The organism is Pseudoalteromonas sp. PSi26, from assembly GCF_054960575.1.
This window is the reverse complement of the sequence record NZ_JBHNYT010000023.1, coordinates 1-49,785: the sequence shown is the minus strand read 5'-3', so window position 1 is coordinate 49,785 and position 49,785 is coordinate 1. Positions and strand designations below refer to the sequence as shown.

The 49,785-nt window shown below is 40.1% G+C and carries 46 protein-coding genes, 2 tRNA genes and 1 other RNA gene; 17 read left to right on the top strand and 32 right to left on the bottom strand.

The features are described 5' to 3' along the window. Nucleotides 1-364 precede the first annotated feature (364 nt). The 4 genes from ACFI34_RS18110 (at nucleotide 365) to ACFI34_RS18095 (ending at nucleotide 2,716) form a co-directional block, all read left to right on the top strand. On the top strand, nucleotides 365-658 hold the full coding sequence (locus ACFI34_RS18110) for a hypothetical protein (RefSeq protein ID WP_462674497.1): 294 nt from the start codon (nucleotides 365-367) through the stop codon (nucleotides 656-658). Nucleotides 659-788: 130 nt separating this feature from the next. Continuing rightward, nucleotides 789-1,901: a YecA family protein gene (locus tag ACFI34_RS18105; RefSeq protein WP_462674496.1), complete on the top strand. Its 1,113-nt coding sequence runs from the start codon at nucleotides 789-791 to the stop codon at nucleotides 1,899-1,901. Nucleotides 1,902-1,928: 27 nt separating this feature from the next. Next, nucleotides 1,929-2,300, top strand: coding sequence for a hypothetical protein (locus tag ACFI34_RS18100; protein ID WP_462674495.1), 372 nt, complete (start codon nucleotides 1,929-1,931; stop codon nucleotides 2,298-2,300). A gap of 128 nt (nucleotides 2,301-2,428) precedes the next feature. After that, the gene (locus ACFI34_RS18095) at nucleotides 2,429-2,716 is read left to right on the top strand and encodes a hypothetical protein (RefSeq protein ID WP_462674494.1); all 288 of its coding nucleotides are present in this window, start codon (nucleotides 2,429-2,431) and stop codon (nucleotides 2,714-2,716) included. 268 nt (nucleotides 2,717-2,984) lie between these two features. Here ACFI34_RS18095 and ACFI34_RS18090 read toward each other — a convergent pair whose 3' ends face one another. The 3 genes from ACFI34_RS18090 to ACFI34_RS18080 form a co-directional block, all read right to left on the bottom strand. After that, nucleotides 2,985-4,061 (bottom strand): endonuclease/exonuclease/phosphatase family protein, encoded by a 1,077-nt coding sequence (locus ACFI34_RS18090; RefSeq protein ID WP_462674493.1) that lies wholly within the window; start codon nucleotides 4,059-4,061, stop codon nucleotides 2,985-2,987. An 18-nt stretch (nucleotides 4,062-4,079) separates the two neighbouring features. Further along, nucleotides 4,080-4,445 (bottom strand): hypothetical protein, encoded by a 366-nt coding sequence (locus ACFI34_RS18085; protein WP_462674492.1) that lies wholly within the window; start codon nucleotides 4,443-4,445, stop codon nucleotides 4,080-4,082. 87 nt (nucleotides 4,446-4,532) lie between these two features. After that, nucleotides 4,533-4,781 carry a TIGR03643 family protein gene (locus tag ACFI34_RS18080; protein WP_058404228.1) on the bottom strand — a complete coding sequence of 83 codons (249 nt, stop codon included), beginning with the start codon at nucleotides 4,779-4,781 and terminating at the stop codon, nucleotides 4,533-4,535. Between the two features lie 118 nt (nucleotides 4,782-4,899). Between ACFI34_RS18080 and ACFI34_RS18075 the strand changes: the two genes are divergently transcribed. Continuing rightward, on the top strand, nucleotides 4,900-5,583 hold the full coding sequence (locus tag ACFI34_RS18075) for a substrate-binding periplasmic protein (RefSeq protein ID WP_462674491.1): 684 nt from the start codon (nucleotides 4,900-4,902) through the stop codon (nucleotides 5,581-5,583). Between the two features lie 99 nt (nucleotides 5,584-5,682). Next, nucleotides 5,683-7,743, top strand: a complete 2,061-nt coding sequence (locus tag ACFI34_RS18070) for a TonB-dependent receptor (RefSeq protein WP_462674490.1) — start codon at nucleotides 5,683-5,685, stop codon at nucleotides 7,741-7,743. 83 nt (nucleotides 7,744-7,826) lie between these two features. On the opposite strand, the gene ACFI34_RS18065 is transcribed toward ACFI34_RS18070, so the two are convergent. The 3 genes from ACFI34_RS18065 to ACFI34_RS18055 all read right to left on the bottom strand — a co-directional run bounded on the left by ACFI34_RS18065 (nucleotide 7,827) and on the right by ACFI34_RS18055 (nucleotide 10,871). Then, nucleotides 7,827-8,240 carry a GFA family protein gene (locus tag ACFI34_RS18065; RefSeq protein ID WP_462674489.1) on the bottom strand — a complete coding sequence of 138 codons (414 nt, stop codon included), beginning with the start codon at nucleotides 8,238-8,240 and terminating at the stop codon, nucleotides 7,827-7,829. A 108-nt stretch (nucleotides 8,241-8,348) separates the two neighbouring features. Next, nucleotides 8,349-9,638, bottom strand: coding sequence for a M20 family metallopeptidase (locus tag ACFI34_RS18060; RefSeq protein WP_462674488.1), 1,290 nt, complete (start codon nucleotides 9,636-9,638; stop codon nucleotides 8,349-8,351). Between the two features lie 231 nt (nucleotides 9,639-9,869). Continuing rightward, nucleotides 9,870-10,871, bottom strand: coding sequence for a fatty acid desaturase (locus ACFI34_RS18055; protein WP_462674487.1), 1,002 nt, complete (start codon nucleotides 10,869-10,871; stop codon nucleotides 9,870-9,872). A 268-nt stretch (nucleotides 10,872-11,139) separates the two neighbouring features. Here ACFI34_RS18055 and ACFI34_RS18050 point away from each other — a divergent pair, with 268 nt between their 5' ends. Continuing rightward, nucleotides 11,140-12,270, top strand: coding sequence for an FIST signal transduction protein (locus ACFI34_RS18050; RefSeq protein WP_462674486.1), 1,131 nt, complete (start codon nucleotides 11,140-11,142; stop codon nucleotides 12,268-12,270). Nucleotides 12,271-12,282: 12 nt separating this feature from the next. Next, entirely contained in the window at nucleotides 12,283-14,187 is a 1,905-nt protein-coding gene (locus ACFI34_RS18045) for a putative bifunctional diguanylate cyclase/phosphodiesterase (RefSeq protein ID WP_462674485.1), read from the top strand. Between the two features lie 227 nt (nucleotides 14,188-14,414). Here the strand turns inward: ACFI34_RS18045 and ACFI34_RS18040 are convergent. Continuing rightward, nucleotides 14,415-14,499 (bottom strand) — tRNA-Leu (locus ACFI34_RS18040). A 327-nt stretch (nucleotides 14,500-14,826) separates the two neighbouring features. Here ACFI34_RS18040 and ACFI34_RS18035 point away from each other — a divergent pair. Further along, nucleotides 14,827-15,327, top strand: coding sequence for an RDD family protein (locus ACFI34_RS18035; RefSeq protein WP_462674484.1), 501 nt, complete (start codon nucleotides 14,827-14,829; stop codon nucleotides 15,325-15,327). An 84-nt stretch (nucleotides 15,328-15,411) separates the two neighbouring features. Here the strand turns inward: ACFI34_RS18035 and lptG are convergent, their stop codons facing one another. Further along, nucleotides 15,412-16,479, bottom strand: coding sequence for an LPS export ABC transporter permease LptG (gene lptG / locus ACFI34_RS18030; protein ID WP_462674483.1), 1,068 nt, complete (start codon nucleotides 16,477-16,479; stop codon nucleotides 15,412-15,414). Then, complete coding sequence (gene lptF / locus ACFI34_RS18025; RefSeq protein WP_058405109.1) at nucleotides 16,476-17,588, bottom strand: LPS export ABC transporter permease LptF; 1,113 nt, start codon at nucleotides 17,586-17,588, stop codon at nucleotides 16,476-16,478. The genes lptG and lptF overlap by 4 nt, the downstream gene beginning before the upstream one ends. Before the next feature lie 309 nt (nucleotides 17,589-17,897). Here lptF and pepA point away from each other — a divergent pair, with 309 nt between their 5' ends. The 3 genes from pepA (at nucleotide 17,898) to ACFI34_RS18010 (ending at nucleotide 22,914) form a co-directional block, all read left to right on the top strand. After that, entirely contained in the window at nucleotides 17,898-19,409 is a 1,512-nt protein-coding gene (gene pepA / locus ACFI34_RS18020) for a leucyl aminopeptidase (RefSeq protein ID WP_462674482.1), read from the top strand. Nucleotides 19,410-19,558: 149 nt separating this feature from the next. Further along, a complete protein-coding gene (locus ACFI34_RS18015) occupies nucleotides 19,559-20,005 on the top strand; it encodes a DNA polymerase III subunit chi (RefSeq protein WP_006793705.1) in 447 nt (148 codons plus the stop codon). A 53-nt stretch (nucleotides 20,006-20,058) separates the two neighbouring features. Continuing rightward, nucleotides 20,059-22,914: a valine--tRNA ligase gene (locus ACFI34_RS18010; protein WP_462674481.1), complete on the top strand. Its 2,856-nt coding sequence runs from the start codon at nucleotides 20,059-20,061 to the stop codon at nucleotides 22,912-22,914. A gap of 107 nt (nucleotides 22,915-23,021) precedes the next feature. Here ACFI34_RS18010 and ACFI34_RS18005 read toward each other — a convergent pair whose 3' ends face one another. Beyond that, nucleotides 23,022-24,299 carry an outer membrane protein transport protein gene (locus ACFI34_RS18005; protein ID WP_462674480.1) on the bottom strand — a complete coding sequence of 426 codons (1,278 nt, stop codon included), beginning with the start codon at nucleotides 24,297-24,299 and terminating at the stop codon, nucleotides 23,022-23,024. A 284-nt stretch (nucleotides 24,300-24,583) separates the two neighbouring features. On the opposite strand from ACFI34_RS18005, the gene ACFI34_RS18000 reads away from it, so the two are divergent. After that, on the top strand, nucleotides 24,584-24,907 hold the full coding sequence (locus ACFI34_RS18000) for a hypothetical protein (protein ID WP_462674479.1): 324 nt from the start codon (nucleotides 24,584-24,586) through the stop codon (nucleotides 24,905-24,907). Here ACFI34_RS18000 and ACFI34_RS17995 read toward each other — a convergent pair. The 3 genes from ACFI34_RS17995 to ACFI34_RS17985 form a co-directional block, all read right to left on the bottom strand. Further along, nucleotides 24,867-26,135 (bottom strand): HD-GYP domain-containing protein, encoded by a 1,269-nt coding sequence (locus tag ACFI34_RS17995; RefSeq protein ID WP_462674478.1) that lies wholly within the window; start codon nucleotides 26,133-26,135, stop codon nucleotides 24,867-24,869. The two genes, ACFI34_RS18000 and ACFI34_RS17995, sit on opposite strands and share 41 nt — an antisense overlap. Nucleotides 26,136-26,335: 200 nt before the next feature. Next, complete coding sequence (locus ACFI34_RS17990) at nucleotides 26,336-28,552, bottom strand: EAL domain-containing protein (RefSeq protein WP_462674477.1); 2,217 nt, start codon at nucleotides 28,550-28,552, stop codon at nucleotides 26,336-26,338. Nucleotides 28,553-28,756: 204 nt separating this feature from the next. After that, nucleotides 28,757-28,831, bottom strand: a tRNA-Arg gene (locus ACFI34_RS17985). 246 nt (nucleotides 28,832-29,077) lie between these two features. Here ACFI34_RS17985 and ACFI34_RS17980 point away from each other — a divergent pair. Beyond that, nucleotides 29,078-29,260, top strand: coding sequence for a hypothetical protein (locus tag ACFI34_RS17980; RefSeq protein ID WP_006793710.1), 183 nt, complete (start codon nucleotides 29,078-29,080; stop codon nucleotides 29,258-29,260). Here the strand turns inward: ACFI34_RS17980 and ACFI34_RS17975 are convergent. The 3 genes from ACFI34_RS17975 to ACFI34_RS17965 are packed head-to-tail and all read right to left on the bottom strand — an operon-like array spanning nucleotide 29,257 to nucleotide 30,976. Continuing rightward, complete coding sequence (locus tag ACFI34_RS17975; RefSeq protein ID WP_462674476.1) at nucleotides 29,257-30,063, bottom strand: phosphotransferase; 807 nt, start codon at nucleotides 30,061-30,063, stop codon at nucleotides 29,257-29,259. The genes ACFI34_RS17980 and ACFI34_RS17975 overlap by 4 nt on opposite strands. A gap of 3 nt (nucleotides 30,064-30,066) precedes the next feature. Next, nucleotides 30,067-30,690 carry a nicotinamide riboside transporter PnuC gene (gene pnuC, locus ACFI34_RS17970; protein ID WP_462674475.1) on the bottom strand — a complete coding sequence of 208 codons (624 nt, stop codon included), beginning with the start codon at nucleotides 30,688-30,690 and terminating at the stop codon, nucleotides 30,067-30,069. Nucleotides 30,691-30,724: 34 nt separating this feature from the next. After that, nucleotides 30,725-30,976, bottom strand: coding sequence for a YkoF family thiamine/hydroxymethylpyrimidine-binding protein (locus tag ACFI34_RS17965; RefSeq protein WP_006793713.1), 252 nt, complete (start codon nucleotides 30,974-30,976; stop codon nucleotides 30,725-30,727). Between the two features lie 108 nt (nucleotides 30,977-31,084). Here ACFI34_RS17965 and ACFI34_RS17960 point away from each other — a divergent pair, with 108 nt between their 5' ends. Beyond that, on the top strand, nucleotides 31,085-31,324 hold the full coding sequence (locus ACFI34_RS17960) for a DUF2960 domain-containing protein (protein ID WP_006793714.1): 240 nt from the start codon (nucleotides 31,085-31,087) through the stop codon (nucleotides 31,322-31,324). Between the two features lie 14 nt (nucleotides 31,325-31,338). On the opposite strand, the gene alr is transcribed toward ACFI34_RS17960, so the two are convergent. The 9 genes from alr to rpsF form a co-directional block, all read right to left on the bottom strand. Continuing rightward, nucleotides 31,339-32,418, bottom strand: coding sequence for an alanine racemase (gene alr / locus ACFI34_RS17955; RefSeq protein WP_462674474.1), 1,080 nt, complete (start codon nucleotides 32,416-32,418; stop codon nucleotides 31,339-31,341). Beyond that, on the bottom strand, nucleotides 32,418-33,797 hold the full coding sequence (dnaB, locus tag ACFI34_RS17950; RefSeq protein ID WP_462674473.1) for a replicative DNA helicase: 1,380 nt from the start codon (nucleotides 33,795-33,797) through the stop codon (nucleotides 32,418-32,420). Before dnaB ends, alr begins: the two co-directional genes overlap by 1 nt. A gap of 110 nt (nucleotides 33,798-33,907) precedes the next feature. Beyond that, on the bottom strand, nucleotides 33,908-34,843 hold the full coding sequence (locus tag ACFI34_RS17945; protein ID WP_462674472.1) for a DUF4097 family beta strand repeat-containing protein: 936 nt from the start codon (nucleotides 34,841-34,843) through the stop codon (nucleotides 33,908-33,910). A gap of 9 nt (nucleotides 34,844-34,852) precedes the next feature. Next, nucleotides 34,853-35,338: a hypothetical protein gene (locus ACFI34_RS17940; protein ID WP_462674471.1), complete on the bottom strand. Its 486-nt coding sequence runs from the start codon at nucleotides 35,336-35,338 to the stop codon at nucleotides 34,853-34,855. After that, nucleotides 35,325-35,873 (bottom strand): RNA polymerase sigma factor, encoded by a 549-nt coding sequence (locus tag ACFI34_RS17935; protein ID WP_462674470.1) that lies wholly within the window; start codon nucleotides 35,871-35,873, stop codon nucleotides 35,325-35,327. The genes ACFI34_RS17940 and ACFI34_RS17935 overlap by 14 nt, the downstream gene beginning before the upstream one ends. A 231-nt stretch (nucleotides 35,874-36,104) precedes the next feature. Beyond that, on the bottom strand, nucleotides 36,105-36,557 hold the full coding sequence (rplI, locus tag ACFI34_RS17930; RefSeq protein ID WP_006793720.1) for a 50S ribosomal protein L9: 453 nt from the start codon (nucleotides 36,555-36,557) through the stop codon (nucleotides 36,105-36,107). A gap of 35 nt (nucleotides 36,558-36,592) precedes the next feature. Further along, nucleotides 36,593-36,820 carry a 30S ribosomal protein S18 gene (gene rpsR / locus ACFI34_RS17925; RefSeq protein WP_006793721.1) on the bottom strand — a complete coding sequence of 76 codons (228 nt, stop codon included), beginning with the start codon at nucleotides 36,818-36,820 and terminating at the stop codon, nucleotides 36,593-36,595. A 12-nt stretch (nucleotides 36,821-36,832) separates the two neighbouring features. Then, nucleotides 36,833-37,150, bottom strand: a complete 318-nt coding sequence (gene priB, locus ACFI34_RS17920) for a primosomal replication protein N (protein WP_006793722.1) — start codon at nucleotides 37,148-37,150, stop codon at nucleotides 36,833-36,835. A 44-nt stretch (nucleotides 37,151-37,194) separates the two neighbouring features. Further along, nucleotides 37,195-37,536 carry a 30S ribosomal protein S6 gene (rpsF, locus tag ACFI34_RS17915; protein ID WP_006793724.1) on the bottom strand — a complete coding sequence of 114 codons (342 nt, stop codon included), beginning with the start codon at nucleotides 37,534-37,536 and terminating at the stop codon, nucleotides 37,195-37,197. A gap of 533 nt (nucleotides 37,537-38,069) precedes the next feature. On the opposite strand from rpsF, the gene ACFI34_RS17910 reads away from it, so the two are divergent. Further along, nucleotides 38,070-38,708 (top strand): hypothetical protein, encoded by a 639-nt coding sequence (locus tag ACFI34_RS17910; RefSeq protein ID WP_462674469.1) that lies wholly within the window; start codon nucleotides 38,070-38,072, stop codon nucleotides 38,706-38,708. Between the two features lie 80 nt (nucleotides 38,709-38,788). Here ACFI34_RS17910 and ACFI34_RS17905 read toward each other — a convergent pair whose 3' ends face one another. Genes ACFI34_RS17905 through ACFI34_RS17890 form a run of 4 tightly spaced genes read right to left on the bottom strand, consistent with a single transcriptional unit; the run spans nucleotide 38,789 to nucleotide 43,074 of the window. Beyond that, nucleotides 38,789-39,955, bottom strand: coding sequence for an FAD-dependent monooxygenase (locus ACFI34_RS17905; RefSeq protein WP_462674468.1), 1,167 nt, complete (start codon nucleotides 39,953-39,955; stop codon nucleotides 38,789-38,791). Beyond that, complete coding sequence (gene ubiH / locus ACFI34_RS17900) at nucleotides 39,952-41,139, bottom strand: 2-octaprenyl-6-methoxyphenyl hydroxylase (protein ID WP_462674467.1); 1,188 nt, start codon at nucleotides 41,137-41,139, stop codon at nucleotides 39,952-39,954. The genes ACFI34_RS17905 and ubiH overlap by 4 nt, the downstream gene beginning before the upstream one ends. 15 nt (nucleotides 41,140-41,154) lie before the next feature. Continuing rightward, complete coding sequence (pepP, locus tag ACFI34_RS17895; protein WP_462674466.1) at nucleotides 41,155-42,477, bottom strand: Xaa-Pro aminopeptidase; 1,323 nt, start codon at nucleotides 42,475-42,477, stop codon at nucleotides 41,155-41,157. A gap of 33 nt (nucleotides 42,478-42,510) precedes the next feature. Then, nucleotides 42,511-43,074, bottom strand: a complete 564-nt coding sequence (locus tag ACFI34_RS17890) for a UPF0149 family protein (RefSeq protein ID WP_462674465.1) — start codon at nucleotides 43,072-43,074, stop codon at nucleotides 42,511-42,513. A 193-nt stretch (nucleotides 43,075-43,267) separates the two neighbouring features. Here ACFI34_RS17890 and ssrS point away from each other — a divergent pair. Then, nucleotides 43,268-43,450, top strand: a non-coding RNA gene (ssrS, locus tag ACFI34_RS17885) — 6S RNA. A gap of 158 nt (nucleotides 43,451-43,608) precedes the next feature. Here the strand turns inward: ssrS and ACFI34_RS17880 are convergent. From ACFI34_RS17880 to ACFI34_RS17870, 3 genes are read right to left on the bottom strand one after another with little or no spacing between them, the layout of a single operon-like run. Then, nucleotides 43,609-46,692, bottom strand: coding sequence for an efflux RND transporter permease subunit (locus ACFI34_RS17880; RefSeq protein ID WP_462674464.1), 3,084 nt, complete (start codon nucleotides 46,690-46,692; stop codon nucleotides 43,609-43,611). Beyond that, nucleotides 46,689-47,984, bottom strand: coding sequence for an efflux RND transporter periplasmic adaptor subunit (locus ACFI34_RS17875; protein WP_462674463.1), 1,296 nt, complete (start codon nucleotides 47,982-47,984; stop codon nucleotides 46,689-46,691). Before ACFI34_RS17875 ends, ACFI34_RS17880 begins: the two co-directional genes overlap by 4 nt. Continuing rightward, nucleotides 47,974-49,389: an efflux transporter outer membrane subunit gene (locus tag ACFI34_RS17870; protein ID WP_462674462.1), complete on the bottom strand. Its 1,416-nt coding sequence runs from the start codon at nucleotides 49,387-49,389 to the stop codon at nucleotides 47,974-47,976. The genes ACFI34_RS17875 and ACFI34_RS17870 overlap by 11 nt, the downstream gene beginning before the upstream one ends. Between the last annotated feature and the right edge of the window lie 396 nt (nucleotides 49,390-49,785).

The window sequence follows — 49,785 nt, the reverse complement described above, 5'->3', positions numbered from 1 at the left end:
TCATTTCAGCAGGACAAAAAACAGTTGGTTTTTGCTCGAGCCTCGCTTATTTTACCCAACTATTTTATTGCCTCTGAATGAGGCGTTATGTGCCAGAGAGGAATTTGAATAATGTGGGTTAGTGGAACAGCTAAAACAACACAAATTGGTTACATCAATTCGAATAATCAAAAAAATCATGGTACTCGTGGCTTAAAAGGCTCGGATCATAATTCCGTCTCATACAAGATGGAATGTTTATCACCGGGTTGCGGTAATATTTATGGCGCGAACGGCACAGATATTTTCCAACGTAAATGCCCAAAGTGTCAGGGTGGAAAGCAAGGAATTGATTGTTAATCTATCTTAAAGGTAATGGATAAAAATGGAATTTGTAAATACGCTTAGTAACAACTCTGTCATCGGTGCATTCGTTGCTGGCGTGGCTGTATTGATGTGTGTTTCACTTTTTAAGTGGATTAACCGTCGCTTTTGTAAGGCTCCGAAAGTTTTCAAAACTCTGGAAACTGGTTTAGAAAAACACAATTGCAAGTTTCTTCCTACTACCTATTTAGCCTCAGAAACGAATTACACCGTATCAGAAGTGGAATTGCTGTGCACAATGCACCCTAAAATTATAAGAAATAAGAAGCAATTAGAATCATGGTGTATTAAATAAGCGTGGCACATAACAAAAAAATTAAGTCACTCACTTCGTTCGCTGGGACGCATACATGCGGGGCGGCTTCGCCATTATGCCCCACTTGTATGCGCCCCTTATTTAAAAGTTATAAAGCAGAGGAGCATCAGTGAAACTTGGAAGAAATGAGCCATGTTGGTGCGGCTCAAGGAAAAAATACAAACGTTGTCATTTAGGGCGTGATAAACAAGCTCCTGTAGATAAAGGCACGATAATGAAAGAAATGAATAGCTTCAACTCAAAAAAGCTCTGTAGCGTGCCAGAATCGATGAAATCTGAATGTACAAAGAAAATCATCAAAGCGCATTCAGTATCAAAAAGCTCCTCCCTAAAAGCTATAGCAGCAGATGGACATGTTTACACTACCTTCAAAACAAATCATGACTTCTCTATATCTAAAAGAGTCTATCCAAAGAAAGTAGGTATTAACCAAGCCTCAGTATTTACTGGTTTTTGCTCAACTCACGACAAACACATTTTTGCTCCGATTGAAGACAATGCGTTTGATAAAAGTCCATACCATTGTTTCCTCGTGGCATATCGATCTTTATGCCGAGAACTTTTTGTAAAAGAGAGCGCTGCAAATACATTTAGCTTTGCTCAAGAGTTAGATAAAGGCAAATCTCTTAGTGAACAAGTCATGATACAACAAATGGCTAAATACTATGGTTCAAATAATGATCTTACAATGGGAGACCTGCGGTACCTAAAACAGAAGCTTGATCGCATGTTTACGGCTGCTGTCTTTGATGACTTACATCACTTAGTCGTGGAACTTGAACTACCTCCGAGGGTCATGACCAGTGCGGTACTAGGGTATACGGTTGGTTTCGATGGTGAACTGCTTCAAACGATATCTAATGATCCCAATGATATACCAGACTATGTATTCATTAACTCTTTTGCATCTGAAAACAAAGGGTACATTGTCTTGTCGTGGTTGAAAGAGCATTCAACAAGCAATTTAAAATTTGTTAACCAACTCCTTCAGACAGGTTCTGTGTCAAACTCACTTTCTATTTTCACCTTCGCAATGGTTGAAAATATTTATATATCACCAGAGTGGTGGGAAAGTTTAAACGAAGTAGAGCAAGAAAAAATTTGTGCTATTTATGCTCAAGGCGCTACCGAGCATACAGACAATGATGTGTTAGTTGGAATTCCGGTCTTGGATGAAAACCCTCTAATAAACACGGTCACAGTTGGGGAGTTTGCTTTATAACAAACCAAGTAAGCGGGACAATAACACGTGGGCTCCCGTCACTTCGTTCCGTATTCTAGCCCGCCTGTTATTGCCCCTTCTTGGGGTGTTATATTTACAAGGAGGTTTTATTTTAATTTATATGATGACAAAAGATTAAAAGGTCTCAAGCAAAGTGAAAAAATGGAGATCGTAAATAGCGCAGTTAAACAATTCAGAGAAGACAAACCTATAAATATTTCTCGCCGATTGCTAATTATGTTTCTTTGGTGCGGAATACCAGCTTTAGTCTTCTTAATACTTTTTAATTTTGGTTTCGCTATTGGCTGGTTTGCTCTTTCCATACTCATTCTTGGGATTAAGAACGCTAATGATGAAAGTGCTGAAATCGAACCTTACTTAGATAAAGTATTAGAGTGACATAAATATAACAAGTCACTGAAGAAAGACTCGTCACGGCTTGAGCGAGTTCCTTCGTCACATAAGTTTAGCAAGCCTAGACCGCTTCTTGATGAAGCGTTATATTTTTAAACGAATTGGAGCATTAAATGAATTCAGAAGTTAAAATCGATATCTTATTTGCTGGGCTATTATTGATTCCAGTATTGATCCTTGCAATTCCTTATATTAAAAATAAGCTAGTGATCCTTTCTCGCGGTAAAGCTTTTTCAATTATCTCATTACCAATATCAGCATATTTAATTTATGACATATCAATTGAAACCAATGTTTTCGGCTTAGTCGGTTTGTGTGTGGCGTATATCGCTTTCTTTTCTACTTATGCCGCTTCAATATCACTATTGGCTGTTTCAACCAAAAAAGAAGACTTGGCGTAATAAAGAGATGCAAGGCACTCAAAAGAACAATGCCCCTCACCCGTTTTAGTGGACACCTCCTCATTACTTTGAGGAGGCTAAAATGCCTAGATAAACCCAACCTAGAAAAACATGGTTTTACCCCGTTAATTTCAAAATAAAAGCAGTCGAACTAAGCTTACGATACGATGTCATGTCAAAGGAGGTTGCCGAGGCGCTAGATATTTATCTGTTAATGCTTAGTCGTTGGCGCTTCGCTTATCCGACCTACACAACCTAATAACAATTACTATTTTTCAAACCTGGGGACTTTTCGCTTATCGGCTTTGCTCATGGTAAGTTCTGCTACTTCTTCTTGCTTTAACTTGTCGGGTTTGTCCTCTAATGACTGCTGACTGGCATTTTCATAAGAAAGCTCGGTAAGCAGCGCAAAGTGGTCTGAGCCATATTTAGCTAAGCGCTCAATACGCTTAACCTTAAAACCCTGGCTATGAAATAGGTGGTCGAGCGGCCAGCGCATAAAAAAGTAACCCGCGTGGAATGTGTTATAAAAGCCGCGACCTTTACGAGGATCTAAAAAGCCACTTATTTGCATAAATAATCGCGTACTGCGCGACCATGCTACATCGTTTAAATCGCCCGCTACGATTGTTGGACGAGTTGGGTTTTTAACTGCTTTGGCAACCATTATTAGTTCTGAGTCGCGTGGGCGCGATGAATCTTCTTCAGTTGGGCTTGGTGGTGCTGGGTGAATAAAGTGCCCCTGCATTTCAAGGCCTTCGTCGTTTTCAAATAAAATATGAATTGAAGGAATATCATCTTCAATGAGCTCACATATTTGCGCATCGAGTAATTTAAATTTGCTGTATAAGTGCATGCCATAACGATTGTCTTTAGGGCATTCAATATAATGAGGGTAATCTTTTTTAAGGACCGATAGCTTTTCTTCCCACCAGCTATCGCTTTCAAGTGTAATAAGTAAGTCAGGTTTATGCTGATTCACCAACGCTATTAGTTGCTCACTATTGTGGTTTGACATTAGCACATTAGCCGACATAATTCTTATACTGTGCTCGCTGTTTTTGCTCGCGCTTTGTACTTCTTTTTTTGCAAGCCAAGTATAAGGAAAGATCCACTTACCTTGTAAAACCATAATAATTACAGATGCGAGCGTAATATAAATATAGTGCGTATCACTATTTAGCCATAACAAAAATAGTGAACTAACAAATATAAAACCAGCAATATAAAACACTTGTAAACGAACAAAATCGCAACTTCTAACCAGATAGTGCTGGCTGTATGACATGGGTAGTAAAGTTACCAGTAAAAAAAAGCCAGTAGTTACAGCCAACAATGTAAGCATTACTTAAATCCCTTTATATTAACGGTTCAAAATTGATAAGATTTCTCGCGTGTCGTGTACTAAGTGAATAATTTTACGGTCGATTTCAATACTTACAGTACCATTATTTCTCGAACGTTCAACAACTCTACCACGTTTGTATATATCAACTTCTAAAATGTCACCGGTATGGTAACGCTTACTTTTACCCGGTGGGGTCCACCCTGCACGAATAAGCTGCTTTTTCTCTTTTTTAGAAAGAGAGTTATTATCATGATGCTTGTGTTTTTTATGGCCAACCTTTTTACCTTGGTGCTGACCATAATTATCTTTGTTTGGTTTAGCCTGTGCACCAACTGATGCCAGCGCAAGTGTGATGAGTGCGGTATAAATAACTGCTTTCATGGATATCTCCAATGCTAATAGTCATCTAAGACTAACAAGCTAGGATGAACATCCAATGAAATAGCGCTTAAATTTAAACTTACGGTGTTAACGGTGTTTGTACTGAGTTTTACAGTGGCTGCGCATAATTGCTGGGTCGCGAAGTTTTAAGTGCTTGGTTTTACGCCCCGCATGGCGTTTGCGCCATACTTTAAAGCTCCCTTTAGAAATATGATCTCGCATAAAAACAACGAGCTGAGGGTACTTTAATCCGTATAACTGCTCAATGGCTTCGAAGGGCGTTCTGTCTTCCCATGCCATTTCTATGATGCGTGATTGCTGCTCTGCGTCAAACATAATGCCTTCCAAAAATGTTAATATACGCGTTAAAAAAACGCATAGATCATCAATTTCATGAGTCACTTTAAAATTAAAAAATAGGATATATACTTAAAAGAAAATGGATTTGATAGTTATGCGCTTTATTTTATTAATCTTCGCTTTAACGACGTCATCGTTAGCCCTTGCTGAGCCAGCTAAAACATTGCGCTGCGTTACAACTCACTACCCGCCTTATACTATTTTCGACGAGCAAAATAACACATTTACAGGCTCAGACATTGATCTGATAAATTACTTAAAGCAAAGCTTAGGTTTAAACATTAAAGTAATACACTTACCCTGGGCACGTGTAAAAAAAGAAATGATCCTAAACTATTACGACTGTTATTTTTCCTTGGCAACAAATACACTACGCGAAAAACATTTAGAGTTTACTCAGCACCCTACACATGTTACCAAGTTTGGACTATTTGCTTTAGATAAAAGTACCCTAAATAACAAAGACTTTTCTAGCACTAGAATAGCTATGCTCCGAGGCGTTGCCTTACCTAATGAAATAGCCGATAAATACAAAATATTGCCTAAAAATATAATACATTCACTTTCAACATCCGATTCTTTTAAATTATTAGAAAAAAAACGCGTCGATTATGTAATAACTAATTATCAGGCTGGTCTTTGGTTTGCTAAAAATAATACAGGCATTTATGCTCGCCAGTTTGATGAATCTAGCTTGCCTGTTTATATTGCATTTAAACCAGGTGTCGTCGACATAAACATAATTAATGAGCAAATTAAACGCTTTAATGACCGCTAATTGGTTAGCGTTAGTATGTGCTTTAACGCAACAAGTTTAAATGCATACAAAAACCACATATCATCAACCTAAGCTATTTTCACAACGTTTTAGGTATGTATGAAATATTATTGTTTGCCGCTCATTTTGCCGTTTAGCCAAGCTGTTTTTGCTGATCAGAAAAGCACAGACTCAATTGAAGTTATTACCACTACAGCATCAAGGGTAGAAGCACTTTCTACACCCCTTCCATTGTCGATCTCTACATTAACCGAGGCGCAACTTAATAGTATTGCACCTACTCATATTGAAGAATCCCTACAACGCGTTGCTGGCGCTAATATACAACGCGGCAATGGCCAAGAATATTTACCTGCGCTTCGCTCCCCGGTTTTATCAGGTGCCGGCGCATGTGGTGGTGTGTTAACTTTAGAAGATGGTATTGCCCTTCGGGCTGCGGGCTTTTGTAATATAAACGAATTATTTGAAGCGCATAGCGAAATGGCAAAGCGTATTGAAGTATTAAAGGGCCCGGGCTCTGCGCTTTATGGCTCTAACGCTGTGCATGGTGTTATTAACGTAATAACGCCCGATACCACACAGGGTGGCGGTTTATTGGGTTTAGATTATGGCTCATACGGTTACGCACGCGTTAAATTACGCGCAGGAAAAGACTATGGCAACAGTGGTATTGGCATAAACGCTAGCATTACTGACGACACCGGGTATCGTGATGATGAAAGTGTTAAACAGCAAAAAGTAAACATTCGTCATCGTTTAGAGCGTGATAACGTACTGCTTACGTCGGGTATCACCTACACACATTTAGATCAGCAAACGGCTGGTTTTATTACAGGGTTCGAAAGCTATAAAAATAAAGATATAGCACAGCAAAACTTTGACCCTGAGGCATATAGAATGGCAACCTCCTTGCGCGCATGGAGTAATGCAACATGGCAATTAGCCAATAACGATGTGCTTTCTACCACTGTGTATATGCGCGACCAAAACATGGACTTTTTTAAGCACTTTTTGCCTGGCACGCCGCTTGAAAAAAACAGTCAAACTGGTATTGGAATTCAATCGCTTTATCAGCACCCTATAAATAATAACGTAACTATAAACTTAGGCTTAGATGGCGAGTACACCCAGGCCGACTTTTTACAAAGTCAAAATGAGGCAACGCAAGGATCAGCATTTTTAGTGGCTACCGTGCCACAGGGTAAGCATTATGATTACGATGTTAATGCGACCCTTTATGCACCATTTGCATCACTAGATTGGCAATTAAATAAATGGCTGATAACCGCAGGGGTGCGTTACGAGCACATGCAGTATGACTACACAAATAATATGCTTGCGGGCAGAACAAAAGAAGACGGCAGCGAGTGTGGGTTTGGTGGATGCCGATACAGTCGTCCTGCCAGCACTAAAAATAGCTTTAGTAATGCCTCACCTAAACTTGGAATAAGTTACCAGTTCAACACTAATAACACGTTTTACGCTAACTTTTCTCGCGGTTACCGAGCGCCACAAGCTGCTGAGTTATATCAATTACAACGCGAGCAAACCACCGCTAATTTAAACCCAGAAATAGCTAACAACGCTGAGTTTGGTATAAAAGGATTATACAATACATTTAATTACGGCTTATCTGTATATGCTATGAGTAAACACAATACTATTTATCGTGATAGCGACTTTTTTACTGTAAATGATGGCAGCTCTCGGCATCGAGGGGTTGAACTTGAGCTTAATTATCAATTACCCAATAACGTGTCGGTTAACTTTGCAGGTACACATGCCAAACATAGTTACACTAACAACCAAGTTATTAACGGCCTAAACATAAATGGCAACTACATAGATACCGCACCACGCAACATTGCTAATATTGATATTACATGGCAAGCACGTAACAACACCCAATTTGCACTTCAATGGCATCATGTTGGCCATTACTTCACAGACCCTGAGAACTTGAATGAATACGAAGGCCATTCGGTTCTTAGCTTACGCGCCCAGTGGCAAGCAACAAAAAATCTTGAAGTTATGGCTCGTATTATAAATGTGACCAATAAAGCGTATGCTGAGCGAGCTGATTACACCAGTTTTACAGGCGATAGATATTTTCCGGGTAAACCACGCAATGCCATGTTATCGGCATCGTATACTTGGTAAATAAAGCTATTAAAATAAAGCGGCTTATATACGTATAAGTCGCTTTATTTACTGCAGGAATGAGGTTTAAAGCATTTATAAGACTAATTCTTTGGGGTGCTATCAAATGCATCAACATGATGTAAATCATCAAGCCAAGGCAATGCTAACTTTGTCCAAATTTGTATTGAAGGTTTAAACAAATCGCGCTGATCAATCGCCCCTATGCGCAACCCATATATACGATCGATAGGAGACTCATTTGTTGCATAAAGTGACGTACCGCAATTTGCACAAAAACCTTGCGCTCGCTTATTGCCACTTTGCGCTGTTTTTACATACTCTTTCGGTTGTCCTTTTGTAAAATCAACCGAATTAGGATCTGCAATTACAACGGCTCTAAATGGTCCACTCGACATCCGTTGGCAATCACTGCAATGACATACTACTACGTTATTATTTTGTGTGGTGGCCTCATAAGTTATATCGCCACAAAAACAGCTTCCTATGATTTTCATATAGTAATCCTCTAACATAGGCCTATAGAGCCTTCACACATCTTCACGTACTGCGCTTAAAATACATTGAGTTAGCTTATGATTTTTACTAACTCAATTATTATAAGTCTACTTTTTACTTTCTAAGTAATCGACCCCTAACTGGCTCAATACTTTAGTGCCTACTTTAAATGATGACTCATCAGCATAAAAATAAGGTGAGTGATTACTGGGTACCGTTTTTAAATCTTGGCTATTTGGCGTACCACCTAAAAATACAAATACACTGGGGATTTCTAATGCATAAAACGAAAAGTCTTCTGCACCGGTAATTTTATCCATTTCCACTACGTTATTTTTACCCGCCGCTTTTGCAAGGGTTGGTAGCATTTGCGCAGTAAGGGCCGGGTTATTAACCGTTACCGGGTAGCCTTCGTGAATATGTACATCGGCTGTTGCTCCCGACGACTTAGCAATATGTGTGGCCGTTGTTTTTATTTTTTCAAAAATCTGTGCTCTATTATTCATGTCAAAATTGCGAATTGTACCTACCATTTCAACTTTTTCAGGAATTATATTATTACGCACCCCACCTGCTATTTTGCCAAACGATACAATTGCGGGCTCTTTGGTTATGTTTACTTGGCGGCTCACAATATGATTAACGCCCGTTACTATTTGCGCAGCTGCTGCAATAGGATCTACACCTGTCCAAGGAGCTGAACCATGCGCTTGGCGGCCATTAACCGTTATTTCAAACCTATCAGAACTGGCCATAGCAGGGCCGCTTCTATATCCAATTTTTCCCGTATGTAGGCTCGATGTTATGTGAAGACCAAATGCCACGTCGGGTTTATATTTTTTAAATATACCTTCTTTAAGCATTAGCTCTGCACCGCCTTCCTCACCAATAGGGGCACCCTCTTCAGCAGGCTGAAATACAAACATAATATTACCGTGCAGCTCGTTTTTCATATCGGCCAATACTTGTGCTGCGCCCATTAACATGGCTACATGCGTGTCGTGCCCACAGGCATGCATTACCCCCACATCTACACCGCGATAGTTTGTTGTTTTTGTTGATTTAAAGGGAACATTTGTTTTTTCGGTTACAGGCAGTGCATCCATATCAGCACGTAGCATTACAGTAGGGCCAGGCTTTGCGCCTTTTAAAATTCCCACAACACCGGTGTAAGCAATATCGGTTTGTACTTGCATGCCCAACGACTTTAAATGTTTAGCCACAATACCTGCGGTACGCGTTTCGCGGTTACCCAACTCTGGGTTTTGGTGGAAGTCGCGTCGCCACTCTATTACTTGCTGCTCTACATTTTTAACATGCTGATCAAGGTTTGCCTTTGCGTTAAACGTACCAAGTGCAACAAAACCTAATGCCACTGAAAGTAGTGATTTTTTCATCCTGTTTTCCTTTATTATTTTAATGAAGCCCAACAACCGATTTAGTGTTATCGAAAAGTGCTGTTGAGTTATAGCCTACACCATTTTAAATACACTATCCTTAAACCGCACAGACGACATAGATTTACTCTGCGATACTAAAACCGAATTTAAATATTAAATGTAATTAAAACAAAAAAACCAATCGCGCATACAATTGGTTTTAATAATCAAACTCAGACTTCTTTCGTATTAACTAGCTTGAGGGTCGTAAGCATTTGCATTTTTTATACTGTTAAAATCATTAAACCGTACATTGTGCTGGCGCATTACGTCGAGTATTTTTTTGCTTAGCATTTGGCGAAGATAAAAAGGTTGGTTTGGTACAAAGTGATGAATAGTATGCGTTTTACCAAAGTTAAAGCAAAAAAGGTGAAACGGCATAAACAAACGGCTTGTAATTACGTGTGTTTGCTCAAGCATATTATTTACGCCACCATAATAGTGCATGCTTGAGGTAACAAAATTAAGCGAGCTTGAACGCACTATATTAGGCACAATTAACACAATCATCATAAATTCAAACACATTTAAAACCTCTAACGCTAGTGCCGGAGTGCTTGCTTCAATGGGTACAAAAAAGTTAACTGTGTGGAATATAATTACACTATACAAAATAATGAAGTATGTTGTTGTTATCGGAAAGCCCGCATTAAACACACTTAAAAAACTAAACCCTTTAATTTCTTTACTAAAACGTTTGGTATTAATAACTAAACCAAGCAAACCGTCCACAATAACAAGCGCACGCATAAATGGATTTTTAATGCCATTACCCACTAAGCGCTCTTCCAGATCTTGCTCTGTACCTGATGTTTTATGATGATGTAAATGCATTTTGCGGCGATACCATGGGCTAATGGTGTTTGGCCTCATTAACCACACCGTCAACATCATAAAATTGTGGATTAAGGGCTGGTTACTAAAGTACTGTTTATGAATGAGATCGTGTTCAAGTTCGTGAGAAATCGAAGCCGCCATAGCTGCCAAAATAATACAAGCCCATGCAGGTATTATGGCAAGGTAATACAAAACCCCAACACCAATTAAAGCACTCAACGAGAGCAATAATATAACAAGCCCAATGGTATTTTGATGAGCAAGCAAAGGGTATTTTTGGCGAAGTACTGCCTCTTCGGCTTTTATCGCTTTAACAATTGCTTGAATATTTTGTTTGGCACTTAGCTGAGTCATGTGAACGTTCTTAAAACCGTGTTGTAAACATAATACTTAATTATATTATACGCTAAAACATTTAAGTTGGATTTCATTGTATTTAAGCAAAAAATCAATTTTTAAACGTTAAGCCTAATTATCTAACTAAAAGGGTTAAATACTTAATTTATAAAATGGTAAACACTATAAAAGAGCGTTAATTAAACGTAACAAATGTGGATTTACCTTCATTTACCCTATAATCTATATTATAAATAACATAGTTGTACGGGAAAGCCTTTAAATTATGAACACTTTTCAATCTATTTATAAAGAAGGTGAATGGCAAACGCCGTTACCAAAAAATTCTGATGCTGCATTAGTATTTGCTTTTGGTGACAGACATGCCATGGCAACATCACACATGTTGTCTCAATTAAAATCATCTTTCCCTGAGGCTGAAATTGTAGGGTGCTCTACCAGCGGAGAAATTCAAGGTAGTGAAATACACGACGAAAGCATAGCGCTGACCGCCGTCCACTTTAAGAAAAGTCACGTTGTTGCCAAGTCAGATAACATTAGTAACTATGCCGACTCAAGCTCTTTGGGGGCCGCACTTGTAAATCAATTAGATCGTAAAGGCTTACGTTATGTGTTTGTTGTTTCTGATGGGCAGCTTATAAACGGCAGCGAGCTCATTGAGGGTATTACTGGCGCATTACCTAAAAACGTACTTGTAACTGGTGGCTTAGCGGGTGATCAGGCTCGCTTTAAAGAAACCATAGTATGGCACAACGATAACGTTACTAAAGGCTTAGTTGTTCTTGTCGGGTTTTATGGCGAAAAGTTAAATATTAGCCATGGCACCATGGGCGGGTGGAAGCCGTTTGGCCCTATACGCGAAATTACCAAATCAACTAAAAATACCCTTTATGAAGTAGACCACAGTCCTTCACTGGAATTGTACAAAACGATGCTAGGTGAATACGCTGACGAGCTGCCAAGCTCTGCTTTGTTATTCCCGCTATCTATGCAAGAAGTTGGTGAAGAACAATCCGTAGTCAGAACTATTTTAAGTATTGATGAAGATAAAAAAAGCATGACCTTTGCAGGTAATCTTCCTGAAGGGGCTAAATGCCAATTAATGCGCGCAAACTACGAAAATCTAATTGATGGAGCACAACAAGCGGGTGAAGCCGCCATACAAATGATGGGCAGTAACCAGCCCACTCTTGCGCTTTTAGTGAGCTGTGTTGGCCGACGAATAATACTCGACCAATTAATTGAAGAAGAGCTTGAAACAATTGCAGACTTACTTCCCGAAAACTGCACTAGAACCGGCTTTTACTCTTACGGCGAGTTATCGCCTCATGTACCACTGGGGTCGTGTCATTTACACAATCAAACCATGACCCTGACCTTATTAAGTGAAGACTAGGAGGTTTACAAGTTGCATAAACTGTTAGCACGCCAGTTAAAACGTAGTAAGGTGGATGAAAGCTTTGTTCAAGAGTATGCCGATATTATATCGCGGGTATCTGATGCTTATGAACTGAATGAGCGCGAAATTAATATTTTAGAGCGGTCATTATTTATTACGTCTAACGAATTAAACGAACGTAATGATTTACTTAAAAACCAACTTAATGAGCTTTCTGATACACAGCAACAATTAGAACATTCAATTAGCGTGCTTAATGCTACATTTGACGCTATAGGCGAACAAGTTACTGTGCTAGACCTAAAAGGTAACGTTGTGAGTGCCAATATAATGGCCAGAGAGTTCTTCGAGCGCTTTAATTTAAACGCATATAATTACTTTAGCCAAATAGATACAATAATAAAAAAAGGCAACAAAAGCGCCGACATTATCGCGCAATTAAAAGCAGACTCAAAACAGGCCTTGAGTGGCGAGTTTGAATCTATCGACGACAAACATTATAGCTATCGCTCACTTCCTCAGCTTAAAAATGGCCAACTTATTGGTCGTGTATTTTGTATTCGTGATATCAGCGTTGAAAAAGAACATGAAGAAATCATTCATTTTCAAGCCTACCATGACGCCCTGACTGGTTTAGCAAACCGTCAATTATTTATGGACCGTCTTGAGCATTCACTAACACTCGCAAGACGTGATGATTCGATGACCGCAGTGCTCTTTTTAGACTTAGACAACTTTAAGCGGGTTAACGACACTGAGGGGCATAAGGGCGGGGACGAACTACTAATTAAAATGGTAGAGCGTATTAACCACCGTTTAAGAGAGCAAGACACACTTGCACGAATAGGTGGAGATGAGTTTGTAATTCTTGTTGAGCTTGTTAAGTCTAAAAGTAATATTGAAAACTTGTGCGAGGCGTTGTTAGAGACAATAAGTAAAGAATTTATTATAAATGGTCGACCTCAATATGTATCATCAAGCATTGGAATTGCATTGTATCCACAAGATGGTATTACGCCCGACTCCTTGCTTAGTAACGCCGATATGGCGATGTATGATGCCAAAAATAATGGCAAAAATGCCTACCGTTTTTATCATAGGAAATTAGAAGCCCAAGCCCGTGAACAAATGGATATTGAGCGCGAACTTCGTAAAGCGATTAACAACCAAGAATTAGAAATATATCTACAGCCTAAAATAGGTTTAGACTGCAATCAGATTTTGGGGGCTGAAGTGTTGATGCGCTGGTTTACGGCTAGCGGAGAGTCTGTACCGCCCGATTTATTTATTCCTATTGCTGAATCAACCGGCTTAATAAAAAAAATAGGTGAATTTGCTATTAGCTCGGCTATATCGCTATTAGAACAATGGCAAAAAGAGAACATAACGCCTTTAAAACTTGCAGTTAACTTATCAATTATTGAGTTTCAGGATGAGCACTTTATTGATTACATTATTGAAAGCATCTCGAATTCAACAATTAGTGGCAATCAATTAATTATTGAGTTGACTGAATCTATTTTTATGGAAAATAAAGAGAAGATGAGTAAAACCATGCATAAGCTAAAGCACTATGGTGTTGCATTTGCGCTGGATGACTTTGGTAAAGGTTACTCCTCTTTTAGTTATTTACAGTTATTACCTATCGATTATTTAAAAATAGACAAATCGTTTTTACAAAATGTAATCACTGATGAACAAAGCGCTGCCATTGCCAAATGTATTATCGATATTGGTCATAATTTGGATTTAGCTATTATTGCAGAGGGAATAGAGGATCAAGAAACGCTTGATTACGTATCAAAGGCGCAGTGCGAGATGGCGCAAGGATTTTTTATGTACCGCCCTATGCCTTCTGATTCATTTACAAAACTAATACAAAAACAGCCCACGCAAAGCGATATGACTATTTAAAATTTAATGCATCATATTTTAAAATATCACCTTGAGTGCCGCTCGAGTCCGTAATCACAAATTTCAGACATAAAAAAACCTCTGCTAAATCTAGCAGAGGTTATAAAAAGTGGTACCAGCGGCCGGACCTTAACTTATAGCAGCGCACTTGAGTGCCGCTCGAGTCCGTCATCACAAATTTTAGACATAAAAAAACCTCTGCTAAATCTAGCAGAGGTTATAAAAAGTGGTACCAGCGGCCGGACTCGAACCGGCACTCCTTTCGGAAGGGGATTTTGAATCCCCCATGTCTACCAATTTCATCACGCTGGCATCATTTTTCTTTAACCTTCTAAACAAGAGAAGATAAAGAAAAACCACTTTAGAGCTTAGGATTATTTATGTGCCTTCGTCTCTATGCCAAGCATTATACAAACAATAGGGTTAGCAGCAAGCCTTTTATTACATAAGCATGATCAACCGCTTAACATTTAGGCAACTATTAACATTTAAAAAAATTAAAGCGTCTTGCAAATAAAGGACTTTAAAAATACAGATATTATTTAAACCTAAAGTTAAATGATACCAACATACTATAGCGCTTAGTATTTTTACGCTTTTTTGCTAAACTAGCCACACATTAACAGTGAGAGTATTTTTATGTCGGGTGAGTTTCCACGTGCTGGTTTTTGGCGCCGTTTTGCATCGCTAATATACGACTCTTTAGTCGTCATTTCGTTATCTATGTTAACCGCTATTTTGTACTTTGCTGCAATCCAAGTGTTAATTTCAACGGGCCTTATTGAGCAAACAGAAGGCCAAGACCCTGCTGCATTTATAGAAAATTCGCCTTTACTAGATGGCATTCGCAGTGCGTTATTTGTGGGCGTTAATGTTATCTTTTTTAGTTACTTTTGGACCAAAAGTGGGCAAACAATTGGCATGCGAGCATGGCGTTTAAGAGTACAAACTAACGACGGTAATTTAATTAGCTGGTCGCAATCCGTTATTCGCTGCCTGGGCGCGTTACTTGGTTTAGGTAACTTGATCGTGTTAATTGATTTTAAAAACAAAAAAGCATTACAAGATTACTTATCTAAAACAGAGGTTGTTGCTCTTTCAAAAGAAGAAAACAAACGCATATACCGTGAGCTCGACTAGCATATAAACACATAATGATATAATCATTTAAAAACAAAAAGGGGTGACTAATAGTCACCCCTTTTTGTTTTTAAATATAAGCGCTTATACCCGTTTATTCATTAAGTAGGTCGCAAAGCCTATAAAAATAACACTAGGCAGTACAGCGCCAATTATGGCAGGTATTTGGTAAACCATTACCACGGGACCAAATATCTCGTTTGTTAAATGAAACACAATACCTGTAATCACTCCCATGATTATACGTGCACCCATAGTTACAGTACGTAACGGGCCAAATATAAATGACAATGCAACCAGTAACATAACCGCAACCGACACGGGTTGCATAAACTTTCGCCAAAGAGCAAGATCGTAAGTACTAGTATCTTGCTCGTTTTGCTCTAAATAGCTTAAGTACGACCATAAACCTGTAAACGACAGCGATTCTGGCTTTACAGATACAACGCCTAACTTTTCAGCGGTAAGTTGCGATGGGTAAAACTCTTCTGGGTGTAGTTCAGTCGTAATTGACTCATCCGTAATAATAACTTTGTTTACATCACGTAAAAGCCACCCATCTTTTCGGCTAATTGCCTCTTTAGCTTTAGTAATTTGAGTAAGTTCAAGCGAGCTATCAAAATAGTACATGTGCAAACCGTTAAGCTTACCGCTTTCATCCACATCTTCTATGTTTATGAAGTTATTTCCATCTTTCGCCCAAACCCCTTTTTGTGCGCTAAACACATCTCCGCCATGTATAGCTTGGTTTCGCATTTCTTTTGCACGTAACTGTGCCTCTGGCGCTCCCCATTCGCCAAGCGCCATCATACAAATGGCCATAAACATAGCGGTTTTCATCACCGAACCAATAATTTGAAGCCGCGACATGCCCGCAGCTTGCATAACCACTAGTTCACTATTTGAAGCAAGCGCACCAAGCCCTGTTAAGCCACCAATCAATGCAGCCATAGGAAAAAACACCACTAAATCACCAGGAATGCTGTACAACGTATACAGCATGGCGGTAATCAAATCGTAACTACCACGCCCTACCGATTTTAACTGTTCAATAAATTTAATTAAGGTGCTGATCCCAACTAAAACCAACAAAGCAAAGCCTGTTGTTTGTAAAATGCTGCGGCCTAAATACCAGTCGAGTGTTTTCATCATGAGCTTAGCTCCCGCTTAGTAACAACGGCTTTAAGCAAAGCGCCTATTGGGCGGCCTTTAATAATTAATAAGCCACCAATAAATAACGCGCTCAAGTGAATCCACCAAAGCCCAATTGATGGCGGAATTTTGCCATCTTCTATCGCAAATTTAGCGGCATTTAATAAAATAAAATACCCAAGATACAAACTTATAGCGGGTACCAATTTAGCAAATTTACCTTGGCGAGGATTAACCACACTTAACGGCACTGCTAGTAAAGTAAGCAGCGGAATAGAAAGAGGAATAGCGATACGCCACTGCCATTGAGCAATAGACTCAGGAGTATTAATAGCAAGCAACTGATTAGTCGGCACAGCTTCTAACTTACGGCGTTGATGTTCTATTTCTTGTTCGCGAATTTGCACACTGTAGCCATCGAACTCGGTCAGGTTTAAGGCAGCCGTTGTGCCATCGGTTTCGTATCGTTTTCCATCAGTTAACACTAATTGTTGCTCACCGTTTTGCGCTTCAATTACCACGCCTTGCTCTGCGTATACTAGTCGAGCTAATTCATCGTTATCACTATTTGGTAGCTGTGCAACAAACACTTTGTTTAGCTCTTTGCCACCATTTTCAATGTTATGAATAAACACCACGGCTTTTTCGTTCCCTGTTTCTTGGAAACGACCGGCTCTTAATGCTGATAGCCCTGCGTCAGCTTTAGCTTGTTCTTTTAATTGATATTCTTGCTCACTGGCCCACGGTGCTAGGTACATAGTTAATGCGCCAGCCAAAAGCGCCAAGCCTGCGCTTGATATTAAAGTTACACGCACTACATACCATTCGCTCACACCACACGCTTTTAATACCGTCATTTCGCTGTCGGCGTAAATACGGCTGTACGCTAAAATAATGCCTAAAAATATACTCAATGGAAGAATTAACGAGGCAAGTTGTGGTAACTTTAACGCAATCATAGACAGCACTAATTGAGCAGGAATGCTGCCCTCTGATGCGTCACCTAAAATAACCACCAGCTTTTGTGATAAAAAAATGGTCATTAAAGTTAAAAATACGGCGACCTGCGATTTTAAAACCTCAGCGGTCAAATAACGAAAAATAAGCAATGCTCGCCCCTGTTAAACTTAGTATTTCACTACAATAGTGAGTGTCGAATAGTTAAATAGCTATTTTGCACAGTTTATACCGACAAATAGGCTATTATTATAAGCCATCAAAATTAATTATCCTACCTAAGTGCAAGATATAATGTTGCATTAGTAGCCCTTAAGCATATAAAGTTCAATTACACAGTAAGAGTCGGTAAAAATCAGCTAAAATGAGTATTATCTCTACATAAGCTTAGCTACTAAGACTAGAAAATATTATTTTTGGTCTTATTTATTAGCTTAAATGACTCACAACCAGGAGCAACAATGGAATTTAGCGTAAAAAGTGGTAGCCCAGAAAAACAACGTAGCGCATGTATTGTCGTTGGCGTGTACGAACCACGCAGGTTATCCCCCATTGGTGAACAACTCGATAAAATCAGTGATGGTTACATTTCAAATTTACTTCGCCGTGGCGACCTAGAGGGTAAGCCTGGCCAAGTTTTATTATTGCACCATGTCCCTAACGTATTAAGCGAGCGTATTTTGCTTGTAGGTTGCGGTAAAGAGCGCGAGCTTGATGACAAGCAATACAAACAAATTATCTCTAAAACAATAAATACCTTAAACGATACAGGCTCTATGGAAGCGGTGTGCTTTTTAACAGAGCAACACGTAAAAGGCCGAGATACTTACTGGAAAGTACGCCAAGCCGTAGAAACAACGCAAGATTGCTTATACACGTTTAATCAGCTTAAAAGTAAAAAAGTAGACCCGCGTCGTCCACTTCGTAAAATTGTATTTAACGTACCCACGCGCCGTGAACTCACTATTGGTGAAAGTGCGATTGAGCACGGTTTAGCTATCGCTGCTGGCAGCAAGTTGTGTAAAGACGTTGCCAACATGCCACCCAACATTTGTAACCCAGCGTATTTAGCCGAACAAGCGCAAGAGCTTGCTACCAATTTTGATAACATCACCGTTGATATTATTGGCGAAGAAAAAATGGCTGAGCTTGGTATGAACTCGTACTTAGCGGTTGGCCGTGGTAGTGATAACGAATCTGTTATGTCAGTTATTAACTACAAAGGTGCAAGCGACGAGCAAGCGCCAATTGTGTTAGTTGGTAAAGGTTTAACCTTTGACTCAGGCGGTATTTCAATTAAACCTGGCGAAGCCATGGATGAAATGAAATACGATATGGGCGGTGCTGCAGGTGTTATAGGTGCAATGCGCGCTTTGGCACAAATGCAATTACCTATAAACGTAATAGGTATTTTAGCTGGTTGTGAAAACATGCCAAGTTCAAATGCTTACCGACCAGGTGATATTTTAACAACGATGTCGGGGCAAACGGTTGAAGTACTTAATACCGATGCTGAAGGTCGTTTAGTATTATGTGATGCGTTAACCTACGTGGAGCGTTTTGACCCAGATACCGTCATAGATGTAGCCACCCTTACAGGTGCATGTATTGTTGCATTAGGTGCTCATGCAACAGGTTTGCTTGCAAACCATAACCCCCTTGCCCACGACTTATTGAAAGCATCTGAGCAAAGTGGCGACCGTGCATGGCAGCTACCACTGTGGGACGATTATCAAGACCAACTAGAAAGCCCATTTGCTGATTTTACTAACTTAGGTGGGCGCGCGGCAGGCACAATTACCGCAGCGTGTTTTTTATCCAAGTTTACCAAAAAATATAATTGGGCGCATTTAGATGTGGCGGGTACTGCATGGCGAAGTGGTGCAAATAAAGGCGCAACAGGGCGCCCTGTTCCTATGCTAACTCAGTATTTATTGAACAGAGCGGGTGTAAGCGAAGCAGCACACGATTAATTATCTGTTTAGTTCAAAATAAGGCGCCATTAGGCGCCTTATTTATTTGTGTATTAATTGAAGCAAACCCCGTTATATGGCAAAATCTGCCTCTTAATTTATGTGTATTAATCTAGTGCACATTCAATGTCATGGGAAAGCCCGATACAATGAACATGAACGCTAAATTTTTCGTTCTAAAGCAACAAGATGAGTCTAAAGCCCAGGCTGATGATCATTTTGCTTTGGCTGCACAAATAGCGGCCGATCAGTATCGTAATGGGCAACGTGTATTTATTTGTGTAAACGATAACGATACAGCCTGTGCCATTGATGAAATTATTTGGGCATTCGACCCAGACAGTTTTGTACCACACAATTTACAAGGTGAAGGCCCTAAAGGCGGAGCCCCTGTTGAAATTGGTATTACGCCACCTGTTGGCAACCGAAAAGTTTTAATAAACTTGGCCACTCAGCTACCTGATTACATTCGCCGATTTAACCAAGTTTTTGATTTTGTCCCCGTAGAACCTGTTGCTAAACAAGCAGCCCGCGAGCGTTTTAAAAAGCTACGCCAACTCGGTGCCAATCTCACCACGCAAGATATTAATAGCTAGCCACTCAGGCAAACTAACCAACTAATTTAAGTACTTATTAAAGGTTCTGTGTAATGGATAAAACCTACAATCCGCAAGATATTGAACAGTCTCTATATCAAGACTGGGAACAAAAAGGCTACTTTAAGCCATCTGGCCAAGGCGTACCGTATTCTATTATGATCCCGCCGCCAAATGTCACGGGGAGCTTACACATGGGCCACGCTTTCCAAGATACAATAATGGATACCCTTACGCGTTTTAAGCGTATGCAAGGTAACAACACATTATGGCAAGTAGGTACTGACCACGCAGGTATTGCAACGCAAATGTTGGTTGAGCGTAAACTGCACGCTGAAGAAGGTAAAACTCGCCACGACTTAGGCCGTGAAGATTTTATTAATAAAATCTGGGAATGGAAAAACGAATCGGGCGGTACTATCACTAAGCAATTACGCCGCCTTGGCGCATCGGTTGATTGGGACCGTGAACGTTTTACGATGGACGATGGTTTATCTGAAGCGGTTAAAGAGGTATTTGTTCGCCTTCATAAAGAAAACCTAATTTACCGTGGTAAACGCCTAGTAAACTGGGATCCAAAATTACACACGGCAATTTCAGACCTTGAAGTTGAAAACAAAGACAAACAAGGCCACATGTGGAACTTACGTTACCCACTAGCCGATGGCGTTAAAACACAAGACGGTAAAGACTACATTGTAGTAGCCACAACTCGTCCAGAAACTATGCTAGGCGACTCAGGTGTTGCAGTAAACCCAGATGACGAGCGCTACACAGATTTAATTGGTAAAGACATTTTATTACCTATCGTTAACCGTCGTATCACCATTGTTGCTGACGAACACGCCGATAAAGATAAAGGCACAGGTTGTGTAAAAATAACCCCAGCCCACGACTTTAACGATAACGAAGTTGGCAAGCGTCACAAAATGCCAATGATCAATATTTTCGATAAAGACGCCGCTATTTTAACTCAAGGTGAAACTTACACCTTTGACGGCAAAGAGCTTGAGCTTGATGCGCCAATTCCTGAGCGTTTTCATGGCCTTGACCGTTTTGCTGCGCGTAAAGCGATTGTGGCTGAATTTGAAGAACTAGGCTTACTTGAAAAAATTGAAGACCACAGCCTAACCGTTCCATACGGTGACCGCTCTGGTGTAGTAATTGAGCCACTACTTACCGACCAATGGTATGTACGTGTTGCGCCACTTGCAGAACCTGCTAAAGATGCAGTTAAAAACGGCGACATTCAATTTGTGCCTAAGCAATACGAAAACATGTACTTTTCGTGGATGAATGACGTACAAGATTGGTGTATATCACGTCAGCTTTGGTGGGGTCACCGTATCCCTGCTTGGTACGACAGCGAAGGCAACGTATTTGTTGGTCGCGACGAAGCAGAAGTACGCCGCGATAACAACATTGCAGATAGCGTTGCGCTAAGCCAAGACGAAGATGTACTTGATACCTGGTTCTCATCTGCGCTTTGGACGTTCTCAACCCAAGGCTGGCCTGAAAACACCGATGATTTAAAAACCTTCCACCCGTCTGACGTGTTGGTAACGGGTTTTGACATTATCTTTTTCTGGGTTGCGCGCATGATCATGATGACGCTGCACTTTATAAAGGATGAAAACGGCAAACCACAAGTGCCATTCAAAACAGTTTATGTAACTGGCCTAATACGTGACGATAACGGCGATAAAATGTCTAAGTCAAAAGGTAACGTACTTGACCCACTAGACATGATTGATGGCATTGGCCTTGAAGACTTAGTACAAAAGCGTACTGGTAACATGATGCAGCCTAAACTTGCCGCTAAAATTGAAAAAGATACCCGCAAAGTATTTGCAAACGGTATTGAAGCACACGGTACCGACGCACTACGCTTTACTTTAGCTGCCATGGCATCAACCGGTCGTGATATTAACTGGGACATGAACCGCCTTGAAGGTTACCGCAACTTCTGTAATAAACTATGGAACGCGAGCCGTTACGTATTAATGAACACAGAAGAGCAAGACTGTGGTTTTGCAAACGATGCACAAAAAGAGTACTCGCTAGCTGATCGTTGGATTTTAGGCCAATATGAAGCCACCGTTAAAACGTACACTGAGCACCTTGATAACTACCGCTTTGATTTAGCCGCTAATACACTTTACGAATTCACTTGGAACCAGTTCTGTGATTGGTACTTAGAGTTGACCAAGCCTGTATTATTTAAAGGCAGTGAAGCACAGCAGCGCGGTACACGTAATACACTCATTACAGTACTAGAAAGCCTACTGCGCTTAATGCACCCAATGATGCCATACATCACAGAAACTATTTGGCAACGCGTTGCACCACTTGCAGGGCTTGAAACAGCGGGCACTAGCATTATGGTACAAGGCTTCCCTGTTTATAATGAAGCAAGCGTTGATGCCAAAGCGATGGAAGACTTAGAGTGGGTTAAGCAATTCATTTTAGCAATTCGTAATATCCGTGGTGAAATGGATATTAGCCCAAGTAAACCACTTAGCGTTTTACTGGCTAACGCATCAAGCGATGATGTGCGCCGTATTGAAGAAAACAAATCATTCTTGGCATCATTGGCTAAGCTTGAAGAGTTTACAATGCTTGAAAACAAAGACGACGCACCAGCGTGTGCAACCTCTTATGTTGGCAACCTTGAAATTATGATCCCAATGGCGGGCTTAATTGATGTGGAAGCAGAGCTTGCACGTATCAACAAGCAACTTGAAAAAGCAGAGAAAGGCCTAGCGCAAGTGCAAAACAAACTCGCTAACGAAAAGTTTGTAAACAATGCACCAGAAGCCGTTCTTGCAAAAGAAAACGCTAAGTTAGCTGAATTCACCGATGCTAAAACTAAGCTGCTTGAGCAAAAAACGAAGATTGAAAGCTTATAATTTTAGTCACCTGCTAAAGTAATTTAGCAGGCATTAAAAAGCCGCTCACTTTAATAAAAGTGAGCGGCTTTTTTGTGCCTAATGATTAAGCTAAAGGCACTTCTACATTAAAACGTGTAGTTGTACTGCGCACCAATAAGCGTAGCATGACCTTTAGATTCAAAAGACCACTGCGAGCCTAAGTTATCTTTTTCAGTGTAGTTTTGTGTTTTACCACGAATAATACTCACGCCTAAATCAACGTTTGAGTTTTTATTGATGATGTAGTTACCACCAAAAGAGAACCAAAAGCGGTCTGTGTCTGGAATCGATATTGACAAATGCTGTTGTGATACAGGCGACTCGTCAAACGCAATACCTGCACGTAACAATAGGTTTTCGTTGTACTGGTAGTCAGTACCTACTGAGTAACGAAGTGCATCAGAGAAATCTTCTGTTTTTTCAAATGCGCTAAACTTATCACCCGTAGGCGCAGTTACTTGCGCTTCTAATGAATCAAAGCTGCTCCAACCAGTCCACAATACACTGTAGTGTAGGCCTAGTTTTTCGTCTAACTGATGTGAACCAGAAAACTCAGCAATAGCAGGTAGCGTTATTTCAACCGAACCTGGAAGTTCAAGCTGTCCATCTAATCCACCAGGAATAAATGCAGAAGGAAGCTCGTTTGAGTATTCACCTTCAAACGTGATGTCAGTTTCTGTACGGTAGTTAAAACCAAAACGGCTGTTTTCGTCTAATTGGTACATTAAACCAACATTTAAGCCGTAACCAATATCATCACCTTCAAGGTTTACTGCATCTGTTGAAGCGGGGATTGGTAAAGCTGAAGCACCAAACTTGCGAATAATTTTAGCTTCTGCATAAATTGCATTTAAGCCAATACCAAAGCTGAACTGCTCGCTTACTTTATAAGCAACGCTTGCGTTCATATTTACAGTTACAATTTCTGTTTCACCGGCAATTTGACCTGCCGCGTAATCGTCATCAAATTTTGTTGCTAAACCAAAGTTAGCAAATGCACCAAAACCAACTGATACTCTGTCGTTTACTGGCATAGTGAAATACGTTGCTGGAATAACAGCGCTAGGCGCAATGCTGTCGTCATCTAATGCATTCGGGTCGATGCCATTGTTTGTACCAGTGCCTTCAAGGCTAACATCTGGAACAACGGCTATAGCAGCAACACTTAGTTGCTTATCTTTAAATACAGTCATTAAAGCAGGATTACGTGCAACAACAGACGCGTCGTCTGCGATAGATGCTTCACCAGCATAGGCACGGCCTAAACCTGATGCGTTTTGCTCAGCTAGTTGAAACGCAGCTGCAAAAGAGTCAGCTGAAACAAATGCAAGCGAGGCTGCGATAAGCGTTTTAGAAAATTTCATTGTTGTGTCCTTAACCAAACTCACTGTTTGGGTAGCTATGTGTGTTGTTACTTATGTTCAAAACCCGGCTACACTACATTAATTTTTATAAAAAAACTTCATGATCACACCAAAAACACCTAAAAAACACGTTTTTAACTACATTTTAACAACTATTTAAAACTCATCGGACAAGAAATGTGTTATTAGAGTAATTACTCTAAATGTAATTAATTATCATTTAGATTGACATGAATTACGCCGCATTTTAAACTCTTTTTTAAAATAACCAAAGGGTTAAAACTGTGCTGATTGTTCTAATTATGGTGGGTCTTCTTTTTTGCGGAGCCAGTGTATTTTTCTTTTATAAGGCAAATTACTGCGCATGCACACAGGCCGGGCAATGCGATAATCCTGTTAATCGTTACTGGTTGGGGGCTATGTTAAGTGCTGCTGTATCGCTCATATTTTGCTGCTTAGCCCTTCACGTAGAGCTTGGCACTTTGTTGTGGTTGGTACTAATGGGAAGTTGTTTTTTAGGCGCATTTATATCGGCTCAGGCAAACCAAAAACGCCAATGCACTAAAACTAAACGAGCAGATGATCTTTTAACAAACGAGATAAGTTAATTTGATAATCCATCGGCTTTACACTCGCTAAAATTTTAAGCTCTTGGTTGTCAGTACTCAAATCTATATCTTTAGGCGTTACGTGATGATTATGCTTTGCATTGTAAAATAATTTAACTTTTGGCTTTATAGGGTTTTGGGTATTTCCCTCTAACACGATTGCTAAACGCTCGTTAGTCAATTTAACAATACTTCCCACAGGATGAACACCTAAACACTTTATAAAACGCTGCACTAACTCAGCATCAAATAACTTGTTGCTAGCCAATAAGTAACGAAGTGCATTAATAGGTTCATCGCCTTCTTTGTATAGCTTATCAGCCGTCATCGCATCATATACATCAACAATAGCCATAATACGTGCAGCACGACTCAGCTTTTTTTCGTCAACACCTCTGGGGTAACCAGAGCCATCTAATCGTTCATGATGATTTACTATCATGTCCAACATGACTGGCGTTACACCCTCTTCCTCTTTTGCTAATATCAGCCCTTGAGATACATGCTTTTTTACCGCACTCATCTCAATATCGGTCAGCTTAGAGGGTTTTGATAGTATACCTTGTGGTATTTTAGCTTGGCCTAAATCATGGAGTAATGCGCCCATTGCCAATTGCTGAACAACCCCTCGCTTGTAACCTAAGTACTTAGCAAACACGGCGGTAAAAATGGCACAATTGATCATATGTCGCCAGTTATAATTATGCTTGTCTTTTACGCGAGTAAGTATGGTCATAGCGTTGGTATTTCGAAAAACTGAGCTAACTATCTCACCGGCTATTTCATCAAGTACTTTTACATTAACGGCCATGCCTGCGGTTATATCTCCATATAGCGACTTTAATTTTTTACTATGGCGCTCGTAACCTTCAATGGCTGCAGCAAACTCTTGCTCAAGCGTTTTATTTGCAGGTGTATTTATGGGGTTTGATTTATCCTTGGCAGGCTTTGCATTTGCTTGGCCACTTAGTTTTGTAGACGCTAAATTTTTATTTTTTTCAGGCGACTTGGAAGTTGGCTTGTACTTAGCGGGGATGGCTACATCGCCTTTAGTAAAATCAATTAATAGCTCAAGCACACCTTCTGTTGCTAAACGTTTTATTATTGATTTTTCACGAACCAAACCACTGGTTTTTATTTTTATTCCATTAACACCTTCATGCTGCTTAGTTACGCTATCGACATACATGCCGGGAACAAGTTCAGTGATAGGTAAAGTAATAAGCATAGAGGTTTTTAAAATAAGTAATTAAACACAATAGATAGCATTTTACACCTCTAAAAGTCTAACATTTGTTTCATTTACGTTAATAAATGACTATAAAGGATTGCTTATAACCCACTTAAAAAAACACATTTAAATAAATATATAACACAATAAGATAAGTGGTTTTGATCAAACCGCTCGAAGTTAAGTGTGTTTATAACTTAGAAGAGTTTCTCAATTGGCTGCGGTTTATGCACTGCATAACCCTGTGCGTAATCTACACCCATTTCTAATAGGATTTGCTTAATTTGTGAAGTTTCGACAAACTCAGCTATGGTTTTCATACCCATAACGTGGCCAATTTCGTTTATTGATTTTACCATTGCATGATCAATCGGATCGACCTCTATATCTTTAACAAAAATCCCATCTATTTTAAGGTAGTCCACCTTGAGGTTTTTCAGGTACCCAAATGATGATAACCCACTTCCAAAATCATCTAGTGCAAAACGGCACCCTAGCACTTTTAATTGGGTAATAAACTTACTAGCAAGTTCAAGGTTCGAAATGGCAGCTGTTTCGGTTATTTCAAAGCAAATCTTTTCACTATGTTCACCCAGTAGTTTGAGTTGCTCTGTAACAAATTTTAAAAAGTCCTCATTAGTAAGTGACTGTCCTGAAAGGTTAATAGACAAGAAGTTAACCCCTTTGAGAAAATCGACGTTATTTAGAATCACTCTAAATGCGTTTTCAATCATCCAACTATCTACTTTAACAATCAGCTGGTAACGCTCTGCAGGAGGTAAAAAAGCACCCGGAGGAATTATACCTCCCTGATCATCGACCATGCGCAATAGCAATTCATAATGTTTATTTTTATCGCAAGCAAGTGGCTCAATTAATTGTGCGTATATTTTAAAGCGGTTTTCATCTATTGCATCTTGAACTCTATTTACCCACTGCATTTCGCCTTGGCGCACTGCGAGCTCTTCGTCATCATCGTAATGAACATGAATTCTATTTCGCCCTTTCTCCTTTGCTATATAACAAGCAACATCAGCTAACTTTAGCACCTCTGTAAAATCCACATATTTATCGGTAATTTGGATCAACCCCATACTTGCGCCAATACGAAAGCTACGACCTTCCCAAACAAATCTATAATCCTCAATTTCTTTTTGAATTAGGCTAGTTACACGATGGGCGTTATCAAATGAACAGTTTTCCATCAATACAGCAAACTCATCCCCCCCGAGGCGTGCTACCACATCTGTTTTTCTTACTACTTTTTGCAATAAAGAACCGAGCTGACGAAGTAATTCATCGCCAGCTAAATGACCACTGGTGTCATTCACTACTTTAAATTGATCAAGGTCCATATAACATAAAGCATGATCAACTCGTTTTTCAGCCGGCACTGATAATAAAAGCTCAACGCGACGCTTAAACTCTCTTCTATTTGCTAAACCAGTGAGTGAATCATGAGATGATTGGTAGCTGAGCTTTTCTTCTGATTTTTTTCTTGCTGTAATATCTACATGAGTGCCCACTAAACGAGTAATTTCACCTTCCTCACTTTCAACAACAAAAGCACGAGACAAAATATTTACATAGCTACCATTTTTATGGCGCATTCTAAACTCAGCTTCATAGTGCTTAGTTTTAGATTCCATAAACGAATGGATTTTAGCGACTGCTGGAGCTAGATCGTCAGGATGAACAAGCATTTCCCATGTAGCAAAACTATTTTCAAGCTCGTCTTCTTTATACCCCAACATCGATTTCCATCGCGGTGAGTAATACATTTTTTCGTTAGCAATATCCCAATCCCAAAGTCCATCATTAGCGCCCTTCATGGCTAAACTTAACCGCTCTGTATTTGCTAAGGCTTTTTGTTTTTCGAGTATGAGCATGTTTTTTTGCTGTTCTAAAGAAAGGGTTAACTCAGTAATGATATTAGATAGCTCACGTATTTGGCCATTTTCATACTCAAGTTCTGTAATATCATAAAAAATATTCAATATAATACTGGCATCCCCATTTTTTAAAGGAACGGCACTGCCAAGTACAGTACGTTTACACCCGTCTTTGCACTGTATAGTTAGCTGCATTGGCTCAAAACGGGTATTCATTTTTTTTGAATCGATTAATTTTTTGTGCCACAAGTTCATCACACAGTCGCGATAATGGCTATTAGGAAGTACTTTGCCCCACCATTCATCTAATGTGGATATATTGCTTGATCCATAACCAAACATATTAACGAACGTATCATTAGCATGGACTATAGTGTTATGAGCGTCATTCAATACAAATGGGACAGGGGAAGAATTAAATATATGTATAAATAAATCATTAAAACAAGCGTTTTTTTCTAGCTCAGATATTTTGGCATCTGCCTTTACCAGATCAAATTTAAGCTGCTCAATACTATCCATTCACTGTGTTTCCTAAAAGTACGAATGTATTAATACACCTTTGTTCTATTGATGTATTTGAATAACACAAACACAACGCACCAATGGCGTAATTAGATATCTATCATAATCAAAACAATAGGCAGTAAAGTCTATTTAAGCAAGGTGGTTAATAATTAGAAAGGGAGTAAAACACAGGTAAGTTTTTGGCCTAGTTAAATCAAATGGCGCTCTCGGTAGGGATCGAACCTACAACTCAGCCTCCGGAGGGCCACGTGATATCCATTTCACCACGAGAGCACATTTGCTGCCGCCACATCAACTCGCGATATCAATGTGTTAGCATGCGCTAATGATAAAGCCATCTTTACATAAATGCTAGCGACATTAGTTTATATGATTACTAATTAGGCACTTTTGAATAAAACATGTGACTATTTTATAAAAACGCGTTATTTATTAATATTCGATAAAAATAGTTACGCTTTAGCAACATTTTAACTATCATTGTCACAGTAATGAAAATATTTAAAAGAGGAATTAATAATGAGTTTGATGTCTACTGAGCAAGTTGCAGAATTTTTAGGTGTAAAAGAAGAGCGCGTAAAACGTCTTGCACGTGAAAGTTTATTAATCGCTAAGTCAGAAGATGAAAACGGCGAACCGCAGTTTGATGCAGATGAAGTAGCAAAATATAAAGAGTTAGCAGCGCGTTTTGGTGGCCTTTAAAAGCCACATGCTGCAATAAGTTTTAGCAGCTGCGCGCGTAATTTTTTTGCTGGAGCTCTTATGTCGCGCTGCTCATACCAACCAATACTTAAAACCAAAAATAACAGCTTATAACAATTAAGCTTATCGGTTGATGTTACAAACCCTACCTGTTTATCTTTATATTTAGCGTAACTATTTAATAACGCATCATCATTATTTTTATTTAGCTCAAAGCTAACACTTAGCGCCGCTAAATCAAAATACACGTCGTTAGTTTTAGCGTACTCAAAATCAATTAAGTAGCTGCCTGACTCATTCACTATTAAATTATCTTTAATTAAATCGTTGTGGCAGAAACCAAGCTCGATAGGCATGGCCGTAATAAAGTTAACCGCTGCACTAATTAGCTGCTGATGCTCCAAATACACTGGTGAACATTTATAACAGCTTAGCTCATGGGCTATGTTCATTGGCTCAGTGCTAACTGAGTAAGCATGGACAGTGGCAAGTTTTTTAATCACATCGTCAATTGATAGACTATTTGCGATACTACCGTCAAAGTAATTAAACACAGCCAGTTGATTTTGTTTATCAAGCCATACGGGGGAAGGACATATATTTGACGCACTCAGGCGACGCTGTGCCTCTAAGGCATATTCTGGCCAATGGTCTTTGTAACGCTTTAATAAATACTTCCCTTGAGTCGTATTTATTAACACATTTTCGTTACTTAAACCTTGTGATAAAGGCACGCATGAAATAACGCTACTTGGTGCTATAAACGCACGGCATTTGTTTATAAGTGCATTGTAATCACTCATAAATTAAAGCTGTGCGAGTGGCTTAGCTTGGCTTTGCTCGTATTCTTCATACCAGGTTTTAAAGCCCCACCCTGCCATAATGGTGTAAAACACAAAAAGCGCTAATGTTGGGTAGTAGCCTTTTTCGTAATATAAATACATAGAGGCTGCGTCTATGACTATCCAGTACAGCCAGTTTTCAAGAATTTTTTTCGCAACTAAATAAGTGGTCACAACAGCAAAACAGGTTGTAAAGCTATCGAGGTAGGCAAAATCAGCATGCGTGAAGTTAGTCATAAAATACCCTATGCCTGTTGCCGTAATAGAGGTAAGTATAATTAAAAGCGCATGACGTTCCATAGACCAAGAACTAATACTCAGGTTGTTATTATTAGCTTTACCTTTTCGCCATACTACCCAGCCAAATACCGCCATATACATGTAATAAAAGTTCAGTAATGACTCCATTAGCAATGCGCCATTCCAATACATGATAGTGTAAATTAGCGTACTAAAAAACGCAGCAGGCCAGCACCACAGGCTTTCTTTTATCGCTAACAATAAATAAGCAATTGATAACACAACCGCAATATATTCCCAGTGCGACATGGCAGTAAAACCGCTTAACGTTTTTGTTATAAATTCCATAGTGTGCTGTTACCGTTAAATTGTGGCGAAAAAACTACTGAGGCGATAAATCGCCAGACAAAAACTTACACACAAAAATAGCTTTGCCAAACTCTTCGTATGAACGTTTAATTTCGGTATTGAGTACTTGCATCACTAAATCATAATCGCCAAAAATTTGTGTCGATAGTGTATTAGTAATCACTTTTAAACCATCGTACTCGTTTAATCGATCAATAAAGCCTTTAATAAAAGGAATGTAATCTTGATGAAGTGGGTACTTACTAATCTCTACTGATAATTTCATTATTAACCCTATGGTTTGAGTGCTTAGTTATATCGTGTCATTCAATGCTAGAGCCGCTACTAAATACAGTGTAAAATCGCTGTAATACTCAATTACAATGAGCTTAATATGGCACGCAGAATAACCTACAAATTTAAAAACCAACCGCGCGAAATAAATTTCGCTAAAGATAAATACCACGACATGTATCAAGCAATTGCTGCTGCCGAAGGCATTGATTTAACCAATTATTTAAGCATGGTACAACAAATAGAAATGACCTCTAAAGGGTCGGCTTCTGTTCGTAACTTTCGTGATCAAGAATTTGCCCGCATGGGCTTTAGTGATATTTACTTTATTAAAGAGTAATTACCACTGTTTAATTATGGCTGATACTCATAACTTACGCGCGGTGTAATATTACATAAAAGCTCGTAAGGAATAGTATCGGCGCACTGTGCTATTTCTTCTACTGGTAGCTCAGGGCCCCACATTGTGACTCTGTCGCCTACTTTTATGTTGTGCTCGTTTTGGCCTATGTCTACGCTAATCATATCCATTGCCACACTGCCCACAATACTGTAGCGCTGTTTGCCAATAACAACCGGTGTGCCCTCTTTTGCGTGACGCGGATAACCGTCACCATACCCCATAGCAACCACGGCTAACTGAGTAGCTTTATCGCTTTTCCAGCGCCCACCATATCCCACGGCCTCGTTAGCTGGAACATGGCGCACTGCTATAACACGTGTCGTTAATCGCATAACGGGTTTAAGCTGATGCTGCTCACCCAATGCGTTAGCCATAGGTGATACACCGTAAAGCATTAAACCAGGGCGTACCCAATCACCATGGCCATTCGGCCACGCAATAATGCCTGCCGAATTTGATAAACAATGTGCTTGGTCAATATTATTTACTAGGCAGTCAAACTGTGAAATCTGCTGTGCTGTTTTAGTATTATTCACATCGTCCGCGCAGGCAAAGTGGGTCATTAAATTAACGGTGTTATTGGCATTAGGCGTATTTTGCAAGCGCCTATAAAATTCATCAAACTGCTCTGGGGCAATACCCAGGCGATGCATGCCAGTATTTACTTTAAGCCAGCACAATAAAGGCGCTTCAAGCTCGGCTTCTTCCAAAGCGGTAAGCTGATACTCATCATGAATAATAGTTTGAAAGTTATTGGCCAATAAAATAGGTAAATCGTCTTTATTAAAAAAGCCTTCAAGTAACACAATCGGTTTTGTTAACCCGCCAGCACGAAGCGCTAAAGCTTCATCTATACGTGCTACTGCAAATGCGTCTGCATCATTTAAATGTTGTGCAATTTTAACTAAACCATGGCCATAAGCATTGGCTTTTAATACCGCCATAACTTTACTGTTTGGTGCAAAACGCTTTACCTGCACTAAATTATGCGCAAGTGCCGTTAAATTAATTTCAGCAGTCGCTAAGCGCATTAATACTCGTCATCCATCGCAGGACCTGCGTAGTTATCAAAGCGAGAAAACTGCCCTTGGAACGTCAAGCGCACCTTACCAATTGGACCGTTACGCTGTTTACCTATGATGATTTCGGCGATGCCTTTTTCAGTACTGTCTTCGTTGTACACTTCATCACGGTATATAAACATGATTAAATCGGCATCCTGCTCTATCGAGCCAGATTCACGTAAATCTGAGTTAATTGGGCGTTTATCAGCACGTTGCTCAAGCGTACGGTTTAGCTGCGAAAGCGCAACAACCGGGCATTTTAATTCTTTTGCTAGCGACTTAAGAGAGCGTGAAATTTCTGCAATTTCAAGTGTTCTGTTATCCGATAAGCTCGGCACACGCATAAGCTGAAGGTAATCAACCATGATCATACTGATACCACCATGATCGCGCGCAATACGACGTGCACGTGAACGAACATCGGTAGGTGTTAACCCAGATGCATCATCAACGTACATTTTACCTTTTTCCATCAACAAGCCCATGGTTGATGAAAGACGCGCCCAATCATCATCGTCTAGCTGACCAGTACGTACCTTAGTTTGGTTAATACGACCAAGTGATGCCAGCATCCTCATCATGATTTGCTCAGAGGGCATCTCTAATGAGTAAATAAGCACAGGCTTGTCTTGTGTCATTGCCGCATGCTCTGCAAGGTTCATCGCAAAGGTGGTTTTACCCATTGAAGGACGTGCTGCAACAATAATTAAATCAGAAGGCTGTAAACCTGTGGTCATTTTATCTAAGTCAGCATAGCCGGTACTTACGCCTGTTACACCATCTTGCGGAGATTGGTATAGCTCTTCTATTTTATCAACGGTTTTTTCGAGTATGTTGTGTATGCTTTGCGGACCTTCGGTGCTTTTTGAACGCTGCTCAGCAATTTTAAATACTTTACTCTCGGCAAAATCTAATAAGTCGTGGCTGGTGCGTCCTTCGGTATTAAAACCGGCCTCGGCTATTTCGTTCGCAACACCAATCATTTCACGAACAACGGCACGTTCGCGTACTATGTTTGCGTATGCATCGATATTAGCAGCACTCGGTGTGTTTTTGGCTATTTCGGCTAAGTAAGCAAAGCCACCAATACCCGCAAGTTTATTATTTTTTTCAAGGCTTTCAGAAATCGTGATTAAATCGATTGGATCACCCAACTCTGCAAGCTCTGTCATTGCTTCAAAAATCAGCTTGTGCGTGCGGGTATAAAAATCCTGTGATACAACAAGCTCAGCTACGCGGTCAAAAGCTTGGTTATCAAGCATTAAGCCACCTAAAACAGATTGTTCAGCTTCTATTGAATGGGGAGGAACTTTAAGGGTATCGACTTGCTTATCTGGTTTGGCCATAACTTCACAGTACTAAAATTGAATGGCTCTATTCTATCGACTTGCCGGGGTTGTGCAAATAGCAAAGCAGGAAATCTTTTCCTGCTTTTTGTAACTCAAAAGTTTACGACTTACTTTTTAAGCTCAATACGACCACTTATGGTATCCATTTCAATGTCGGCATTGCCGCCATTAATAATAAACTCAAGCTCGCTAGCTGGGCCATATTTGGCTTTTTTTACTTTATCGCTGCTAAGTTTATTAATAATCTTACCATTAGCATGGGCTTCAATCTCAAATTTAGCCGATACATTAGCAGGAAAGAAAAATTCTGCATCGCCACTTACCGACTCAAAACGTACATCGGCACTGTCTAACAATTCACTAATACGAACCTCAGCTTCGCCATTAACAGTATTAATGCGTAAGTTTTTGATGCTATCTAATTGAAAGTTTATGTCACCGTTTACGTTTTCAAGGCGTACATCATTAGCGCTTGAAGTTGATTTAATATCACCATTAACAGCGCTAAAACGCAGCTCACCACTTGATTGCCTATCGTTAATTTCACCATTTACGGTTTCAAACTGAATATTCCCGTTTAAGTTCTCAGCGTTCACATCACCATTTACAGTGGTGAGCTTAATGTTGCCAGTAATATCATCTACCGTAATTTCGCCGTTAACCACATCAACTTCTGCGCCGTTTTTAAGCTCCTTTGCAGTCACCGATACATTAACGCCAGCAAACTCTAAACTACTGCTTTTAGGCATAAATATAGTTAGGTTTGAGCCGTCACCACTATTACCCCAATTTGATTTACGTGGCATTTTTACAATAAACTGTGTTTTATCGCCACTTGTTTTAAGCTCATAGCCTTGCGCCTTATCGTCAAGCTCGCCCACTACTTTAAACTCGCTTTTATCCCACCCAGCAATACTTACATCACCGCGCTGATTTTCAATAAAAACGGTACCACCTTTTGAAACCTCTATTTGTTTATCAATTTTTTCACCTGCAAATGCAACAAGTGGAAATAAGCTTAATCCTAGTAAAATTGCTTTCATGTTAATCTCCTAAATACTTTGCCAACGAGGTGCATGCACCTTATTAATCAAATCAAGTTGTTGTTGATAAATCTGCGCTAACATTGTTAGCAATGCTTGGTTTTGGGGTTCGTTTTTAAGTGCTTGCTTAATGGCGTACTCAGCCTCTTCAAGCTCTTGTAATTGTGTTTGCCAATTATCGGTCAAGGCATCTTGATTTTTATACTGCACCAATAAGCTTTGCTTTTGCTGTGCAAAATAGTCACTTATGGCCACAACCGGTTGTGGGTTAGGGTTTATTACAAACATATTGAGCGCCACTAGGGCAGCAACGGTACATGCCGCAATTGCGCTTAACTTTGGCCATAAAGTAACGGCTGATTGCTCGGGCTCATTGGTATTTACAATGGCTCTTTCTATGCCTGCCCACAGATCTTTTTGTGGCGTTATCTCTTTATCAAGCGTGTTTAATGATTTATCTAAAAAGTCGTCAAAGTTTGGTTTATTCATTTTCATACCACTCTTGTAATAACTGCCTTGCTCGATGATATTGCGATTTGCTTGACCCAACGGCAATACCCAACTGCTCTGCTATTTCTTCATGCCGATAGCCTTCTACTGCAAACAATACAAATACCATACGTGCACGCTCAGGTAACCTAACAATTAGCTTATCTAAGCCGTTTAAGCCTTTACAGTCTTTAGCCGATTGCTCATCCATGCCATCCTGTTCAATGCTAACGACTTTTTGTACCCAGCTTTTTTGTTTACGTAAGTAGTTAATCGCAATATTACTCGCCACACTGTATAACCAAGTAGAAAACTGCGAACGACCATCAAACATCGCTATTTTGTGCCACACCTGAACAAACACTTCTTGCGCAGCATCCTCAGCGTGCGACTGATCAGCTAATAAGCGCAAGCACAAACCGTAAACGCGCTTTATATGCAATTGGTAAAGCAGTGTGTATGCACTTTGATCACCCGACTTTACGCGCTCAATCAATGCATTTTCGCACTCAGCGGGTTGATCGGGTTTAACGTGTAACATCCGTGATATCACCTTTTAATTATTATGGTATTGGTACCATTTCCAGTGTATTGATAAGTTAGACGCAATAACAGCGGTAAAAGGTTTGAATGAAATGAAAATAAATTTAAAGAATTTAAATTCTAAGTAAGAAGAGTATTAGGAGGCAGTACCACATTAATAATAAAAAAACTGAATTTTAGGCACAAAAAAGCCGTGCTAAAAGCACGGCTTTTGTCGCTTAATTTAAAATTAAGCTTCAGCGATTACGATTACTTTGATAGTAGCCGTTACGTCTGTGTGAACAGAAATTGATACGTCAAATTCACCAGTCTCACGGATAGTACCTAGAGGCAAACGAACTTCTGACTTAGCAACTTCAACACCAACAGCTGAGATAGCGTCAGCGATGTCACGAGTACCGATTGAACCGAATAACTTACCTTCGTCACCAGCTTTAGATACTAAAGTAACTTCTGCTAATGCTTCTAGTTTTTCAGCGCGTGCTTGTGCAGCAACTAACTGTTCAGCGATTTTCGCTTCAAGTTCTGCGCGACGAGCGTCAAACGTTTCAATGTTAGCTTTAGTCGCAGGAACTGCCTTACCTTGAGGGAAAAGGAAGTTACGTGCGAAACCAGATTTAACTACAACCTGTTCACCTAGGCTACCTAGGTTAGCGATCTTATCTAGTAGAATAACTTGCATGTTTCTACACCTTTTAAAAACTGTTAATCCGCTGCTTACTTATGTAAGTCAGTGTATGGAAGAAGGGCTAAGTAGCGAGCACGCTTAATAGCAGTTGCTAGCTGGCGCTGGAATTTAGCGCTAGTACCTGTAATACGGCTAGGTACGATTTTGCCACTTTCTGTAACATAGTTTCTAAGAGTAGCTAGATCTTTGTAATCGATTTGTTGTACGCCTTCCGCTTTAAAGCGGCAGAACTTACGACGTCTGAAATAACGTGCCATGAGATTAATTCCTCAAATAATTCTTTCTATATGCTGAGCATGCAAAACCAATTGGCTAAGGCCGTTACGACCTTCGTGGCGATTTAAAAAACCACTCACTTGCAATGCCTGCCCAACGTGCAAATGTTGAGTCTGTTGTTGCATTTGCTTTCCACTGGCAACAACCTGAAGCTTTACATAACTATTACGGTTAAGGTCTGCTTCGGTTTGCATTGATTTATGTTCTAAAACAAAAATGCAATGCGGGATGCCAGCAGGGCTTTGGCTTAACTTGGGTGTTTTACAAACTACCCCAGATAAAACCAGCTGATTCATAAAAGGGCTAACCATTTATATTTACCGCCAGTTAAACGCCATGCTTGGACTCAAAACAATTAAGCAGCTGGTGCTTCTTTCTTCTCTTCTCTTGCAAGAGGAGACGCTTCAGTTACTGCAGATTTAGTGCGGATAACTAAGTTACGAAGCACTGCATCGTTGTAGCGGAAAGTAGTTTCTAGCTCGCTGATTACTTCAGTAGGTGCTTCAACGTTCATAAGAACATAATGAGCTTTATGAAGCTTGTTAATTGGGTAAGCCAATTGACGACGGCCCCAATCTTCAAGACGGTGGATTGAACCACCCGCTTCAGTGATAGAACCAGTATAACGTTCGATCATACCAGCAACTTGCTCACTCTGATCTGGGTGAACCATGAATACGATTTCGTAATGACGCATGGATATTCCTTACGGTTAATAGAGCCTTCTACCGTTTCGGCCGGTCGGTTTAAGGCAAGGAATTAATAGTTTAAAAGCCGAAATGAGCGCGCATTTTACGCTTAGTAGGATAATTAAGCAAGCAGGTTTTTTAAGCTTTAATAGATAAGTGTTGAAGGGTTCGGGATTCGGGATTCGGGATTCGGGAAGAGATTATTGGATGCTCCCTTTATATCAATAAGTAAAATAAAGATAAGTGTTTAAATTTTTTGTGGTAGACGCCGAGCTTGATCGCGTGAAAAGCGTAGCTTAATTTAATTTCACTTTCTATAACCAACAAAAACATCATTTTAATAAAAGGTAACTACATTTCAAAAATGTGTAATATTAAGCTTTAACTAGCTTTGTTACTAATCATCTCCATTTAAACTACTTAACAAAAAATAATAATTAAAAAGCTTTTACCTGCGCTAATTAATTAGAGATCATAGTTAAAAATAAATTGGAGCGCTTAAAGTTAGGAATACTAATCAATAACTAAATTTGACTTCCCCGTGGGTTTTACTTTTGCTGCTTTGGTTTGCGTATGCTTTTCAGCTGGTTTTATAGTTGGCTCAAGCTCAATAGGTGCTGCAATTAGCGCTATAGCTATATCAATGCTCTCAAGCTATATATTTTTCTTTTTAACAATTACTTTAAAGGAACGCTCTGATAAGAAAAAAGTTAAGAATATTAGCAACCCATTAATTACTCAGATCACAAGCACTCTAGAAGCAGGGATTAAAAATTCAATTTTATTGCCGAATAAATCTATTCGATTAATACCTGATAGTAAAACTTTAACCGAGGAACAACTTTATAATTACTTAACAGATAATGTGCTAAATGCTCCTATTAGCGGACTTAGAACCTACTACCCTAGAAATAAAATTTCGGCTGAAATAAAAACCAATAGTGATGAGCTAATATTAAATACAACTTCTCCAATCAAAATTATACTAGGAGATCTTAAGCCATACCTATACCTACTAGATATAAACTTAGTTAAACTAATTTATGAGATTGAACATTCGAATTATATGAGGTTTTGTGGAGACAACCTGGAACACTGCGGAAGGTTTACTTTTAATAAGGAAGACTTTATTGAGTTCTTCATACTTGTGAAAAAGCTAAAAAGCTCTATTGGTCAATAAACAAAAAACCGGTGCTTAAACTAAACATCGGTTTTTCTTTGGCTGAAAGCTGACAGCTAAAAACTGACCGCTTGTCTTTATCACTTCCCTATCGCTTCTTTGGCGAATAAGTGTTTTATCGGGCCTAGGTTATCAACGAGTGACAGCCCGACTCCACGTATTAGCTTTTTAACTGGGTTTGCGCCTTCAAATAACTCTTTAAGCCCCTGCATCATGGCTATGTGTTTTTGTGCGTCGAGCTTGCGGGTACGCTCGTAATCACGAAGCGTGCGGGTGCTGGCAAATTCTTTACTATCACTTGTGAGTAACTCAATTAAATACGCGGCGTCTTTTAGGCCTAGGTTCATACCCAGCCCTGCCAATGGGTGAATGGTGTGCGCTGCATCACCCATTAATACCACTTTGCCGCTTACCCATTGCTGGGCGTAACGCATTTTAAGTGGAAATGCCGCGCGTTTACTTTGCACTTCACACAGGCCGCATTGGCCATCTATGGCAGCCATTACGGCTTTATTAAAAGTAGTGTCGTCCATTGCTAGCAATTCATCGCAATGGTGGGGGCTGGTAGACCACACTATTGAATGAGTGTTAGCGTCACTCAATGGTAAAAATGCTAATGGCCCCGTTGGTAAAAACACTTGTCGCGCAGTATTTGCGTGTGGCTCTTTTGTTTTTACTGTAGCAACCAATGCATGGTGATCGTAATCTTTAAAGGTCAGCGCCATATTAAATTGTTTACGAATAGCTGAATTTGCGCCATCAGCCGCCACCAGCAGCTTAGCAATAATAGGCTCGCCGCTTTTAAGGGTTACAAATACGTCTGATTCACTTTGGTGTATTTGCTGGTATTCGGTATCAAACATTAGCGTAGCATTGCTTTGCTGCTCTAACTGTTTAATAAGTGCAAAGCGAATAATATCGTTTTCAACTATATGACCTAAATGGTCGAGCTCAAGTTGTTTGTTATTAAAGGTTATTTTACCAAAGCTGTCGGCATCGCGAACATCCATATGGGTATATGCACATGCACGCTGAGCAATAATTTCAGGCCAAACGTTTAATTGCTCTAATAATGTTTGGCTTGCAATACTAAGTGCGCTTACGCGTAAACCGTATTCATCAGTTGGAGGGGCTTGTGTTGATGCTGCATCGAGTACCACAACACTAATATTAGCCTTAGCTAGCCCAAGGGCTAACGTTAGCCCCACGCAACCACCACCAACAATACACACCTGTGTTTGCTTCATAAACGTGAACCTTGTTTAACTTGCCCCATTAATTGTTTTGCTAACGGGGCTTTTAATGCGGGGAATAAATCCATTGAAAACAAGCCAATGCTTCGCCCAAGCGCTAATACTCGAGATGAATTTGAAAATAACCTTACTAAGGCATCTGTTAAGGTCATCACTGTTTTTATATCTTGGCTGCGCAACTGGCCGTACTCGCGTATAAACGCATAGCTCCCTAACTCATTAGGGCTATTGGCAATTAAATCACTCAGTACTTGTACATCACGCAGGCCTAAATTAAAGCCTTGCCCTGCAATGGGATGAATAGCATGAGCAGCATTACCAATAACCACCGTTCGATGAGCTATTAACGATTCGGCTTGTCCATATACCAGCGGGTAGCTTGCGCGCATACCCACTTTAACAAATTGCCCTGCGCGGTAACCAAAGGCTGATTGTAATGCACTTAAAAACTCGATTTCATTTAAGTCCATGTATGAATTAATTTGCTCTTTTTCCATACACCACACCAATGAATAGCGGTTATTGCTCATCGGTAATAGTGCCATAGGGCCATGCTGAGTAAAACGTTCAAAGGCATGGTTATTATGCCCTTCGGCTACCTCTATATTGGCAATAATAGCGCCTTGCTCATAAGGCTGAGTATTAAAATTAAGGCCCAGTAATTGGCGTGTAGGAGATTGCGCGCCATCGGCTACAATAAGTAGCTTGGCATTAAGTTGTTCGCCACTTTGCAAAATCAGTGCGTTGCTATGCAACGTTTGTTTTATTTCGAGTACGCTATCAGGGCAAAATATGCTAATGCTTGATTGCACTAACCGCTGATGAAGCGCGCGCCCAAATGGATTAACCTCAACTACATACCCTAAAGAAGGTTTTGAAAATTCAGCGCTTTGGATGTGGGTTTTACCAAAATGACCTCTATCAGACACACTCACTTTTTTAATAGCAGAGGTGTAAGGGGCATTTTGATCAAATAAATTAAGTGTTTGTAAGTACTCTACTGATTGCTGAGCAAGCGCAATACTTCGGTCGTCAAAGCTTGGATGGTATTCATCGGTCACTTGGCTTGCTTCTACCACGGCAATGTTTATTGAGGGGTTTATTTTAGCAATACTAAGTGCGCAACTTGCGCCAACTAAACCGCCACCAATTACTACAACATCAAATTGCTTAGCCATTGTGCTCTCCACCCGTTATGCGCTTTTAGTTTGTTGCATAAGTGCTTGAATATCGCCAATGGTTTTAGGCACGCTTAAAGTAAGGTTTTCATGGCCTGACTCGGTAACGAGTAAATTATCTTCTATACGAATACCAATACCTTTGTACTTTTGTGGCGCGTTTGAGTCTTCGCTTATATAGAGTCCTGGCTCTATGGTTAAAACCATACCAGGCTCAAATGCTCGCTCAACGTTATTTATTTTATAATCACCTACATCATGTACGTCTAACCCCAGCCAATGCCCAAGGCCATGCATGTAATATTCTTTACAGACTTGTTGCGCCATTAGTTCAGTAAAGTCGCCGGTTAAAATACCTAAATCAAGTAAGCCTTGCGTTAATACTTCCATTGCTAATTTATTAGCATGAGACAGGTAACCACCGGGTTTAATTTCTTCAAAGGCAGCCAGTTGAGCGTTAAGAACAATATTATAAAGCGCAGCTTGTTCTTCACTAAACTGGCCATTTACCGGAAATGTACGCGTTATATCGGCTGCGTAGCCTTGTAGCTCACAACCTGAATCAATAAGTACTAGGTCGCCATTTTTAAGCACATCACTATTTTGCGTGTAATGCAGAATATTAGCGTTATCGCCGCTACCTACAATTGTACCGTAAGCTGGATGAGGCGCACCGTTCATTGCGTAATGATGATGAAGCTCTGCTTCTAATTGAAACTCAGTTGCTCCTGCATGTGAAAAGCGCATAGCTCGCATGTGGCCACGGGCGCTAATTTCACAGCCTTCGCGCATTACCTCTATTTCGCTTGGCGATTTAAACAAACGCATTTCATGGATAAGGCCGCGAATTTCTTTTAACGTACTCGGTGCTTTAAGGCCTTTGCGAGCCCCGCCACGAAGTGTACCTAAAAGCGTAAACACTTTACTATCAAATGTATCAAAAGCGCCTTGTGCAAAATAAATCGCATTTTTACCATTTAGTAGCTCAAGCAGTTGCTCTTCTAAATCACTTAATGGGTAAGCCTCGTCAAATAAGTAGTCGCTTTTGGCTTTATCAAAACCAACGCGTCGGCCATGCCAAATTTCGGCTAATTTGTCTTTATCAAGGCAAAATAGGGTGCTGGGTGTATCGCTGTTGTTACAAAGCACCAATACAGCATCGGGTTCGTTAAAACCGGTTAAATAAAAAAAGTCGCTGTCTTGTCTAAAAGCATAGTCAGTATCGCGGCTTCGCGTTACTTCGCTAGCAGCCGGGATCAGCGCAATGCTGTTATCATCCATTTGTGCAAGTAGGCGCTCTCTGCGAGCTTTAAACTCTGACTTTTTTATTTCAACCATTATTAGCTAACCCGTAGTACTTTTTAATTAAGTTTAGTGAAGCGTTTTTTTATCATTTTGGCTGCTTTGCTCTTTACCCAGCTCGGCAAAACAAAGTAGTGCCGATACACGTACATATTCAATCACTTCGTGCAGTGCGTTAGCATCTTCTTCGGTTTCTTCAAAAGTGGTATCTAGGCGTGTTATTTCGCTAAAGTCGCTAATTACTTCTTTCACGTCAGCCGACAGCTTACCGTAATCTTTTTGCTTTAAACCAAAACCAAGCATAAATCCCGATACCCATGATACGAGGCCATTAGCCTGATCGATGAGTGTTTCGTCGTCACTTGGTAAAAATAAATCAAACTGGAACTCTTCATCATTAAAGCTTGCAACAACTTGCTTATATATAGTGCCAAAAAATGCTTTTAAACCATTACCGAACGATTCACCATCGTTGAATACATCGCTTAAAAGGCCAAGGTACTCCTTGTCGTCAATACTTAGTCCACATGCTAATAAACCACTAATAACACCATGCGCTTCGGCAGGGGAAACAAATATTTCGTTTTTTTCTAAAAGTAGTTGAGCTTTTTCGTAATCTGGTAAATCGTTCATAATCAAGCCTTCGCTTTGCTAGTTAAAGCAATGCTACCACTCGATAAAAAGCAACTCCAATTAATTGTATGATCACGCTCAAAAACTACGCAATAAAGTAAACAGCGAGTTAAAGGTGTGGGAAAACTAAGCGAACGACTTAATTTTTTACGTTTTGGGTTTAAGGATTGGCATATGTCTTATATACTTAATTTGTTCCCTGGGATACTGGAGCTGGGTTAAGTCCCTGAGCCGATAAATTTTATACCAGGGTTTCTGTTCGTTTACTATTGTGCAAGCTTGGCATGTACCGAGAAGCCTACGGTAAACCGCAGATTCCCGCCCTGAAACCTTCTGGTTTCAGGACTGAAACCGAGTACCGTATCTTGGGGAACACCATTATCTACTCGCGTTTTAACACGCACAATCAAACCTCTTTATACATCTACTTTTATCTATTTAACGCCTTAAATAATTTTCAATTTTGCATAGCTAAAAACAAAAAAGCTGCAGGCAATTGAATACCTACAGCTTTTGTATCAACACGTTTTTGTATTATTTAAACCAGCCTTGAAATCGTTCCATCAACATATAATTGACTGGTACTAGCAATAAAGTAATAAAGGTCGCAAAAATAATCCCAAACCCTAAACTAACGGCCATAGGTATTAAAAACTGCGCCTGAGTTGCCTTTTCAAACAGCAATGGCATTAAACCTATAAAAGTGGTTAAACTAGTGAGCATAACTGGACGAAAGCGCGATGTGCCAGCGAGTTTAACAGCCTCTATTAAATCGCCACCTTCGCTACGTTTTTTATTGATAAAATCGACCAATACAAGTGAATCGTTCACTACCACGCCTATTAACGCAAGCATACCTAGTAAGCTCATAATGGTTAAGTCCATACCCATTATCCAGTGCCCTACTACTGCGCCAATCATGCCAAATGGAATAACGCTCATAACAATAATTGGTTGCATGTATGACTTAAACGGAATAGCCAATAGCGCATAAATTATAAAAAATACAAACACTAACGCCCAAGCCAGTGAGCCAAACGACTCTCTTTGCTCTTTAGCTTCACCTTCAAGTTTATAATCAACCCCTGGGTATTGTTGCATTAGCTCGTCTAAGTATTGTGCGAGGTCGGCTTGAAGCACCGTCATGTTGGTGTTATTTTTTTCTATATCAGCTGTCACGTTTAGTGTGCGGTAACGATCAATACGGTTTATGGTTGACGGGCTTTGCCCAGCCGTAAGTGTTGCCACGTGCGACAATGGCACAGAGCCGCCATCGGGGGTGTTAATTAGTATATTTTGTAAATCGGCTATGGAGCGGCGCTCATCGATAGGCAAGCGCACCATTACACGCACGTCGTCTCGTCCACGCTGAATTCGCTGAACCTGCGAGCCAAAAAACGAATTACGCACTTGTCCTGCTACATTTACACGGTTTAAACCAAGCGCTAAACCTTGTTGTGTAAGCTCTATACGTAATTCTTCCTTACCATCTGACATACTATCGGCAATATCAAACACCGTTGGGTACGTTGCTAAACGGTTTTTAATATTATCAGCCACATCTTGAAGTATTGTTAGCGAGGTGCCACTTAGTTGAACGTCTATTGGATCTGAGCTTCGGCCAATTTCAGCTCTAAATGTTAGGCTTTCAGCGCCTGGAATCACACCAATTAAATCGCGCCACTCACTTGCAAGCTCGCGTGAGCCTATGTCTGACTCACGCTTTTCTGCAGGTGTAATCTCAAAGCGTACCGCGCCAGAGTTTGACACACCGCCACGTCCGCCAGTAGTGGCTAATATATTTAAAATAACGCTTTCGCCTGTATCAGGGTCGCGATATTTGTCTTGTAATTGCTGCGCCTTTTCAGACATATCAATTACGTATTTATTAGTTACTTCAAACGGTGTACCTGTTGGCAGTGTTAGATTAACTCGTACAGTTTCGCTCGGAATTCGTGGAAAAAAGATAAACTTAGTCCAACCGCTGGTGATCATGGTTAAAATAATAAAAAATACTCCAACAAATAAACTGACCGTTGCTAATTTATGGCGTAAAGCAGTGTTTAATATAGGTTGGTAATATTTTAAAATTGCACTTTCAAAGCCATCTGCAAAGCGTTGTTGAATTGCTTCAAGCTTCGATGGTTCACCTTTTTGGTGGCGTAATTTTATGTATTTTAAATGTGCTGGCAACACAAATTTAGATTCAATTAGCGAGAACAATAACACCGGAATAACGACTACTGGAATTTGCGCAAATAAGGCGCCGCGTGCCCCTTCAATAAATGCTAAAGGTAAAAAGGCAGCAACCGTAGTCAGCACACCAAAGGTAACGGGAGTAGCCACTTCTTGAGTACCCAATATAGCAGCCTGCTCACCCGATTTTGCCGTTTTTAAATGGGTATACACGTTTTCGCCGGTTACTATGGCGTCATCTACTACAATACCGAGCACTAAAATAAAGCCAAATAAGCTCATTATATTTAGCGTTACACCAAAAATTGGCATCGCGATAAATGCGCCCATAAACGATACAGGAATACCAATAAACACCCAAAATGCAATTGCCGGGCGTAAAAATAGCGTGAGTAGTGCCAGAACTAAAATACCACCTTGTAGAGCATTACTGGTTAAGGTTGCGATACGGCTTTTAACTAATTCTGAGTCGTCGTCCCAATAGCTTAGTTTAAAACCTTGTGGTAGCGTAGCCTGCTGTTCTTCAATGTAGTTTTTAACATCGTCTGCCACGGTTATCGCGCTTTGCGGGCCAATTCGGTAAACGTCTATAAAAGCCGCTTGCTTACCATTAAAACGGGTACGCACTGGTGTTTCTTCAAAGTCGTCTTTTATTGTAGCAATATCACCTAAGCGAATAATTGTTCCGTCGGCTTGGTTTTTGACTACTATGCTAGCAAATTCGTCTTTACGGTAAGCCTGCCCTTTTGAGCTAATTAGTACATCACCGCCTTCTGTTTTTAAGTTACCAGCAGAAATATCAGAACTTGAATTAGCAATCGAACTCGATATTTGCGCAAGGCTTAGGTTATATTGGCGAAGTGTGTCTTGGCTAACTTCAATGGCTAGCTCGTAGTCTCGTACACCACTTAGCTCTACCTGAGTTACGTTAGGCAAACGCAGTATTTGATCTCGCACTGTTTCTGCGTATTCACGCGTTTCTTTTTCGCCGTAATCACTTGATACAGTAACAGCAATTACTTCTCTTTTGCGCTCAGCCAGCGCAACAATTGGTTTTTCGGCATCGCCAGGAAACGTATTAATCGCATCCACTCGGCTTTTAATATCAGCCAACAGTTCACGAGGATCGTAACCACTTTCAACCTCAATGGTTACAGAGCCTGAGCCCTCTGACGAACGGCTAAATATTTGTTTAATGCCCTCTAGGTCTTGCACCGCTTCTTCAATACGAATTGTTACGCCCTGCTCTACATCTTCAGGGGTTGCACCACGTAGGCTAACACCAACGCTTATCATATCTGTTTCGAAAGACGGAAACACCTCAAGTGGTATTTTACTCGATAAACTAAATAGTCCCGACAACAACAAAGTTACTAACAATAAATTGGCAGCAACATGGTTTTTAGTAAACCAAGCAATCATGCTTTATCTCCTTGCTTGGCTGCGCGACGTTTTTTTATTAACTCTTCAACACTGATACCAAGCTCTTTTGCTTTTTGCTCAAGTTGCTCTCGCGACGGGCGCATACCTTTAGGTTTTTTTTCCTTTGGCTCTTCACCTAAAATACTCACTTTAGTGCCTGAGCTTACTTGCCCTAGCGGCGTAACAACTAATTTATCGTTCGCTTTTAAACCGGTTTTGATCATTGCTTGATTGGCGTTTTGCCATGCAAAAGTAACGTCTTTACGTTTTAGTACATCACCCTCAACTACGTAAACATAGGTGCCTTGATAAATTGTACTGTTGGGAATGATCAACGCATTTTGTACCGTTTTACCTGCAATTTGTGCCTTAATGTATTGGCCTATTTTAATTGGGTATTGGTTACTCTCGGTTGATTTATATGGGTCGTCTATTTTTGCTACCACGTAAAGTTGCTGCGCGTTTTCGTCAATTGCGCCTTCAGTGCGAGCAAGTTGGCCCTGCCATGTTTGTTCGCCCACTAAATCAGAGCTAAATTTAACTAACGAACCGGCTTGGTTTTTAGCACCATCACGGTATTGCTCTGGCAGGTTTACAAACGAAAGGTCTTTATTTTTTATTGGTAAACGAATTTCTACACTATCAATAGCGTAAATAGTGGCAAGTTGGGTATTGTTACTCACTACTTGGCCTAAATCGACACTGCGACTCAGTATGCGCCCAGCATAAGGTGCAGTAACTTTTGTACGCTCTAAATCAAGCTCTGCTTTTTCAAGAGTAGCTTGTGCTGATAAAACTTGTGCCTGCGCCGCTGCCAATTGTGGCTCACGCAATACCAGGCTGCTGGCTTTGCTTGAGCCCCCAAGGCGTTTCCAATCAGTCAGTGCTTGTTGCCCGCGGGCTTTTTCTTCTAGTAAGCTTTGTTCTGCTGTGAGTAAGTTCGCTTGTGCAGACTTAACCTCTGCCTGATGATCTCTATCGTCAAGCTTTAGTAACACGTCGCCTTTTTCAAAAAAACCACCTTCTCTAAACTCATCACTCACGTCGATGATTTGCCCTGATGCTTGAGCAACAAGTAAGCTTTGTGTGCGAGGCTTTACTGTACCGTAGCTGTCTATCATTACTTGGTAACTTTGAGGCACAATTTCTAGTACCGACACGCTGATAGCTGCTTTTGGTGCTGAGCCAAAACGCCTCGCTTCTGGCGGGTTACTTTTGATAAAAAACACAATTAAAAGAGCGGTAACAACAACCGCGGCTGGAATAATAATTTTAGCTGTTTTAGTTTTCATCGTTGTTACTCATTAGGTCGCTTGATGGTTTTTCAAAATCACCACCAAGGGCAACATGTAGGTTGATTCTATTTGCAATTAATTGATTCTTAATTTGTATTAATGAACTTTGCGCATCGAATGAGCGATCTTGTGCATCCAATACTGTGGTGTAAGTGACTAAGCCACTTTGATATTGCTCAAACGATAACTGCTCGGCAGCAAGTGCATTTTTTTGCGCTTCAAGTGTGCTGGTGTACTGCGCTTTTAAAGACTGCTGCTGCGAAATCGCGTTTTCTACATCAGCAAATGCATCGTACAGAGTTTGCAGATATTGCTGTTCTTGCTTTTGTGTATTTAGGCGTGCAATTTCCTCATTAGCTTGTAAACGACCACCCTCAAAAATAGGTGCCGAAATACTTCCTAGCAAAGACCATGCAAGGCTTGAAGGAGAAAATAAATCACTCACCCTGTCTGTGCTATCACTTAAGCTTGCAGTTAAATTTAAACTAGGGAAACGCTGTTTATGTGCGTAAGCCAGTGACGCATCGGTCGCCAATAGCTCGTACCAACTAGCAAGTAATGCAGGCTTTCGGGTAATAAGTTCAGATGGAATTCCCAGTGGAATTTCTGTGTTAATAACCGGTAAGTCATTACTTGCAGAAATTGCTCCTTTTGGGTACTCGCCTAATAAACGCTCCAGTAGTCTTGCAGCACTGGATAAGCTTGCTGATTGAGTAGCTATGCGTGAACGTTCGTTATTTAGCTCATTGCGGGCTAAATAAACATCGAGCGCTTCGTTTATACCTTGGCGGTAACCCGATTCAATTATATCGAGATTTTGCTTAGCATTTTCTTCACGGCGTTTATATAAATCGAGTAGCTGCTGTGCAGACACAACATCAAACCATCCTTGAACAACATCCGAAACAAGCTGCTGTTTAGCCTGTTCAAAACGCGCTTTTTGAGCTAAATATGAAAGGTTAGCTTCACGTTTTGAATCTGACAGTTTGCCCCATAAGTCAACTTCATAATTTAAGTTTAAGCTTACGGAGCTAGCATTATTATAACTAACAGGCCGATTATCTTTACTTCGGCTAGTACGCGTAGATAAATCTAAGCTAGGCCAAAGGTCTGCCCCCGACGCAATAAGTTGCTGCTTAGTAATGGCAACATCGTAGCTGGTTTGTAATAGTTGCTGATTGTTTTTAAGCGCTTGGTTAACATATTTTTTCAGCAATGGCGTGTTTAGTTGCGTTAACCATTCATCATCCACTTGCAAAACTGAACTTGCTGCTTGTTGTTGCCACTGCTTAGGAACATTACTGGGTGCTTGTTGGCGCTCCTGTGGATTTATATTACTCGCACAGCCACTGAGCAGCATCACACTAAGTGCCAAAAAAGTTGGCTTAAATTGCCAAATCATAATTTAACCTAAATTACTGCTATTTATGAATGTAATTCAAGCACCTTGACTAATTTTGCTCAACTTACTTTACATAAAATTACATAGATAGCGATGAGTAAACGAATAAGTGAGTTATACGGAAAATATGATTAAATGATCAGCAACAATGCAAATAAACACACTAATGAAAAACTACAATATTTAGCTTACAAACAATCAACGTATAAAAGTTATTAAAATTTTTATAGGCGTTTTAAAGTTGCAAAAATACAAACAACAAAACGTAATAGGCAAATTGTTAATTTAAAGATGAGTGATTAACACAATAGAATAAGTAGATTACTTAAGCTGACTATTGATTAAAGTACATTGAAATTACTGTTGAATGAATGGTGCCGACTAACCGAGTCGAAC

What these genes read in the sequence shown, in the direction of transcription:
- ACFI34_RS18080 (WP_058404228.1), bottom strand. Translation starts at nt 4,781, where the DNA reads ATGTTTGACGCAGAGCAGCAATCACGCATCATAGAAATGGCATGGGAA.
- ACFI34_RS18055 (WP_462674487.1), bottom strand. Translation starts at nt 10,871, where the DNA reads ATGACTCAGCTAAGTGCCAAACAAAATATTCAAGCAATTGTTAAAGCG.
- ACFI34_RS18110 (WP_462674497.1), top strand. Translation starts at nt 365, where the DNA reads ATGGAATTTGTAAATACGCTTAGTAACAACTCTGTCATCGGTGCATTC.
- ACFI34_RS17960 (WP_006793714.1), top strand. Translation starts at nt 31,085, where the DNA reads ATGGCACGCAGAATAACCTACAAATTTAAAAACCAACCGCGCGAAATA.
- ACFI34_RS17890 (WP_462674465.1), bottom strand. Translation starts at nt 43,074, where the DNA reads ATGAACGATTTACCAGATTACGAAAAAGCTCAACTACTTTTAGAAAAA.
- pepP (WP_462674466.1), bottom strand. Translation starts at nt 42,477, where the DNA reads ATGGTTGAAATAAAAAAGTCAGAGTTTAAAGCTCGCAGAGAGCGCCTA.
- ACFI34_RS18050 (WP_462674486.1), top strand. Translation starts at nt 11,140, where the DNA reads ATGAACACTTTTCAATCTATTTATAAAGAAGGTGAATGGCAAACGCCG.
- ACFI34_RS18065 (WP_462674489.1), bottom strand. Translation starts at nt 8,240, where the DNA reads ATGAAAATCATAGGAAGCTGTTTTTGTGGCGATATAACTTATGAGGCC.
- ACFI34_RS17965 (WP_006793713.1), bottom strand. Translation starts at nt 30,976, where the DNA reads ATGAAATTATCAGTAGAGATTAGTAAGTACCCACTTCATCAAGATTAC.
- ACFI34_RS18090 (WP_462674493.1), bottom strand. Translation starts at nt 4,061, where the DNA reads ATGCTTACATTGTTGGCTGTAACTACTGGCTTTTTTTTACTGGTAACT.
- ACFI34_RS17945 (WP_462674472.1), bottom strand. Translation starts at nt 34,843, where the DNA reads ATGAAAGCAATTTTACTAGGATTAAGCTTATTTCCACTTGTTGCATTT.
- ACFI34_RS18075 (WP_462674491.1), top strand. Translation starts at nt 4,900, where the DNA reads ATGCGCTTTATTTTATTAATCTTCGCTTTAACGACGTCATCGTTAGCC.
- lptG (WP_462674483.1), bottom strand. Translation starts at nt 16,479, where the DNA reads ATGATGAAAACACTCGACTGGTATTTAGGCCGCAGCATTTTACAAACA.
- ACFI34_RS17905 (WP_462674468.1), bottom strand. Translation starts at nt 39,955, where the DNA reads ATGAAGCAAACACAGGTGTGTATTGTTGGTGGTGGTTGCGTGGGGCTA.
- ACFI34_RS17880 (WP_462674464.1), bottom strand. Translation starts at nt 46,692, where the DNA reads ATGATTGCTTGGTTTACTAAAAACCATGTTGCTGCCAATTTATTGTTA.
- ACFI34_RS18035 (WP_462674484.1), top strand. Translation starts at nt 14,827, where the DNA reads ATGTCGGGTGAGTTTCCACGTGCTGGTTTTTGGCGCCGTTTTGCATCG.
- ACFI34_RS18095 (WP_462674494.1), top strand. Translation starts at nt 2,429, where the DNA reads ATGAATTCAGAAGTTAAAATCGATATCTTATTTGCTGGGCTATTATTG.
- ubiH (WP_462674467.1), bottom strand. Translation starts at nt 41,139, where the DNA reads ATGGCTAAGCAATTTGATGTTGTAGTAATTGGTGGCGGTTTAGTTGGC.
- pnuC (WP_462674475.1), bottom strand. Translation starts at nt 30,690, where the DNA reads ATGGAATTTATAACAAAAACGTTAAGCGGTTTTACTGCCATGTCGCAC.
- ACFI34_RS17980 (WP_006793710.1), top strand. Translation starts at nt 29,078, where the DNA reads ATGAGTTTGATGTCTACTGAGCAAGTTGCAGAATTTTTAGGTGTAAAA.
- dnaB (WP_462674473.1), bottom strand. Translation starts at nt 33,797, where the DNA reads ATGGCCAAACCAGATAAGCAAGTCGATACCCTTAAAGTTCCTCCCCAT.
- ACFI34_RS17940 (WP_462674471.1), bottom strand. Translation starts at nt 35,338, where the DNA reads ATGAAAATGAATAAACCAAACTTTGACGACTTTTTAGATAAATCATTA.
- ACFI34_RS18015 (WP_006793705.1), top strand. Translation starts at nt 19,559, where the DNA reads ATGAACATGAACGCTAAATTTTTCGTTCTAAAGCAACAAGATGAGTCT.
- rpsR (WP_006793721.1), bottom strand. Translation starts at nt 36,820, where the DNA reads ATGGCACGTTATTTCAGACGTCGTAAGTTCTGCCGCTTTAAAGCGGAA.
- ACFI34_RS18005 (WP_462674480.1), bottom strand. Translation starts at nt 24,299, where the DNA reads ATGAAATTTTCTAAAACGCTTATCGCAGCCTCGCTTGCATTTGTTTCA.
- ACFI34_RS18010 (WP_462674481.1), top strand. Translation starts at nt 20,059, where the DNA reads ATGGATAAAACCTACAATCCGCAAGATATTGAACAGTCTCTATATCAA.
- ACFI34_RS17870 (WP_462674462.1), bottom strand. Translation starts at nt 49,389, where the DNA reads ATGATTTGGCAATTTAAGCCAACTTTTTTGGCACTTAGTGTGATGCTG.
- pepA (WP_462674482.1), top strand. Translation starts at nt 17,898, where the DNA reads ATGGAATTTAGCGTAAAAAGTGGTAGCCCAGAAAAACAACGTAGCGCA.
- priB (WP_006793722.1), bottom strand. Translation starts at nt 37,150, where the DNA reads ATGGTTAGCCCTTTTATGAATCAGCTGGTTTTATCTGGGGTAGTTTGT.
- ACFI34_RS18060 (WP_462674488.1), bottom strand. Translation starts at nt 9,638, where the DNA reads ATGAAAAAATCACTACTTTCAGTGGCATTAGGTTTTGTTGCACTTGGT.
- rplI (WP_006793720.1), bottom strand. Translation starts at nt 36,557, where the DNA reads ATGCAAGTTATTCTACTAGATAAGATCGCTAACCTAGGTAGCCTAGGT.
- ACFI34_RS17975 (WP_462674476.1), bottom strand. Translation starts at nt 30,063, where the DNA reads ATGAGTGATTACAATGCACTTATAAACAAATGCCGTGCGTTTATAGCA.
- ACFI34_RS17875 (WP_462674463.1), bottom strand. Translation starts at nt 47,984, where the DNA reads ATGAAAACTAAAACAGCTAAAATTATTATTCCAGCCGCGGTTGTTGTT.
- ACFI34_RS18070 (WP_462674490.1), top strand. Translation starts at nt 5,683, where the DNA reads ATGAAATATTATTGTTTGCCGCTCATTTTGCCGTTTAGCCAAGCTGTT.
- ACFI34_RS17935 (WP_462674470.1), bottom strand. Translation starts at nt 35,873, where the DNA reads ATGTTACACGTTAAACCCGATCAACCCGCTGAGTGCGAAAATGCATTG.
- rpsF (WP_006793724.1), bottom strand. Translation starts at nt 37,536, where the DNA reads ATGCGTCATTACGAAATCGTATTCATGGTTCACCCAGATCAGAGTGAG.
- ACFI34_RS17995 (WP_462674478.1), bottom strand. Translation starts at nt 26,135, where the DNA reads ATGCTTATTACTTTACCTATCACTGAACTTGTTCCCGGCATGTATGTC.
- alr (WP_462674474.1), bottom strand. Translation starts at nt 32,418, where the DNA reads ATGCGCTTAGCGACTGCTGAAATTAATTTAACGGCACTTGCGCATAAT.
- ACFI34_RS18085 (WP_462674492.1), bottom strand. Translation starts at nt 4,445, where the DNA reads ATGAAAGCAGTTATTTATACCGCACTCATCACACTTGCGCTGGCATCA.
- ACFI34_RS17990 (WP_462674477.1), bottom strand. Translation starts at nt 28,552, where the DNA reads ATGGATAGTATTGAGCAGCTTAAATTTGATCTGGTAAAGGCAGATGCC.